Raw genomic sequence first — 57,671 nt, 5'->3', positions numbered from 1 at the left:
CGTATTTGGAGTACGACCAATAGCTACAAGTACAGCGTCATAACACTGATTTGTACAAGAATCATCCTGTGTATTTTCCATAGTTACATGAAGGCCATCTTCTCTAGTTTTTATCATAGAAACTTTAGTGTGTAGCATAAGATTAAAATAGTCTCGAACATATTTTTCAAAAAATTTTACCACATCCTGATCAGCAGCTGGAATAAGTTGATCACACATTTCGACGACATCAATTTTTGATCCTAAAGCATGGTAAATAGTCGCCATTTCAAGTCCAATAATACCACCGCCTATAATCAATAACCTATTTGGCACTGAATTTAAATCTAGCGAATTAGTGGAGTTCCATACTCGTGAATCTTCGTAGGGAATAAATGGTAATTGAATTGGACAAGATCCAGAGGCGATAATTGCATTATCGAATATGATTCTTATACTATCACCATGTTTGTTTTCTACGTCTATTGTATGAGCACTAGTAAATTTTCCGTAGCCTGTCAATACGTTTATTTTACGTGCTTTAGCCATTTTACTTAAGCCAGTTGTTAACTTATATATTAATTGTTCCTTCCACATTCGCACATTATTAATATCAATTTTTAATTCACCAGACACGATGCCATTTTTTTTCATTTCCTTAGCATCTGTAATTGTTTTAGCAATATGCAATAAAGCTTTAGAAGGAATACAGCCGACATTTAAACAAACTCCACCAAGAGATGCATAACGTTCTACCAAGACTGTTTTCAAACCTAAATCTGCACAACGAAAAGCTGAAGAATATCCCCCTGGTCCAGATCCAAGTACTAAAACTTGAGATTTTATTTCAATGCTCATAATAATCCTTTAGTCACTACTAATAAGTCCAACATTAATCTATAAATATTTACGCACTTTTGCTATCTATTTTGACTATTGCTCAATACTGAACAGTTTACATAAATGCAAATAAACTGCAATATAATAATTAATATAGCGAACCTTCAATCCATATTACTAATTTTAGTGATTTATTTTTTGCTGTAGTTATACCACATAGTATATATAGTATTTAAGAAAATGATTGTTAATTTTGGATACTACATTATTAAATGACGGATATCAGAAATTACATGACTGATAAAAGTAATAAATCGTGCACCATCAGCACCATCAATCACTCGATGATCATAAGAAAGAGACAATGGTAACATTAGTCGAGAAATAAATTTCTTGCCATTCCATACTGGTTTCATAGCAGCCTTTGATATACCAAGTATAGCCACTTCTGGCGCATTGATGATAGGCGTAAAAGCTATTCCGCCAATACCTCCTAAGCTAGAAATAGTAAAGCAACCACCTTGCATATCTAATGAAGTAAGTTTACCTTCTCGGGCTTTCTTTGAAATTTTCGCTAATTCGTATGATAGTTCAATGATACCCTTCTGATTTATATCGCGGAACACTGGTACAACTAGACCATTTTTAGTATCGATTGCTATTCCAATATTAATGTATTTCTTAAGTATTAAAATCTGCCCATCTTCGGATAGAGAGCTATTAAACCTTGGTAGCTCTTTTAATGCCTTAGCAACAGCTTTCATAATGAATATCAAAAATGTAATTTTTATATTTAGCTTCTTTTTTACTATCTCGGCATTTTTTTTGTTTCGAAATGATTCAATTTCAGTAATATCAGCTTCTTCAAATTGAGTTACATGCGGTATACTTATCCAATTTCTGTATAAGTTAGCACCAGATAGTTTTCTAATTCTATCTAATGTTATCTCTTCGGTATCTCCAAATTTACTAAAATCTATTTTAGGCCATGGTAGTACTGGTCGCTGTAATTCTTTTTGGTTAATATGTTCAGTAGAAAATGTTTCTGAAAGTTTAATAGCTTTTCTAATATAATCGTGAATATCCTCTCGTAAAATACGTCCTTTACGTCCAGTACCTTTAAGATTATTTAAATTAATGCAGAATTTACGTGCTAACCGACGAATAACAGGAGTAGCATGACTACACTGATGTGCAATATCTTGAATAGCAGTATTTTGAATATATGTAGTTTGATCTTTTCGATTTAACAAAATTAGAGTGTTTTTATTATCTTTTTCTGACTGCGATGTTAACATTTCACTAGTTTCTTCTAACATTACAATTAAAGAACCTGTATTAATTTTATCTCCAATGTTAATTTTAATTTCTTTTATAATACCAGGAACCGGTGTCGGTATTTCCATCGTAGTCTTATCACCTTCTACGGTAATTAGTGACTGTTCAGCTTCGAGTTGATCACCAACATTTACTAATATTTCAGTAACCTCTACTTCATCTGTACCAATGTCCGGTACATTAATTTTAATAGCCATATATACTTTGTTCCTTATGCTAAACGTGGGTTTATTTTGTAAGAATCGATACCAAATTTTTTAATGGCTTTTTCCACCACATCAAAACTGATATCGCCACATTTAGCTAATACGTCTAATGCTGCCACTACTATAAAATTTGAATCAACTTCAAAATGGTGGCGAAGATTTTCGCGACTATCAGAACAACCAAAACCATCAGTTCCTAATACTCGAAATGCTTTCGCTGGAATGTAACCACGGATCTGTTCAGCAAATAACTTCATATAATCAGTGGCTGCTACTGCTGGTGCGTTATTTAATATAGTGGTCACATATGGTACTCGTGGTTTTTCTTGTGGATGTAACATGTTCCAGCGTTCACAATCTTGGCCATCACGCGCTAGTTCTGTAAATGATGTTACACTATAGACATCAGAACCTACTTCATACTCTTGAACAAGAATGTGTGCTGCTTTACGTACATGACGTAAAATTGCACCGGAACCCATCAATTGTACTGTACCTTGACAACCATTTAAGGTTTCTAACTTATAAATTCCCTTTCGAATACCATTCTCCACATTTTTTGGCATGGCAGGCATGTAATAGTTTTCGTTTACAGTGGTTATATAGTAATAAATATTGCTTGGATTATTACCGTACATTCGATGCAGTCCATCGTGTATGATAATTGCTACTTCATAGGCATACGCTGGATCATAGGAGATGCAGTTCGGAATAGTCAATGATTGAATGTGACTATGACCATCTTCATGTTGTAACCCTTCTCCATTTAAAGTAGTGCGCCCTGAAGTGCCGCCTATTAGAAAACCACGAGCTTGTTGATCACCAGCTGCCCAGCATAAATCACCAATTCGTTGAAAACCAAACATAGAATAGTATATATAGAATGGAATCATTGGAAAATCATTTGTACTATAAGAAGTTGCAGCTGCAAGCCAAGATGCAAAAGCACCTAATTCATTAATACCTTCTTGTAGAATTTGACCATTTTTATTTTCACGATAATAAGCCATTAGTTCATGGTCTTGTGGGGTATACTGTTGTCCATTCGGACTGTAAATACCTATCTTACGAAAAAGACCTTCCATACCAAAAGTACGAGCTTCATCAGCAATAATTGGAACCAGACGATTTTTAATCGTATTATTTTTTAATATTAAGTTAAATACGCGTACAAAAGCGATAGTGGTAGAACTTTCTTTTTTCTGTGCTTCAAACAATGATGAAAAATCTTCTAAAATAGGTAGTATCATCGGATTTGAAAAATCTTTTAAACGGTTGGGTAGATAGCCAAATAATGCTTTTCGACGTGCGTGCAAATAGGTATGTTCTTCAGAATTTTTATCAAATTTAATGTAGGGCAACGATGCAATTTTATCATCGGTAATAGTTTTAAGATTAAAACGATCGCGAAAATAACGAATACCTTCTGTGTTTATTTTTTTCACTTGATGTGCAATATTCATTCCTTCCGCAATTATGCCCATACCATAACCTTTAATTGTATGTGCTAAAATTACCGTAGGTTTTCCAATAATTTTTTTTGCTTTTTTTAAAGCAGCATAAATTTTTTTTGGATCATGTCCGCCTCGATTGAGCATCCAAATTTCTTCATCACTCATATCTTGCACTAATTTAGCAGTTTCCGGATATTTTCCAAAAAAATGTTTTCGAACATAAGCACCATTCTTTGATTTGAAAGTCTGATAGTCTCCATCGACAGTTTCATTCATTAACTGAATCAGTTTTCCACTAGTATCTTTACAAAGCAGCTTATCCCAGCGACTGCCCCAGATAACTTTGATCACTTCCCACCCAGCGCCTCTGAATATGCCTGTTAGTTCATTTATGATTTTTCCATTACCGATAACAGGGCCATCTAAACGTTGTAAGTTACAATTAATGATAAACACAAGATTGTCTAGCTTTTCACGAGCTGCTATTGTGATAGCACCCTTGGATTCCGGTTCATCCATTTCACCATCACCTAAGAAAGCATAAACAGTTTGATTACTAGTATCTTTTAGAGAACGATGGTTGAGATATTTCAAAAATTTTGCTTGATAAATAGCACTAATTGGGCCTAAACCCATAGAGACTGTTGGGAATTGCCAAAATTCTGGCATTAGTTTCGGATGAGGATAAGACGATAATCCATTTCCGTATACTTCTTGACGAAAGTTATTCATTTGATCTTCGGTCAATCGATCTTCAAGGAAAGCTCGGGAATAAATACCGGGTGAAATATGTCCTTGGAAATATACTAAATCGCCACCATCTTTATCATTATGTGCTCTAAAAAAATGATTGAAACAAACTTCATATATTGTAGCGGAAGACTGAAAAGATGAAATATGTCCGCCCAGCTCCAAACCTTTTTTCGATGCATATAGTACAATCATGATTGAATTCCAGCGTATAGCTGAACGAATACGTCGTTCTATGTCTAGATTACCTGGATATTCGGGCTCTTCTTCTATTGAAATCGTATTGATATAATCATTTTCAAAATTGTTATCAGTTATCTTAATGCCCCAACTTTGAGCCACTTTAACTACCTGATCTATCAGAAATTGTGCACGTTCAATACCCTCTTCACGAACGACTGATTCAATCGCTTGCATCCAATCGCGTGTTTCGTTTGGATCCACGTCGTACAAAGATTTTGACACAATGATGTTTCCTTTCTATATCTATCTTGATCGATCTTAATTTATTTTTTATTAATTCAATTAAAGCTTAATTTTCTACAGTCCATTATTGCAATTAAATCAAAAGGAATTTTATCTATTATTTTTTCTACTAAGCGAAGAAGCATTGTAGAAAATTAAAATTTTACATTTTTAAATGTAGCAATATGATTGTGCTTATTCGTTACACTGTAAGATAAAATTCCATGCGATATTTCTACTATCAACTTTACATTGAAATTGAATTTCATATACTTATGTGGACAAATATAATTTTGTTTATTAATCTCAGTACTGAGATACTTGATTGAAGTATTATTTGATATAAAAAATTATGTAAGATACGTATTATATATATTCTCAATATTGATTGTGTACATTTTAAAAATTATAAAAATCATAAAACTACATTGTAAACTATTTTAATTATGATAATTTAATTACCTAAACAGTATTATTCATTACTACATAAAATTATTGCTTTTTTTAAAAAATTTGTATCTCTTTTAATATTGAAACTATCCTGCTTGCTATAAAGACAATATTGCATTTCATATTAAATATAAATCCATTGAAGAATAATAGTGATAGTGAAGCATCAAGTCATCATCAGAATAAAAATATGGCATTTATTGAATGTAACTATTATAATATTAGAGACAAGATAATAATGTAACGTCCTAAACTAAGAAATACAATGGTTAATAAAAGGTAGTTTATTATTAGTACTTTGATTAAAATTGACAAACATTGTTTAAGTAAAACATTATTAATGAGTCAAATTTTCAGAAATGAAAAGGATAAAATACGATTTATCAAGAATTTTTATCCCTGTCTTTACTTCTTATGTAAATTAGATAACACGATAAATGAGATAGTTTATTAAAAATCTTGAGAATATCAAACATAGGATCCAATTCATTCACTGAAACTATTTTAATTATTTTAATTGAAACGATAAAAAAATAATTAGATGTGTTCCAAGAATTATTTTAATTTGAATTTTAAAAAATTGAAAATTCAATAAAATAATAAGATGATTAGAAATCGAGTCTTTTAAAACACTAAAACATTATTAACAAATAATCATTAAAATTCTAATGTAGAGTACTTTTCTAAACGTTAAACTTTCTTGTTTGATCGAAGTAAAAATCTTAGTATACAATCCAACCATAGTCCGGTAATACTCTGTAAAATGACTTGCCCTCTATTACAACATTACTATATGCATAAGAATGCATAAGCTATACTTTATAACCTTATTATTTCGACGTGAAAATATGATGTAATATGATGTAAATAGAAAAAACTTATTATAATTGTTACGCAGATAATCGACGACTTAATTTAATGTTAAAAAGTTTAATAATTAAACAAATTAGAGTTTTAATTACCATGCATGTCGCTAATAAAATTATCTACATGTCATTCTTAATGTAAAAAATATATAACTTTCCATAAACTTCGGTATGTTTTTGATGACTCGATAAGAGCTATTACAATGTAATAGACAATCTATCGGTTGAGTTTCAAAAAGTAAGAACAATGCAAGTATGATTGATCTTAACTATTCAAAATATTATTTTTAGTAATTTATGAAAATCAATCCATTACCGAAGCGATGGAGAAAATTATTACTATGTCCGTTGGCCACTCCTATTTAAAACAAATGCCATCTTACTTTAATTGCTAATTTTAATATATCAATATCGGTATGCACGTACTATTTAATTTCTATACGTCGTGGTTTTAATGTTTCTGGAACAATACGTTCCAAATTAATAGATAACAGCCCATTTTCTAAATGCACATCTTTAATTTGAATATATTCAGCTAATTGAAATTTTCGTTCAAAATTACGTTCAGTAATACCTTGGTATAAATAATTTCGCTCTCTTTTTTCATTGATATGTTTACCTTTTACTATCAAGAGATTATCATGAGCAGTAATTTCCAATTCATTTTCTGAAAAACCAGCCACTGAAATGGAAATACGGTACTTATTTTCACTAACTAATTCAACATTATAAGATGGATAACTACCATTAACTTGGCCTTGATTAGTTTCTAATAGCCGAACTAAGCGATCAAATCCAATAGCTGAACGATATAATGGTGAAAAATCAAAATTACTCATATCTTTAGCACCTCTAAAATTAATAAAATATAAATAAATCCCCTGTTGAATATTTTAATTACTAAAACATCTTATGATACATCCATTTCACATTACGTGATATTTAGTACATAAATCAATTCTTTTGATTTTATAAACAAGGTAAATATTAAGACTTAAATCGAAACTGATGTCAACTTTCATCTATGTGTCACGGATCAAATTTTAACATCTTTATTCCAAATAATATATATTAATATTATCATAGTATTTATGTTTTTAAAAACTTTTTTCAAGCGTGATTAATATTAACTTTATCAATCTATCTTATTTCTTATTAAAGACATAGATCATTTAGTTCTTATCCTACATAAGAAAATTTGACAACATATACGACCATAAAATATGTAATGATCTTAATTTTTAAGTTCACATTTACCTACTCAAGATCAATAATATACGCAAATATTTTACATTTATGTGTAAAATTAATGACAATAAACCGTCAATTTTTACAAAAATCTTCGATATGTTCTTTTTTTACATTGGAGCATGTTGTTATTATTTATTCCTGATATCTAAATTTTTTAAAAAAATGAAACTGAAAACTAGATGATAATATCATAAATTATGATAGATTAAACTAATGTGTAGTTAAAATATAATCATTTCAATCATTATGCCGTACATTATACTTACATGATATTATACGATGCAGTATATTTCATCAAATTAATATTTATATTAAATGATATATCAAACATACATTTTTTGATAACCGTATTTTATGTAATAGCACGGTTTCTTTAAGCTCATTCTATTCTTAGAACTAACTCTCAATATGTTATGTTACATAGAATTAGGAATGTAGATATGATAATAATTTTATTGAAGTTAATGTATAAAATAATATAACTGCTAAAGTTATATGTTATTTAAGATGATTTTATCGTACATAAATACACATTAATTCAATTTACAAATACACAATAAAATTATCAATAAAGTTAACTATTGAGTGATGCCTATGAAAAAAATACAATGTCAATTATATAACTATATTTATAGTAGTGAAATGCATTGCATACATGATTTGAAGGAACATAAAAAAACTAAATTTTTCCTATATACTACGGCTGTCTTTTTAAACTATATAACCTACTATCATAATATAGTATATGCGTATATAAAATATCAATAAAACAATAGTATGAAATACAAAGTATTAAGTATTGATTGTTAAATATAACTATTTAATGATGAGTGCAAGAGAAATTATTGAATGTTATGCAATGAATAATATTTAGTGAATGGTCAATGTGGTCTATTTGTACTAGATTGTAGATCTAAAGATCTATAAGTTTTAGTGTTATTCTTCATTACAAACATACGGGAAAAGTTGATTGATTTTCTAGCTTGTTTCCTTTTTTTTACGAAAAGTTTTCATAGTAGAATTATAGCATTTATTTTTCTTTGTTTTCTTTTGGAAGATAAGGTGTATGTATCGAATGATAATAATGAACGTCCATCTGTTGATGCGACATGCCGATATTGTTTTGATCTAACACTACTTTAACTTTTTCCAATAAATCAAAGATAACTTGTTGTTTTTCGCTACGCGGTACCCAAGCACGTACAATAAAATCCATCGAAGATGAACATAATGCGTTTAAACGTACAGTAATTCCCATTTTTTGAATGATCCGATTATCAGCGATCATAACATCAGTGATTAATTTCTTTACTTGTTCGATATCAGCGTTATAGCTCACACTAATAGTAGTATTGATTAAGCTGTTCGGTTCTTGAGAAAAGTTAGTGATGTTTCCAGATAAAATTTTGCTATTAGGCACCACTATAATTTTTCCATCATACGTCTTTAGTGTAGTAGAAAAAATATGCACTACTAATACAGTTCCGGATGTGCCACTAAAATCTACATAATCACCAGCATGAAAATGACGGAATATTACTAATAAAACACCCGCTGAAAAATTTGCAAGAAATCCTTGCAGAGCAAGACCGATAGCTAAACCAGCAGCACCAATAACAGCAATAACCGAAGCAGTTTGGACTCCTACTTGATTAAGAGCAGCGACAAAAGTAAAGATTAAAATACCATAATACACTATTGATGATATAAAATCAGAGATTGTTGCATCTACATACCGTGCTTTCATCATTCTGTTCAGAACACGGTCAATCCCTCTAGAGACCATAATACCGATCAATACAATTAGGATAGCAGCAACAATATTTATAACATATTGAATCAGTAAGTCTTGATTATTTAGTATCCAGCTGCTAGCTAAATGCATTTTATTAATAGCATATATAGGTTCCATTTGAGATATCACTTTAATAAATATAGTACGAAGATTGCTCGATCTGACAATAATAGTAAATAGTTGAGTTCATGTTACTTATAGTTGATATTACATACATATCAATATGCATATTGATGAAATTTATATAGTTTATCCACATTGTAATAAACATAAAAAGATTATTTTAAACAATGAGATCTATAGCTACTATATTGATGTGTAATAAGACTCTGTCTTAAATTAACATAATTTTGCCTACCTAAAACAAGTAATAACATTATTTTATGACAAAAATTGGCCCGTTATAATAGTCATATTAAGAATTTAATTAACACTTATGCCAAAGATATGAACGTTAGTAACAATAACTAATATTCAAGTACTATATTAAAGTACGTTGATAGCATTTAATTTCTGAAAATCTTGTTCTAAACGCGCTATTATTGAGATTTGATTGGCTCGTATCCAAGCACGGGGATCATAAAACTTTTTATTAGGCATATTAGCACCTTCTGGATTTCCTAATTGGGTATGTAAATAATTTTTGTTTTTTTTGTAATATGTTAAAATTCCTTCCCAAGTTGCCCATTGGATATCTGTATCAATATTTATTTTAACAACTCCGTAGTTGATAGCCTCTTTAATTTCTTCTAGAGCAGAGCCAGAGCCGCCATGAAAAACTAAGTTCAATGATTTTTTTGGCAAGGTGAATTGTTCAGATACATATTTCTGAGAGCTATCGAGAATTTTTGGAATTAATTTTACATTACCAGACTGATATACACCGTGAACATTACCAAAAGATGCTGCGATGATAAAACGTGGACTAATCGCATTAAGTTTTTCATAGGCATAAGCTACATCTTCTGGCTGAGTATATAATGCAGAATTACTTAGATTTTGATTATCTACTCCATCTTCTTCTCCACCAGTACAACCCAACTCAATTTCTAGTGTCATGTTTAATTTTGCCATGCGTGTTAAATAATCAGAACTAACTTTAATATTTTCTTCTAAGGGTTCTGCAGACAAATCGATCATATGAGAAGAAAACAAAATCTTACCAGTAGAAGAAAAATATTCTTCTTCGGCATCTAGTAATCCATCAATCCACGGTTGAAATTTTTTAGAACAATGGTCCGTATGCAAAATGACAGGAATACCATAATGTTTTGCTACATTATGAACATGTAATGCCCCAGAAATGGCACCAAGCACTGAGGCTATTTGACCTTTAGTTCTTAAACCCTTCCCTGCAATAAATTCAGATCCACCATGAGAAAATTGTATGATAATTGGTGCGCGTACTTTGGCTGCAGTTTCTAATGCAGCGTTGATAGAATCAGTTCCTACACAGTTGACGGCAGGTAAGGCGAAATTATTTTCTTTTGCAATAGAAAAAATCGTTTGGACATCATCACCGACAGCAACACCTGCTTTAACAAACTTTAAAAGTTTAGACATATTATGTTGTATCCTTTTTGTAGATCGTTATATAGACTTATGAAATGCGTCTATTAACTAAATATTGTACCGTTTTTCATGTTTCTCCAACATGGTCATAACTGGTAATATGTTACCTGCAGCAAATTCAAGAAAAGCACCTCCACCGGTAGAGATATAAGAGATTTTATCGGAAAGTCCAAACATATCGATAGCGGCTAAGGTATCTCCACCACCAGCAATTGAAAGAGCACTACTTTCTGAAATAGTACGAGCTAACACTGCAGTTCCTTGACGAAAATTAGTAAATTCGAATACACCAACTGGACCATTCCATAAAATAGTTTTAGCCCTTTTTAAAATTTTAACCAAGCTAATGATAAAGTTATCACCTAAATCAAGAATTTGTTCATTATCTTGAATATTTTGTACTAATTTTTGTGTGGCAGTTGCAGTGGGAGAAAATTCAGTAGCGACACGTACATGAGTTGGTATAGGAATATTATTTCTTTTTAATAAATGATTAATTTTTGGAATTAAATCATTTTCATATAAAGATTGACCAACATTATTTCCTTGTGCCGCAATAAAGGTATTGGCGATACCTCCCCCTAAAATAAGGGTGTCGGCAATCTTAGATAGTGCATTTAACACTTTCCACTTAGTGGAAACTTTTGAACCACCAATAATGGCAACCATGGGACGGACTGGATTATGAAGTACGTTGCTTAATATTTCTAATTCTTTGCATAATAATAGACCTGCGCAAGCAATAGGAGTAAAATTACCTATATTGTGAGTTGAAGCTTGAGCACGATGTGATGTACCGAATGCATCCATCACAAATATATCGCATAAAGCGGCATATTTTTGAGCTAGTATTTCATCATCTTGTTTTTCGCCTTTATTAAAACGTACATTTTCTAACACTACCAGTTCACCATCAGAAACATCTACACCATCTAAATAATATTTGGCTAATCGAATTGGATTAGGTAACTTTTTTTTCAGATAATCTACAATTGGTTTTAATGAAAATTCATCGTTGTATACCCCTTCAGTTGGACGCCCAAGATGTGAAGTTACCATGACTCGTGCTTTTTGTTTTAATGCAATCTGAATTGTAGGTAAAGAAGCGTGAATTCGCGCATTAGAAGTAATTTTACCATCTACGATCGGGACATTAAGATCGGAACGAATAAAGACACGTTTCCCTGATAAATTCAAATCAGTCATTTTAATGAATGACATAGGAAAATCCTCTTATTTTATGATTTTTCATTTTGTAAAAAGCAAAAAAATGTATTTTTAGCAAATTAGTTATGATTGTGAAAATTTATTGATTTCACCGTGAGTAGGTATAAAATAAAGTTAAAAAACACCATGTATCATGGCACAAACTTATACATATCAACTATCATCAGAAATGATTATCTATATACATGATGGTAAAAATATCACTTGTTTTTTGAAATCAATCATAGCATTAAATTATTAAATTATACTTAGATTTTTTTAATCAAATAAAGTAAAGGTATATAACCATATTAATGTAATTGATATTGATATCAAACTATTATAGATATAATAGTGCATTAAAATATTAATCAACTATATGCATTACATATGACAACAATTGTATATCTTTACTTTTTTAAAATGAACAATTGATTGTTTCTTGATATAAAGAAGCGCTATACTGACGATCGGCTATAATAATATTCAAAGAGTTTTAAAAAGGATAAATTATGACTGTAATTAAACTAGTTATAATGCGTCACGGTGAAAGCCAATGGAATCATGAAAATCGTTTTACTGGTTGGACTGATATAGATTTATCTGATAAAGGTTGTGCAGAAGCAAGGCAAGCAGGTTGTTTACTTAAAAAAGAAGGATATCTATTTGATGTTTCTTACACGTCAGTACTTAAACGTGCTATCCGCACTGCTTGGAACGTTTTGGATGAACTTGATCAAATTTGGTTACCGATAGAAAAATCTTGGCGTTTAAATGAACGTCACTATGGTGCTCTTCAGGGATTAAAGAAATCTGAAGTAGCCAAAAAATATGGTGACGAACAAGTAAAACAATGGCGTCGCAGCTTTTCTAAAACTCCTCCACCCTTAACTCAAGATGACAAACGTTTTCCAGGTTATGATGCCCGCTACGCTCATTTAAATCCTCAAGAATTACCAACCACAGAAAGCTTAGCCTTAACTATGAAGCGTGTCCTTCCCTATTGGAATAAAATAATATTTCCTCGTATAGTAAACGGTGAACGAGTTATTGTCATTGCCCATGGTAATTCCATTCGATCTATGGTAAAATTTCTTGATGCTTTAAGTGAAGAAGAAATCTTAGAAATAAACATTCCAACTGGTATACCGTTGGTATATGAATTTAATGATAAGATGCAGCCGATTGCGCACTATTATCTTGGTAATTCTACCAGAGTTACTCTCTGATAAATATTATTAAGAATTAAATTCTAGCACTACAAGCATAATTTTATTATGTTTTGTTTTAACAAAGCTTATAGTAACATCTTGATTAATTGTTTCTTGATGAATATCATTTTTCTTATTTACCAATGTACTGTGAATAATATCCATTATTAATATTTAAAATTAATACGAAAGGTGAAAATTTTCACATATTATTATCAAGTAATAATACTAACTGCATTGATTCCATATTTTAGTACATAAATTTCATTTACTTTATTAAGTTAATTTCATCTAAATAACATAATTAAGACTTATTAGATTTATTTAATCCGTATCTAGCTAGTTTTATATATTTTTTAGATTTATACGATATTATTTTCAATATCCAATTACATGACGATCTTCCAATAAGTCAATGAGATACATGCATTATACATAATTAAACTTTTATTAATTTATATATAGGTATATTATTACACAACGGGTGTAATTTTATTACATGACAATATGCAGAGCATATTGTCATATCTACTTGTTGCTTGATTGGTTGCCTGATTGGATTCGTTTTAAATAAATCAAATGTGTTTATCAATAAATTTAAAACTAGTAAAATGTGAATTTTTTATTCTATGCATTATGGAATATAATACATTATTGCAGCACTGCTGCGATATATTATCAACAACAAACTCAATTTTATTTATGTTTATTTATGGCTTTTTATGTTTCTATTATGCATCCCAGCAGCTTCACGTAATAAATGAGCCTTACTAATTTTTTCCCATGGAAAATGCTCACGGCCAAAATGTCCGTAGACAGATGTTTCACGGTAGATTGGTTGCAGTAGATCCATCATGGTAATGAGTCCATAAGGACAAAGGTTAAAAAATTCACTTATTAAAACCATTAACTTATCGATCAATATTTTCTCGGTACCAAAAGTCTCTATCATGGTAGAAATCGGTTCTGCTATGCCTATGGCATAGGCAATTTGGATCTCACAACGATCAGCTAAACCAGCAGCAACAATATTTTTAGCTATATAACGTGCTGCATAAGCAGCTGATCGATCAACTTTGGATGGATCTTTACCAGAAAAAGCCCCTCCGCCATGTCGAGCCATACCACCATAGGTATCAACAATAATCTTACGACCGGTTAATCCGCAATCACCCATTGGGCCACCGATAACGAATCGACCAGTAGGATTAATAAAATATTTTGTTTTTTTAGAAAGCCATGCTTTGGGTAAAGTTGGCTTTATAATTTCTTCCATTACTGCTTCTTTTAATTGAGGTAACGAAATATCTTCTGCATGTTGCGTAGATAGTATAACAGCATCGATACCTATGATCTCATCGTTATCATAGGAAAAAGTAACTTGGCTTTTAGCGTCAGGACGTAACCACGGCAAAGTACCATCCTTACGGACTTTAGATTGACGTGCGACTAAACGATGGGCATAGATTATTGGTGCAGGCATTAACACATCAGTTTCATTAGTTGCATAGCCAAAAATGATACCTTGATCACCTGCTCCTTGTTCTGTCGGATTTATTCGATCTACACCTTGATTAATATCTGGAGATTGTTTTCCTATAGTACTTAGGACTGCGCAAGAATCAGCATCAAAACCCATGTCAGAATGGACATAACCAATTTCACGAATAGTATTACGTGTTAATGCATCAATATTTACCCAAGCGCTGGTAGTAATTTCGCCGCCTACTATGACCATTCCTGTTTTTACATAAGTTTCACAAGCAACACGTGCCTTAAGATCCTGAGACAAAATAGCATCTAACACGGCATCTGAAATTTGATCTGCAATTTTATCAGGATGACCTTCTGAAACAGATTCAGATGTAAATATACGTCTAGTCATGTTTTTTCTAGTATTGAATACGATTTTTATTAAAATGATTGAATAGTTTTAAAATAGGACATTTAAAATAACATATAACTTGAATTAACTTGAATACGTTATGTTAATAAGAGACTAGCACTAAAAAAGTCAAATAACAATACAAAGATATATTTTTAATAGTTATTAAAGCATTTTTTAATTGTTTATATTTGATTTTGTAAAAAAGTATTCATATTACAAAATGTTTATGATGTTAGTACTGGAGAATTTATATTGTTGTATCTATATTTTAATTCTAACTAACTAGTATAGTTATTCATGTAAAGTACAATATATAGAAAATGAAACAAAAGAATAAAAAGTTTAGTAACATACTAGTATTAATGCCACAACAAGTATTTTTTAAATAACATGGATAGCTACTTTTCATTATAACGTGACGAAATATAATTTCGATTCATTGTCTTTTTTATCTTAATATGGTACCTATTCCATAGGTTTTATGTATTACTTCATATTAAGCATTTCATGAATTAAATTGATTCATCTCAAATGAGATTTGGTTATCGTATTGATGGTAAATAATTAGTAGATTAGTTATTTATATTGCATTACTATTTTATGTCTTATTTAAATTTTCTATTTTAAAAATTTATACAACACTTTATATTACTCTTATTACAAAAAGTAGATTTGTTCAAAATGAGCATTTAAATATATTTATAATTTTTAGTTGATTAGAAGATTCATTTTAAAAAAATATAATTTTGATTTAGTAAAACTAAATCATCGAATTTTCTATTATTAGTTAGCAATAATTTTTTTAAAAATTCTAAATTAATTTAAATACGCATATGCATGAATGTAAAATGAAATACTTATGATTAATGTACATTTGATAAATGCATAGGAATGTGAATTTTTTTATAAGAATGTTATTAGGTTATACTAGATTAGCCATTTTTTTGATTAATTAAATTATATATTTTAATTAAGATAGTGCCACTATTAAGATAGTGCCTATATAAAAATATATATTAATATTTTATGAATACAAATTAAGTTTACTATTTGAATCATTATTTTCAAATTCAATGCATTCGTGATTTTTGATATATATTCAATTTATCTTTCAGATAAAAATAATTTTTGGATACATAGATTATGGTAAGTTAATATACCAACGAAGCGGTATATAATAATTTCATTTAAACAATAGTGCAATATATGTAGTTACTATTAGCTTTAGATATAGTGAGACTGATATTATTTTAGTAATAACTTTTTTACATTTTATACTGATATTTTTGTATTCTTACTCCAAAAATTTTGGAGTATCACGTTAATGAATACGATATATTTATATTAAAGTTTTAAAAGAATGCAATTTATGTACGAAGTAATATTTTACGTTTGTTTATAACGATAAATTTGAAATAAAATTTAAGTAGTTAGTCTTGATGTTTTGACGATTTTTTAGACATTAGACAAATTAAGTTACTCTTCTAAACAGCTAAATAGATATATGAACATGTAGAACTAGTGTTTAATTTAAAACAATACAACATATTAATTAGATATCATCAGATCAAATCATATTTAATCTCGTAACTGATGATTAATTTTTAAAGTTGGCATACATAATTATATATGTCATATATATTTTTTAAAAATATGTATTCGTAATATTTTATTTTTCATAAAAGATTTCAAGCTAAAATCTTGATATTCATTATTATGATACAGTCACATCACTTTAATATGTAGGTTTTGAATACATAATTTATATCATGTTGCTTATATATATCGAAAACCGCTTTAAACATATATACAATGTATTAAAATATATCATGTGTTTTACCAAAAAATTCTGATTAGGCTATGTATCTCTTATTATATTTAAATTTTTAATTAACAAATTCATCGGTAAAAAATATTAATTATATAATTTAAAATGAAGATTTGTATGAAATTCATTATAATATATACGTATATTTGTTTAAATCATTCAATTTAGTAAAATTACTCTCTAAGTAATATGTTTGCTTAATAATTTTATTAAAATTATCTTAAATTTTAAACCTTTTTTTCGGAAAAAATTGCCACTTTATTTAAAGTACAGTATTTTACTTAACCAATATTGGAATAAGTCTTATTAATAATAATTAATATATCGAACGAAACCACAGACAAAGATATTTCTTCTATCAAAAATGATAGCCTTTTCAAATTTAAAATTGCAATCAATCTTCTGTACATTAAAATATAATACAATATTAAGGACATATTAATGGGATTAACATTAGCTTAGATAAGATTACTTATAGATAATATTTAAACTATTACACTACGAATGATTTTTATCTAATGTTTTACATTGCAATGCATCATGTAATATGAATATCTAATTTTAGATAAGTACAATATTTACTTCGAGGCTACTTTGAATAAAATACCAGTTGGTTTGTTAAATATATTATCTTTTTTGTATTGCATATAATTCAAAATGCATAAAAAGCATTTAAAAATAAAACCATTGATTATCAATCATATGACATTTTACATCAGGATAAAGTACTGAATATATCTTAATTTACAATAGTAAATCAACACTGATGTAATCAGCCTAGAAGAGGTTAACATAGCATCAATTAAATATTTAGCGGGAATGTATGGAAAATATTCTAAGGTATGTAATTTAGATTATTAAATATTAAAAAACTTCAATATTACAGCTTTTCTAAAATGAAGAAAAGTAGTCTAATAATAGATAACTTAAATAAATAACTTTTAAGTTTATATTCAATAGTGTGATTTCTACACACTATGTTCGTCATCAGGGTAATACATTCTGACAGAATTAGTAGTTTTATTTTAGTAAAAAGATGCTTAATCTTTATTAAAATTAATTAAGAAACATTGTGTGTTTAAATTAATTTGAAATTAACAATAATAATTTATTATTCAGTGTTACATTATTTTATTTAAACCAGTATTTAAATAAATGGATCGAAATGAAGACAAAACACTGAAGAATTAGTATTCTGTGCTATTAAAGTAATTTATTAAATATTGCCTTATGTAATAGCATAAGGCTATCGTTAATTATTAATCCATTAAAAACGAAGTCCGTAAAAGAGCTGTACCATTACTACAACATCAGTACATGTGTAGTAACATTTATCTTTTAAATAATAATGATATACTTCATCATACGTAATAATTTTATACATATAAGATCCAATTTAATAACATGATAGTGGAAAAAAACTGGATTAATTTATCCATCAATCATATCTAATGAATTGACATATGGTTCTTTGATAAAAATAAAGATGTAATAAAAGCGTTTTATATGATAATTAATCGGTCACATTAATCATTAATTACAGATGCAAATATTGCTGATAATCACATGTCAACAGATAATAAAAAATATGTGTTCTTTTCTTTGTAATACTATTACATACTATATAATAATAATCTTTTAATTTTCAGTAACAAAATGAAAATTTGTACTATTCTGATATATCTTATTAATAAGATCATTTAAAAATTTTAACGCACTATTCTAAGAAATCGAAACAATTAAAGACCATTGAAGAATTTTCTAGTAATACGTCGTATCACTTAAAAAGTGTTTAATGTGTTATTTCATTATATAGTCCGTTGTAAATATTTTCTTTCTAAAGATTATCAAGATACAGTACTGTTCATAATTTTACTTTCTTAAACCTTTTAAGTCTTAGAGAAAATAAAAAACTATTCTGTGTACATAAAATGATATCTATTTATTTTGAGATATTTTAATGAATGATTAATCAAAAATAATATTTATTAAACAATCTATCACAATGATATTGTAATTGATGGAAATTATGGATGCATGTTAATCATTGTAGTTATGCTAACCTTAGAATTATTGAAATTTTTCTACTTATTATATTGAAAATTTAAATAATAACATCTTTTATGCGGGGTAATATTGAAAATTGTGCGGTGTAATTTGATATGATGAAATATAATTCAGCAATACCATAAAAATAAATATAAGTTAAATAATTATAAAGGGATCCTGATGAGGAACAGTAGTGTAGCGTTGAAGCTTCTAAATACTTTTGCTATTGACGTAAGAGCACGCAGTATAGTTACAGCGCATTCTGAATCAGAATTGCTAAAACTTTGGTGGAAAGCTTCAGAAAGAAACCAACCAATTTTAGTACTTGGAGGCGGAAGTAACGTATTATTTCTAGAAAATTATTTAGGTACTGTTTTATTAAATCGTATCAATGGAATCAAAATTAGTGAAGACACAGAAGCTTGGTATGTACATGTTAATGCAGGAGAAATTTGGCATAATCTTGTAAATATTTGCCTCGATCGACGCATGCCTGGTTTAGAAAACTTAGCTATGATACCAGGTTACGTAGGTTCTGCGCCTATTCAGAATATAGGCGCTTACGGTGTTGAATTAAAACAAGTATGTGAATATGTTGATATTATCCAGTTGGAAACTGGCACAAAAATTAGATTGAGTGCAGTAGATTGCCAGTTTGGTTATCGTGAAAGCATATTCAAACACGACTTACGTGAACACAATGTTATTGTTTCAGTTTGCCTCCGTCTTACTAAAGACTGGAAACCAGTATTAAATTATGGTGATTTAACTCGTTTTAATGCACAACAGGTTACGCCTCGACAAATTTACGAAATGGTTTGCAAGATGCGACGCAATAAATTACCTGATCCTACTTTAGTCGGCAATGCTGGTAGTTTTTTTAAAAATCCTATAATTGATTCGTCTGAAGCGAAAGATCTATTACATCGTTATCCTGATGTTCCTTATTATCCTCAATTAGATGGTAGAGTTAAATTAGCAGCAGGTTGGTTAATCGATCATTGTGGATTAAAAGGATATAAGCTTGGTGGAGCAGCACTTCATGATGAACAAGCATTAATTTTAATTAATACTGGTAAAGCAAATGGAAGCGATATTGTTTCCTTAGCACGTTACATTCGTCGAAAAATTGCGGATCAGTTTTCCATTTGGTTGGAACCAGAAGTGCGTTTTATTTCTGCTTTGGGTGAAGTCGATGCAAAAGGAGTTGTATCATGAAAGATAGTGATATTCTTCTAAAACTAATTCATACATTAGCTAATGATGGTAAATCTTATTCTAATAAACAGTTGTGCAAAGTACTAGAAGGGAAGATACATCATATAGATATTGATAACTATGTCAAAATATTAAAAGATGGTGTAAACATTTTTAATGGATTTAAGAAAGATTATTATCTTGATACACAGTGTCAATGTTTAGATAAAAGGAAAATTCTTACGTACTTATCTCCAAGTAAAAGTCGAGTGACAGTTCTTTCAGTAGTGGATTCTACAAATCAATATTTACTCGAACGCATTAGTTCACTGCGATCAGGAGACGTTTGTACAGCTGAATATCAAATACAAGGAAGGGGTCAACATGATCGCCGATGGATATCGCCGTTCGGTAAAAATATTTGTTTATCTTTTTATTGGCGTTTAGAAAATAGATCAGAAGACATTGTCTGTTTAAGTCTCATGGTTGGTATAGTATTAGCAGAAACATTGCAACGTCTCGGCGCAAAAGATGTGCGTTTAAAGTGGCCTAACGATCTTTACGTAAATGATAAAAAATTGGGTGGAATCTTAGTTGAAATATCCGGTAAAGCACATGATGTCTCACATGTAGTAATTGGTGTTGGGATTAATCTTACCATGCAAAAATCTATGATAGATATCATTGGACCAAATTGGACAACGTTAAGCGAAACAGGCATTATCATTAACCGAAATACACTAATTTCACAATTAATCAATGCATTGCGCCTTGCGCTCCAACAATTTGAATATGAAGGATTTAAAAAATTTATCCACCGCTGGCAAGCACTAGATAATTTTTTTAACCGACCAGTGAAATTATTTATTAATGACCTAGAAATAATTGGAATTGCGCGCGGAATTAATTCTCAAGGTGCTATCTTATTAGAACAACAAAGTAAAATTAATGCTTATTTAGCCAGATCAATATCGTTACGTAGTCTGTGAAACTTACACTATTTTTTGATAAGAACAGTATAGTATTTTTCAAAAAATTAGAGTAATTATACTTCGATTAAGTTCTAATTAATATCCGTAAAAAACTCAGTAAATCATAATTCTTAGTCATGATATTTTGATATAGCATCGATTCTGGTTATGCTTGTAAACATTAATTGTAATGATAAGTACGATTCTAATCAACAAAGACAAATTAGTTAATGTGATTAGAATATTTTTGAAATTCTCCAACTTCAAATTATGATAGTAATATAAATTAATAGTTAATATATCTTCGGCAGAAGTTACATTATCATGCTCATGCAGAAGTCTACAATTTAAGTAAACTTCCTTGCTTATCAATATTCTTGCGCTCTATATATTAGTTGAAAATTAAACATGATTGATTAATTGCCAATCCATATTATGATTGTAATACATATGTCTTATTTTTAATACGTATTCAAAATTTTTCTTATGTAAAACGAACATTTTTAAAATTTTACTGTTAAATGTCAATACATTAATAATGTTTAAAATCTAAAAAACGTAAACAATTTTTTTATTAAAACTACATTTAATGATCTATTAATACCATCAGAATTAAAGTATCTTTTAGACAAAAAGGTTAAAAACGTGTACATTTTCCAAATTATAGCATCTGTGTTAAAGGTTGCATAATTTTTAAAATTTCGTTTATTTTCCATATCAATAGTAGGTGTTGAAATTGTGATACACACAATTGGATGTTGCACTTTTTTACATTGATATAAGATATTGATCACGATTTCAATCGAAAATTACGTCTTTAAAAATTCAAATAGAGAATGTTTACAATTTTCATCAATATTTACTAGATTAATTTGCCTTTTAAAGTATAGAAGTCATTAACTATTGGTCACACTCTTACTTGCAAGAATATTATTAAAATTTTGTTATATTTACAGTATGAGATATAATTAATATTATCGCAGTCTTGTATTATCTAAATAGGCTCTGTATTAAATTCGTATCTACGAAATAATAAATTGTTTACGTAGCCAAACTGTATTTACTACATGACTAGTAGTTTTGCTAAGGATTAAGCTTGCACGTTCACGAGTAGGTAAAATATTTTTATGTAAATTTCGACCATTGATTTTTTTCCATAGCTGTTGTGCTATAACTTTAATTTTTTGTTCACAGAGTTGTGAATAATTATGAAAATAGGAATTAGAATCATGAAATGCATTTCGACAACATTTTAGAAATCGCATGATATACCAATCTTGAAGTAAATCTTCTGATGCATCGAGATAAATAGAAAAATCACTATAGTTGCATATAACGATATGATTAATATCACTTTTACAATCTCGTCCAATTTGTAGTACATTTAATCCTTCTAGGATTAGAATATCAGGTTGAGAAATAACTTTATGTCTTTCAGGAAGAATATCATAATTTAGATGAGAATACACTGGTATGGTCACGTTCGAAGCGCCTGATTTCATTTTGGAAATAAAATTGACTAAGCTGCAAAAATCATACGATTCTGGAAATCCTTTTTTTTGCATTAAATCTTGTTTTTTTAACACGTTATTAGAGTGTAAAAAACTATCTGTTGTCACTAATTCTACTGTACGGTGCTCAGGCCATCGACTAAGTATTGTTTGTAATATACGAGCTGTAGTACTTTTTCCTACTGCTACGCTACCGGCAATTCCTATGATATAGGGAATACGTTGAGATGCTGTATCAAAACATTGATTTAACATGGTCTGTCGGTATAGATTAGAATTGATATAAAAATTAAGTAGACGCGATAATGGAAGATAAATTTCTGATATTTCTTCAAAAGAAAAATCTTCATTAATCATTTTTATTTTTATGATTTCTTCTGCAGTCAAAGTCAATGGCATAGGCATAGCACATTTCAACATAGTCCATTGTGTTCGATTGAATTGAAGATATTTCGTCAAAGGAATATTTATAGCATTAATCATCATGTGAATTAGCTCATTACATATCCTGTTTCTCATTAGTTTGGAGTGTAACGAAAAGAAGAATTAAACACAATTCACTTTATTGTGTAGATGAATTTAGGATTAACTATGAGTGTGTTTTAAAAAAGTTATAAATTTCATGTACTCTGTTATTTGATGGACTTATTAAATTGCTATATATATTATATATATTAAAATTACAGGAAATTTTTCTAAAATTATTTTTTATTAGATAAAAAGTGAATTTTAAATTACATAATAATCCATTATAAATGGTATATTATTTGTAACAAATGTTCGAGTACAATATAAAAGTATAATTTTGTATTTTTTTGTTGCATTTTATCATGCACTATACCTACAATAAGTGATCGTCAACGCCGGCATAGCTTAGTTGGTAGAGCAACTGATTTGTAATCAGTAGGTCGAGGGTTCGATTCCTTCTGCTGGCATAAGTCTGGTGGGGTTCCCGAGTGGCTAAAGGGAGCAGACTGTAAATCTGTCGTCATTGACTTCGAAGGTTCGAATCCTTCCCCCATCACCAAGTTTCATGAAAGATAAAAAAATTTTATAATTCGAAAAGAAAAAGAGAAAGAAAAAGAAAATCATCGATTAGATGAATAGCTTTGTTAAACAAAGAAATAACAAAGAAATAATGTAAGGATTAATGTAAGGATTTTAGAAATTAAATTGTTTGTTATACTGTGATATATATCCACACTGGATAGCCGACCTCTAAAATGCGAGCATCGTATAATGGTTATTACCTCAGCCTTCCAAGCTGATGATGTGGGTTCAATCCCCACTGCCCGCTCCAATTGCTGATATAGCTTAGTTGGTAGAGCACACCCTTGGTAAGGGTGAGGTCGGCAGTTCGAGTCTGCCTATCAGCATCACTATTTAAAAAATAATCGCTTTTATCTATGAATATTACTAGCGTACGTGTGTTTTTATGTCCTAAATATCAAGGATCCGTTAAAAAATGATATTCTTATGTAATATTTATTGATATAAGTATTATGATTGTACTATGTAACAATGACTACGATTCGTTAACGGAAAGACGCTATTAGATTTTTAATCTTTGTTGTGTTCGATGTTAATCTTCAAGGCATGACGACTAGAATCTGATGGCCAACGTAGCATTCAATAGCATGTAAATACATAATTTTAATGATTATTGCAACTTTAGTTATCTATGCAAAAAATCATTACCAATATAATTATATTCATCAATTATGATATGTTTTTTCTATGCTATAAATTAATTAAACTACTCGAGAGTTGTTATCTTAGCTTTATACTTGTTTGACTTTCAAAACAAAAAACTATTTTTTTGGAGTAATTATTATTAATCAACGTCAATTATTTTCAATTAAACATGCGTTTTTTATTTCTGATTATGATATTGTAATACGACAATCAATCACATGTATGGTTTAATATTATGGCAGGTTACATATTAGTTTGAATTAAATAATACATTATTTTGAAATAAAATAGATATAACGGCTATATTTTCTCTGAAAGAGAATATATTGTTTGTAGTTTGATTTTAATATTACTGATGTAATAGAACTGAAAAAAAAGAGTATAAATATAGTCAATACTTAACCGTGACAACATCAATACACTTATCAAGTTTATCTCCCGGTTGCTATAAATAACAGTTTTTTCATTTTTACCATCCATCGCTAATGATGGTCTAGAAACATTTTTCTTGCACCAGAAATTATCAGTACACACTGTAGAATCATTGCAATAAATGTTAATTTTTACTAAATAGTAGATTATTTGTCTAACTAGAATAAAAATGGAATATAGTGTTTTCGAATATTATTTAACATGGACTTTGATTTTATCGTTTAATATTTTCAATACTTTGTCGGTAATATAATAGAATACTGCTTTAGTAAAGGTCTCAACATTTCAAGGTTTACTGATTTTTCTAAATTTTAAAAAAATAGGTTTTTTATGCATATTAATACTGAACCTCAAGGAAATAAGCGAAGTCTGGAAATAATAAAGTGGCTTGTTGTCGTAATTCTACTATGCATAGCTATAATTGGCAATTATATTTATCGTGACTTCAGTTTACCTATTCGAATACTAGTGATTATGATATGTATTGTTGGTGCAGGATGCGTAGCCATGTTCACATCTAAAGGAAAATGTGTAATTGCATTTGCACGTGAAGCACGAATTGAAGTTCGTAAAGTTATTTGGCCTAACCGTCAGGAAACATTACATACTACGTTAATTGTTGCCGCAGTAACCACCATAATGTCACTAATTTTATGGGGACTTGATAGCATTTTGGTTCGCGTAGTTTTATTTGTTACTAATTTGAGGTTCTAAGATGTCTGAAGATCCGAAAAAACGTTGGTATGTTGTTCAGGCATTTTCCGGTTTTGAGGGGCGTGTAGCCCAATCTCTCCGTGAACATGTGAAACAAAATGATATTAAAAGATTATTTGGCGAAATAATGGTTCCTACAGAAGAAGTTGTTGAAATTCGAAGTGGTCAGCGTCGTAAGAGCGAACGGAAATTCTTTCCAGGTTATGTTCTTGTGCAAATGGTCATGAATGACGCTAGTTGGCATCTAGTACGTAGTGTGCCGCATGTTATGGGATTTATTGGTGGAACTTCAGATCGTCCTGCTCCGATAAGCGATAAAGAAGTTAGTGCGATTATGAATCGTTTACAGCAAATTGGGGATAAACCACGGCCAAAAATTTTATTTGAACCAGGAGAATTAGTCCGAGTAAATGACGGTCCCTTCTCTGATTTTAATGGTGTAGTAGAAGAAGTAGATTATGATAAGAGTCGATTGAAAGTATCTGTATCAATTTTTGGACGTGCTACTCCGGTTGAATTAGACTTTGATCAAGTCGAAAAAAATTAATATTTAAGCACATTTTTACTTGTTTACAGTTGAAAATTAGTTTACTATCCATGTTTTTTACTCTTTTACATTCATTTAATAAGTAGATATTAAAATCGATATAGTGATCAATCTACTTGATTGAGGACAACAGATTATATGGCTAAAAAGATACAAGCTTGTATCAAACTACAGGTCTCTGCAGGTATGGCAAATCCAAGTCCACCAGTGGGACCTGCCTTAGGTCAGCAAGGCGTGAATATTATGGAATTTTGTAAAGCCTTTAATGCAAAAACTGAAAATCTTGAAAAAGGATTACCTATTCCTGTGGTGATTACGGTATACTCCGACCGCTCGTTTACTTTCATTACTAAAACTCCACCAGCTTCTGTGCTCCTTAAGAAAATTATAGGAATTAAATCTGGTTCTAGTAATCCAAATAAAGAGAAGATAGCCAAAATTACTAGTGCACAAATTTTTTCAGTTGCGGAAAGTAAAGCAGCTGACATGACTGGTGCTAATTTGGAGGCTATGTCCCGCTCTATTGCGGGTACTGCGCGTTCAATGGGCCTTGTTATTAAGGATTAAATAAAGTATGCCTAAACTGACTAAACGAATGCGTGTTATCCGTGATAAAATTGATGCTGCTAAGCACTATGAAATTGAAGAAGCCTGTATCCTCTTAAAAAATTTATCAACTACTAGGTTCGTTGAAAGCGTCGATGTTGCCATTAATCTTGGGATTGATTCTCGTAAATCAGATCAAAGTGTTCGTGGTGCTACTATATTACCGTACGGTATTGGACGTCATGTCTGTGTTGCTGTGTTTACTCAAGGAAAAAATGTTGAGATAGCTAAATCTGCTGGAGCAGATTTAGTTGGTATGGATGATTTATCCGAGCAAATAAAAAAGGGTAAATTTAACTTTGATGTTATCATCGCATCACCAGATGCAATGTACATAGTTAGTCAACTGGGATATATTTTAGGTCCACGTGGATTGATGCCAAATCCAAAAATTGGTACTGTCACTTCTAATCTTTCGGAAGCAATTAAAAATGTTAAATCCGGTCAAATTCGCTATCGTAATGATAAAAACGGCATTGTCCATACTACAATTGGTACAGTTAAATTTGAAGTGCATGAATTAAAAGAAAATTTAGAAGCTTTACTGCTTGATTTAAAAAAGGTTAAACCAATCAATACTAAAGGTGCATATATAAAAAAGATTAGCTTGTCAACTACTATGGGCATAAGTATTAAAATTAATCAAAATAGCTTATCTTTAGCTCTTACTTAATTATTACTTTACGCGAGTATTAAATTTGTTTAAAATGAGGTGTTTACAATTGAACGTGGTGGTGTATGCGTTTTAAAAACATACATATAATGCTTGCATTGTTAAATTACAATCTTTGTTGATATAAAATTTGAAGCTATTTACAAATTGTGTTGCGATCCCTGATACTTCTATTATATATGATAGTGAAAGAGATAGTTTTAATTTTATGTATTTTTTTCAATAGTATATACAATACGAACTATGTTTTTTAAATGCATACAATACACTTTTTAGAAAATGTAAAATTAGGAGTACAAGCTAATGGCATTATCTCTTCTAGATAAAAAAGAAATTGTTGCTGAAGTCAGTGAAGTAGCCAAAGGCGCATTATCTGCTGTTGTGGCAAATTTTCGTAACGTATCAGTAAATCAAATGATTAAATTTCGCCAAGCAAGTCGTGAAGCCAATGTTTATGTTCGTGTAGTTCGAAATACACTAATGCGTCGTATGGTTGAAGGCACTGCTTTTGCATGTTTAAAAGACATGTTTATTGGTCCTACCTTAATTGCATTTTCTAATGGAAATCCAGGAGATGCAGCGCGTTTGTTGAAAGCTTTTACTAAAGAAAATTTTAATTTTGAAATAAGAGCAGCAGCTTTTGAAGGTGAGTTAATTTCTGCATCACAAATTGACCGTCTAGCAATGTTACCAACTTACAATGAAGCTATAGGTCATTTAATGTCAGTTATACAAGAGGCCTCTATGGGTAAATTGCTGCGTGTTTTATCAGTGTTATCTGACTATAACAAAACGAATTAATATAGCTCTTTCCCAAAAAATTATTGATGTATTTATCAATACTTTCTAAATGCTAGGAACATCTTTTATGTCTATTTCTAAAGAACAAATTTTAGATGCAGTTTCTAATATGTCCGTTATGGATATAGTTACGCTAATATCTATGATGGAGAAAAAGTTTGGTATTTCCGCAACTATCGTTAATACTGTCCCTGAAGGAGAAAGGGTTGCTGAACCTGTAGAAGAACAAACAGAATTTGACGTAATACTAACTGCAGTAGGCAGCAACAAAATTGCTGTTATTAAAGCTGTACGTAGCGCTACTGGTTTAGGCCTAAAAGAAGCTAAAGATTTGGTGGAATCCGCACCCACCATATTGAAAGAGAGTATCAAAAAAGATGATGCAAATACTTTAAAAATAGCTTTAGAAACAGTTGGTGCTTCTGTTGAACTTAAATAACTTCGTCGTCCAGATTACAGCCTAAATTGGCTGATGGCTGGTGACTTTCCTTTGGGTCACCGGCCTTTTTGTTCCGTAAAGAAATAAAAGCATTAAAACATCATTTATTCTAATGATGCATTTTCTTATCTATTTAGATGCACTACATTTTATTCTGATGTTCTCCAATTTATCTAAGTACAACAAAATATTTTATTAGTGTAGTAATTATCAGACATATGATTGAGAATTTATCTAATTTTTATTAAAAATAATGTATCATGCAATTTTATCCTGATCTATCTGTCACACAGACTAGATCCATTTATCAGAAAGTCGAGGAACCGTATGGTTTACTCTTATACCGAAAAAAAACGAATTCGTAAAGATTTTGGAAAACGTCCACAAGTATTGGACGTTCCATATCTTCTTTCCATCCAACTCGATTCATTTAAAAAGTTCATTGAACAAAATCTGGAGAATCAATGTGGATTAGAAGCGGTTTTTCGTTCTGTATTTCCTATACATAGCTATAGTGGAACCGCTGAACTGCAATATGTCACCTACCATTTAGGTGAATCTGTTTTTGATATTAAAGAATGTCAAATGCGTGGCGCGACATTTTCTGCACCACTACGCGTTAAATTACGTTTGGTCTCTTATGAACGTGACGCACCGGAAGGTACAGTGAAAGATATAAAAGAACAAGAGGTCTATATGGGTGACATCCCACTAATGACTGGCAATGGTACTTTTATTATTAATGGTACTGAACGTGTGATTGTTTCTCAATTACACCGTAGTCCCGGCGTATTTTTTGACAGTGACAAAGGTAAAACACACTCTTCAGGAAAAGTACTATACAATGCACGCATCATTCCTTATCGTGGCTCATGGTTAGATTTTGAATTTGATCCAAAAGATCATCTGTTCGTCCGTATTGACCGGCGACGTAAATTACCTGCTACTGTAATTTTACGCGCGATGGATTACAATAATAGTCAAATTTTAGATATTTTTTTCGAAAAAATTATTTATACAATTTATGAAAAAAAATTAGAGATGAATCTCATACCTGAACGTCTACGTGGCGAAACTGCTTCTTTCGATATCCGATCTAACGGCAACATCTATGTTGAAAAAGGTCGTCGTATCACTTCACGCCATATTCGCCGAATGGAAAAAGACGGCATATCGCAGATCGAAGTTCCTATTGAATATATTGTTGGTAAGGTAGTAGCAAAAGACTATATAGATGACAAAACTGGCGAAATCATTGTATGTGCAAACACAGAATTAACGTTAGAACTATTAGTCAATTTAAAGAAAGCAAATTTCAAATATATTGAAACACTATTCACAAATGATTTAGATCATGGAGCTTATATTTCTGAAACCTTACGACTTGATTCGACTGAAGATCGTCTAGAAGCATTAATGGAAATTTATCGAATGATGAGACCTGGTGAACCCCCTACTCGTGAATCAGCTGAATCTTTATTTAAAAATTTATTTTTTTCAGAAGATCGTTATGATTTATCCGCTGTAGGCCGAATGAAATTTAACCGATCATTAAATTATAAAAAAACAGAACAGTCTTGTGTTTTAAGTAAAAATGACATTATTAATGTGATGAAAAAATTGATTGACATTCGAAATGGTAAAGGTGAAGTTGATGATATTGATCATTTAGGCAATCGGCGCATTCGTTCAATAGGAGAAATGGCAGAAAATCAATTTCGTGTTGGTTTAATACGTGTAGAACGTGCAGTAAAAGAACGTTTATCGTTAGGTGATTTGGATATGTTGATGCCGCAAGATTTGATCAATGCGAAACCAATTTCAGCAGCAGTAAAAGAATTTTTCGGCTCAAGTCAGCTATCACAATTCATGGATCAAAATAATCCATTATCCGAGATTACTCATAAACGGCGTATTTCTGCTTTAGGACCAGGTGGATTAACTCGAGAACGTGCAGGATTTGAAGTGCGTGATGTGCATCCAACACATTACGGGCGTGTGTGTCCTGTTGAAACTCCAGAAGGTCCTAATATTGGTTTAATCAATTCATTGTCTGTGTATGCACGAACTAATAAATATGGATTTCTAGAGACTCCATATCGCCGTGTACAAAATGGAATAGTCACAGATGAAATTCGTTATTTATCGGCCATTGAAGAAGGTAACTTTGTTATTGCACAGGCTAATACCAGTCTTGATGACTATGGCCGTTTTATTCATGATTTGGTAACGTGTCGCAATAGAGGTGAGTCAAGCTTATTCAGTCGTAATCAAATCGATTACATGGATGTTTCTACGCAGCAAATTGTATCAGTTGGTGCTTCTCTTATTCCTTTTCTAGAGCATGATGATGCTAATCGTGCATTGATGGGGGCAAACATGCAACGTCAAGCAGTACCTACTTTACGTGCTGAAAAACCATTAGTTGGTACAGGTATGGAACGTGCAGTAGCAGTCGATTCTGGTGTAACTGCTGTAGCAAAGCGAGGAGGTATAGTACAATATTTAGATGCGTCCCGCATTGTTATTAATGTCAATTTAAAAGAATTACATCCGGGCGAATCAGGTGTCGATATTTATCTTTTGACTAAATATGTTCGTTCTAATCAAAATACATGTATTAATCAAATTCCCTGTGTATCATTAGGGGAATTAGTTGAACGTGGCGACGTACTAGCTGATGGTCCATCCACTGATCTGGGTGAATTAGCATTAGGTCAAAATATGCGTATTGCTTTTATGCCGTGGAATGGTTATAACTTTGAAGATTCTATGTTAGTCTCCGAACGCGTGCTTCAAGAAGATCGTTTCACTAGTATTCATATTCAAGAATTGGCGTGTATTTCCCGAGATACTAAATTAGGATCTGAAGAGATTACAGCTGACATCCCTAATGTAGGCGAAGCGGCTCTATCTAAATTGGATGAATCTGGCATTGTCTATATAGGTGCAGAAGTAATTGGAGGGGATATTCTTGTAGGTAAGGTTACACCGAAAGGCGAAACACAACTAACACCGGAAGAAAAACTTTTACGCGCTATTTTCGGTGAAAAAGCATCTGATGTAAAAGATTCATCATTACGTGTGCCTAACGGTGTATCTGGTACAGTTATTGATATACAAATATTCACTCGAGATGGTATAAAAAAAGATAAACGAGCGCTAGACATTGAACATATGCTGCTGAAACAGGCTAAAAAAGATCTGAGCGAAGAATTACAACTGTTCGAAAATAGCTTATTTTCTCGTGTCCGTAATCTTCTGATTTCTACTGGTATAACAGAAGAAAAGTTAGATACATTAAAACGAGAACACTGGTTAAAAATCAGATTAGCTGAAGATCAAAAGCACGATCAACTTAAACAGTTATCTCAGCAGTACGATGAATTGAAACATAAATTTGAAACAAATCTAGAATCAAAACGACGAAGAATTATCCAAGGTGACGACCTTGCACCAGGTGTACTTAAAATAGTTAAAGTTTACTTAGCAGTAAAACGTCAAATTCAGCCAGGTGATAAGATGGCTGGTCGTCATGGTAACAAAGGTGTAATATCTAAAATTAGCCCAGTTGAAGATATGCCATACGATAAGAATGGCATTCCTGTAGATATCGTTTTAAACCCATTAGGTGTACCATCACGTATGAATATTGGCCAAATATTAGAAACTCATTTGGGCATGGCAGCAAAAGGTATTGGCAATAAAATTAATACTATGTTGAAAATAAATGAAAAAATAACTAAATTACGTGCATTTATACAGCAAGCTTATGATCTTGGGGATGATGTATGCCAGAAAATAGATCTCAATACTTTTTCTGACCAAGAAGTACTTTGTTTAGCAGAAAATTTGAAAAAAGGGATGCCTATTTCTAGTCCGGTATTTGACGGTGCTAAAGAAAAAGAAATCAAAGAATTATTACAACTAGGCAACTTACCGACTTCAGGACAAATTACCTTATTTGATGGTCGTACTGGAGAACAATTTGAGCGACCTGTTACTGTGGGATACATGTATATGTTAAAACTCAATCATCTTGTTGATGATAAAATGCATGCACGTTCCACCGGTTCATACAGTTTAGTGACTCAGCAACCTTTAGGTGGTAAGGCACAATTTGGTGGTCAGCGTTTTGGAGAAATGGAAGTATGGGCATTAGAAGCCTATGGGGCAGCATATACCTTACAAGAAATGCTTACTGTTAAATCAGATGATGTTAACGGTCGCACTAAGATATATAAAAATATAGTAGATGGTAATCATATGATGGAACCTGGTATGCCAGAATCTTTTAATGTCTTATTAAAAGAAATTCGCTCATTAGGAATTAATATTGAGCTTGAAGAAAACTAAATTTTTCATTCGAATATAATTCGCACTGGTAATTAAGAGCATCTAAATATTTTTAGTACCAGCAAGTTTTATTCCGATAGGGGCTAATTCGTGAAAGATTTATTTAATTTTTTGAAAGCACAAACTAAAATAGAAGAGTTTGATGCAATCAAAATTGCATTAGCTTCACCAGATATGATTCGTTCATGGTCTTTTGGTGAAGTGAAGAAGCCAGAAACTATTAATTATCGTACATTTAAACCGGAAAGAGATGGATTGTTCTGTGCACGTATTTTTGGACCAGTAAAAGACTATGAATGTTTGTGCGGAAAATATAAACGTCTAAAACACCGTGGAGTAATATGTGAAAAATGTGGTGTTGAAGTAACTCAGACAAAAGTACGTCGTGAACGTATGGGTCATATTGAATTAGCTTCGCCTACTGCCCATATTTGGTTTTTAAAATCTTTGCCATCTCGTGTTGGATTATTGCTGGATATGCCGCTGCGTGACATCGAACGTGTATTATATTTTGAATCTTATGTTGTAGTCGAAGGAGGAATGACTAATCTTGAACGCCGTCAAATTCTAACTGAAGAACAATATTTAGAAGCATTAGAAGAGTTTGGTGATGAATTTGATGCTAAAATGGGTGCTGAAGCTATTCAAATTCTGTTAAAAAATATGATTTTAGAAGAAGAATGTGATCAACTTCGTCAAGAATTAGAAAGAACCAGTTCCGACACTAAGCGTAAAAAATTAACTAAACGTATTAAACTTTTGGAATCGTTTATACAAAGCGGTAATAAGCCAGAATGGATGATTTTAACTGTACTACCAGTATTACCCCCTGATCTTCGCCCACTTGTACCATTGGATGGAGGTCGCTTTGCGACTTCAGATCTAAATGATTTATACCGTCGTGTAATTAATCGTAATAATCGTTTAAAGCGTTTGTTAGATTTAACTGCGCCTGACATTATTGTACGGAATGAAAAACGTATGCTTCAGGAAGCAGTAGATGCTTTGTTAGATAATGGCCGTCGTGGTCGTGCTATTACTGGTTCGAACAAACGTGCATTAAAATCGTTAGCTGATATGATTAAAGGTAAGCAAGGTCGTTTTCGACAAAATTTGTTAGGAAAAAGAGTCGATTACTCTGGTCGTTCAGTTATTACTGTAGGTCCATATCTTCGTTTACATCAATGTGGATTGCCTAAAAAAATGGCATTAGAATTATTTAAACCTTTTATTTATGGAAAACTTGAAGTACACGGTTTAGCTACAACTATTAAAGCTGCTAAAAAAATGGTAGAACGTGAAGAAGCAGTAGTGTGGGATATTCTAGATGAAGTAATACGTGAGCATCCAGTGATGCTAAATCGTGCACCAACTTTGCACCGTTTAGGAATCCAAGCTTTTGAGCCAGTACTAATTGAAGGAAAAGCAATTCAATTACATCCATTAGTATGTGCTGCGTATAATGCTGATTTTGATGGTGATCAGATGGCAGTACATGTTCCGCTAACATTAGAAGCTCAGCTAGAAGCACGTGCACTGATGATGTCGACTAACAATATCCTATCTCCTGCTAATGGAGAGCCGATTATTGTTCCATCACAAGATGTAGTGTTAGGATTATATTATATGACTCGTGATCGTATAAACGGAAAAGGTGAAGGTATGGTCCTAAGTGGACCGAAAGAAGCAGAACGTATTTACCGAATAGGAGTATCTGAACTACATACACGTGTTAAAGTACGTATTACTGAACATGAAAAATGTGATAATGGATGGATAAAACATACAAGTTTAATTGATACGACTATAGGTCGTGCTATACTTTGGATGATAGTACCAAAAGGACTACATTTCTCCCTTGTAAATCAAACATTAGGAAAAAAAGCTATCTCCATAATGTTGAACACCTGCTATCGTGTATTAGGTTTAAAACCAACTGTAATTTTTGCCGACCAAATTATGTATACAGGATTTGCTTACGCGGCTCGTTCAGGAGCATCAGTCGGTATTGATGATATGGTGATTCCAGAAAAAAAAGCTGAAATTATAAACGAAGCTGAAGCTGAAGTTGCTGAAGTCCAAGAACAATTTCAATCCGGTTTAGTTACTGCTGGTGAACGCTATAACAAAGTAATTGATATTTGGACTGCAGCTAACGAACGTGTTGCTAAAGCAATGATGGATAATCTATCCACTGAAACTGTAATTAACTCCGATGGTAAAAAAGAACGACAAATATCCTTTAATAGTATTTTTATGATGGCTGATTCAGGCGCCCGCGGTTCAGCTGCACAGATTCGTCAGTTAGCTGGTATGCGTGGTTTAATGGCCAAACCAGATGGCTCAATAATTGAAACTCCAATTACCGCAAATTTTCGTGAAGGATTGAATGTACTGCAATATTTTATCTCTACTCATGGTGCACGTAAAGGGCTTGCAGACACTGCACTAAAAACTGCTAATTCTGGTTATTTAACTCGTCGGTTAGTTGATGTAGCACAAGATTTAGTTGTTACTCAGGACGATTGCGGAACGTGTTCTGGCATAGAAATGACTCCTGTTATTGAAGGAGGTGACGTGAAAGAAGCTTTACGCGAACGTGTATTAGGTCGTGTTACAGCAGAAGATGTTTGCAAGCCTGGTACGAAAGATATTTTAGTACAGCGCAATACATTATTAAGTGAACAGTGGTGTGACATTTTAGAAGAATATTCAATAGACAGTGTTAAAGTAGGTTCGGTCGTAACCTGTGATACTGATTTTGGTATATGTGCTAAATGTTATGGTCGTGATCTAGCACGTGGTCATCTAGTAAATAAAGGTGAAGCCATCGGTGTTATAGCGGCTCAATCTATTGGTGAACCTGGTACGCAATTGACCATGCGTACATTTCATATCGGAGGAGCTGCATCCCGTGCTGCTGCTGAATCTAGTATTCAAGTAAAAAACAAAGGAACTATTTGTTTAAATAATGATAAATTTGTTGTTAACAGTAGCGGTAAGCTAGTGATTATTTCACGCAATGCTGAATTAAAACTGATTGATGAGTTTGGTCGTACGAAAGAAAAATATAAAGTACCTTATGGCACTGTTATGGAAAAAGCTGATGGTACGGAAATCATGGGAGGTGAAATCATAGCTAATTGGGATCCGCACACTATGCCAGTAATTACTGAAGTCAATGGTTTCATTCATTTTACCGATATGATTGACGGTCAAACAATTACTCGTCAAACTGATGAATTAACTGGGTTGTCTTCTATTGTAGTCTTGGATACTGCTGAACGAACAGGCGGTGGTAAGGATCTGCGGCCTGCACTACGAATTGTGGATATTAATGGAAATGACGTATTGATTCCAGGTACTGATACACCTGCACAGTATTTCCTTCCAGGAAGGATGATTGTCCAACTAGAAGATGGTGCTCCAATTAGCATTGGTGATATTGTAGCTCGTCTACCTCAAGAAACAAGCGGCACGAAAGATATTACCGGTGGTTTACCTCGTGTAGCCGATTTGTTTGAAGCTCGTCGTCCAAAAGAACCAGCAATTTTAGCTGAAATTAGTGGAGTTATTTCTTTCGGTAAAGAAACCAAAGGAAAACGTCGTTTAATTATCTCGACAGCAGATAGCAACGAAACATATGAAGAAATGATTCCAAAATGGCGTCAACTAAATGTTTTTGAAGGAGAATATGTTGAACGCGGTGATGTTATCTCTGATGGTCCCGAATCACCACACGATATTCTTCGTCTACGCGGCATACATGAAGTCACGCGTTATATTGTCAATGAAGTGCAAGATGTTTACCGGTTACAGGGTGTAAAAATTAATGATAAACATATAGAAGTTATTGTTCGGCAAATGTTGCGTAAAGCAACTATAACTAATGGTGGCAGTTCAGATTTTTTAGAAGGTGAACAGGTAGAATACTCACGTATTAAAATAGCTAATCGTAAACTTGAAAGTGATGGTCAAACAAAAGCAACTTATACACGAAATCTTTTAGGTATTACTAAAGCTTCTTTGGCAACAGAATCTTTCATTTCTGCTGCTTCATTTCAGGAAACTACACGCGTATTGACTGAAGCAGCTGTTGCTGGAAAATGCGATGAACTACGTGGTTTAAAAGAAAATGTCATTGTCGGTCGGTTGATTCCAGCAGGCACTGGTTATGCTTATCATCAGAAACGAATACGTAATCGTCAAACACATGAAATACCTTCTTCTACTGCTGTTGATTCTACCTTTTCTTCCTTACGAATTACTGCCGATGAAGCTTCTTCAAATCTTTCAGAGCTCTTGAATACCGGTTTAGACAATAATATTACTAACGATTAAAAATTTGTTGTTTTGGATCAATGGTTATTCTTAGTTAAATAATAATATATGCAATGATTCTTTTAACATTGTATGGCTTATAATCCATTTAACTTTAATGTTATAATGTCATATATACATATATATTATACTAATTTATCATAAGTGATCACATGAGTAATCAAATGTATCACTATTGCATATGCTTATTGGTTTATTAATTAATCTATCCATTTCGTACAAAAAGTACCTGTTTTATCGATACGTTTGTATGTATGGGCACCAAAATAATCACGTTGAGCTTGGATTAAATTTGCAGGTAATAACGCAGAACGGTAGCCATCATAATATGAAATGGCAGAGGATAAGGCGGGGACAGGAATACCATTTTGCATTGCATAGGTCACTACATCACGTAGTGATTGATGATATTCATTGACAATATATTTAAAATATGGCGATAATAACAAGTTATTTAGTTCTGGATCCTGTGAATAAGCCTCAACAATTTTTTTTAATAAATGTGCACGGATAATGCATCCTGCACGGAAGATTTTTGCTATTGTGCTATAATTCAAATTCCATTGATTCTTGTTAGATGCAGATTTTAACTGAGAAAAACCTTGTGTATAAGAAATAATTTTACTCATATATAATGCACGCCGAATTTTTTCTATAAAAGTTGGTCTATCTTCGTTAAAAGTTATAATGTTTTTCGGTCCACTCAGAATCTTTGAAGCTACCATTCTTTGTTCTTTTAAAGAGGACAAGTAACGCGCAAATACTGATTCAGTAATCAAACTGAGCGGTTCACCTAAATCAAGTGAATTTTGACTGATCCATTTTCCGGTACCTTTACTATCTGCTTTATCTAAAATTACATCTATCAAAAAATTTCCTTGTTCGTCTTTTTTTACTAAGATATGTTTACTTATATCCATTAAATAACAATTCATCTCTCCTTTGTTCCATTTACTAAAAACATCGGATATTTGTTCATTACTTAGATTAAGACTATTTTTCATTAGAGCATATGATTCAGCAATGAGCTGCATATCACCATATTCTATGCCGTTATGTACCATTTTAACATAATGTCCAGCTCCATCAGGGCCAATATAGGCTACGCAAGCTTCGTTATCAATATGAGCAGCAATTTTCTCTAAAATTGGTGCTATTAACTTGTAAGCTTTTCTTTGTCCACCTGGCATAATTGCAGGCCCTTTTAGTGCACCTTCTGCTCCACCAGATATTCCCGCACCAATAAAATATATGCCTTTCTTAAAAAATTCACTATTATGACGTATGGTATCTTTATAAAACGTATTACCACCATTAATTAAGATATCTCCTTTTTTTAAAAGTGGTTTTAATAATTTAATAATTGTTTCAGTAGCTTCACCAGCTTCTACCATTAAAAGAATACGGTGTGGTATTTCTAATGAATTTACAAATTCTTTTAGAGAATAATAGGGAAATAGTTTTTTTCCTGGGTGTTCAGCAATTATCTGATCTGTTTTTTGGGGTGATCGATTAAAAATCGATACACTATAACCATGTTGTTCAATATTGAGTGCTAAATTTTTTCCCATTACTGCCATTCCAATAATGCCTATTTGTTTATATGTAGACATGAACCAACTCCTTTCATAAAGACAATCTTTCATTTACACCTTCTATCTTACTAGATAGGTGTAAACATTTATTATATATTAAATATTATAGTTTTTAGTTATGATTGTGTTTTGTATTCTATTACGATCAATTATAGTGCTTAACAACTAGTATTCAATGTAAAATGAATATTAATGTTAGTAGTGATATTAATTTTAATTTTCATTGTTATAAATACGGAGTTATTTTCTTCGATTTTGAATTTCATAAAATTGAAGATTTTATATCATTTAAAATAAGAAGAATATTGCCATAGAATAATTATATAATAGTAGTATGACACTACTAACGTCTTCTATATAAAAATATTTGAAATATGTAAATAAATATTAACATTTTATGTTTTTATTGTATTATCGTAGATATAATCTATTTTTATAAGAAAATAGTTACAACGATTTTTATATTACAATTAGAAAATTCTTGCATTGGTTATTAATAAATATTTTGTTTTGAACAAAATTATGATGACTATCTAACATATAGATTATGCGACATCTTAACAGTAAGATATGTTACCTATTCAAGAATAGACTATGCGTCTAGTTTTTGTTCCTTTATAGTTTCAATGAAAATAAAAAATTTTATTAAAATTAATATAATATTATATTTATAATATAAAAAATTAAGATTGATTGATCTTTTCTTTAATGGTACTTCGATTATTGAAAAGATCAATTTTATTAATAAAATAATTGAGTATGTTATAAATATATATGAGATGAATACAAGATCATATCCATTTCAAATTGTTCTAGAAAAACTAATGAATACTTAGGAGTAAATCTTTACATTGAATATAAATACAGAGAAGTCATAGAAGCTGTAATTAAAAAATTGAATAATATTAAATTAAAAATTCAAATAAGTTATATTTAAAAAATATTCTAAAATTTACCTTCTAACTTAATCATATAGCATTGGAACAATTTTTGTTGTACGCAAGGCAGTATATCAGAACTAAGATTACACAATAGAAATACGAGTATTATTTATACCATAATATTATATTATCAGTAGAATTTTGTCTATTCTATTTAAATGACAGAATATGCTAAGGTATAATATCTTAGTGAGGGAGCATATATATATTAATATTATTATATATAATGTTATTATGATATGTCTATAAATAATTTTTCAATATTTAATTTCATGTCAAAAATACATTTATATATTATAAATAAATTATAATTTTAAGCTTTATAGAAATTATATATTATATATAATTAAAATTTTTTAATTTTAAATTAAGTTAAAATAATGTATTACATTTATAGAATTCGACTAATAAGTCGATCAATACGGATTCGCCGTAATCGGCGAATGAGCGTACGCACTTTAACAGGATAATCAGCTATGCTTTGAAGGTCAGTAAAATGTTTTACAATCTGAGTATGAGTGCGAATTAGAATTTGTTCTTGTTCACGTTGTAATCGCAACCTTTGTTGAGGATCATGGATTAAAAGTGCATTTTCTAGATCCAAATACCAAGCACGAGGATTAAAGTTATTGCCAGTCAGCACTTGCCACTTTTCATCCACCCATAAGCCTTTTAAATGATAGCTGTTATTTCCATCCTTCCATAATCGTACAATTAATTGACCTTTACTTACATAAGGCTGTAATCGTTCAAGGAACCGACGTAAATTAATTTCATATAAGTAGGGTAAAATACTAATAATTTGAAATGGTTGATCTTCTGGTATATAAAAATCATTAGCAATTTTATCTCCAACAATAATTTCTATTTTTTTACCTAGGTGCAATAAAACCGTTAAGTTACGCATTAAAAGTGTAGGTAAATTAAAATAAGGTGTACATAACATTAATGTATCACAAGTTGAACAAATTAAATGATGAATCGTTGTATTCAAAAGACTTTTTTTACCCAATCCTACTAATGGGATAATAGATAATTCATTTTGAGTTGCTATGTTTCCTTGATAGTTATACACAGACTGTTTCAAAAGATGGCGAAAAAGGCGAATATTATGTTTTATTTTTATATTTTTTGGTCGTTCTAAATCGTCTAAACGGTTAACAGCTGATGCTGCAAGCAAGTATTGTTTAATATAACTAAGTAGTGTATCAGCAAGTAGCTGATTTTTTATCATATTATAACGATCGTAACGGTACTGATCCAATTGATGTAAATAAGTGTTATTGATACTTGCACCACTATAAATTACTTGATCGTCAATAATAAAACCCTTTAAATGCATAACTCCTAAGGCTTCTCGAGTATTAACCGGCACGCCGTATATCGGCACATCTATATTGGGATGTGTTGTTGCCATCCAGTAATACCACTCAGCATTCGTACTAGTAATAGTAGTCCCAATACGTCCACGTTGAGCTCTGTGCCAATCCACTAGAACAGCAACTTCAAGAGTTGGATTATTTTTTTTAGTCTGATAGAGCGCTTCAAGTATTTGGTGCCCTCCATGATCATACTCTAGATAAAGTATGACTAAATAAATTCGATTCCGAGCAAAAGTAATAGCTTGCATTAATGCGTCTCTAAAATCTTTAGGACTATAGAGCGTTTTAAAATTTTCAGCGATCTGAGGAATGTATGGCAATTTCGCGAGATGCTGTTGATGTATTTTGTATTTAAATTTTGACAGCATCACCGTGCTCTTTTTATATAATTTAATATTGAAATAGCCTTAAATTTATTTAATTTTCTGAAATATTATTACTATTGTTCCGTATGAATACATTGTACTATATTTTTATAGTTTTTCTTTTATGTACAACAAAAGATATGAAAGAAGATATAGATAATATCACTATAAATTTGAATATCTGAATGAGGTTTGATTTCAGATGTGTTAGAATTTTTACCCGTGAAGGAGCATAATTGTAAGGCCTGTGAAAAGAATATAGTGCATTATTTTTTATAAAAATCGTATTGAAACTCTATGTTTCTGAATGTCGTAGAGTGAGCAAATAAGATGAACAAAAACAACAAACATTTTTTTATACAATGTAATAATCGAGGTTTTATATTTATTTTATGTAATCTATGTAATACTTACTTTTTAATAAGTAGGAGTATTTTAATAGCATTATATAAAATAGGATTTTTATTACCTTTCCTTAAGAAGATCTATCTAGATAGAAAAAATATTTTTGACATGATACGCCATAACGTTTATTATACGCTATTTTAACTAAGACGTCAAATAAATTTTGATTTTTTAATTGTTATAACGTATGTTAATTTTTAAATAGATGTAGTAATGTAAATTACTATTTTTAGTCTAGTTTAGCTAAACTTTTCATTAATGCATTAGTATTAAAATACTAAAATTAGTTGTTGGGCATATTGCTAAAAAATAAATACCTTTTTTCAGTATAAAGTAATATTAAGTTATAAGAAGAGCATGAGAATTTTTAATTTATAATTCAGATTATAAGATAATTACAACTTCTTGATTGCTCATGATAATAGCAATTACATGGAATTTATTTTATGTATTCTAGTAAATTTAAATTTTTATATGATAAAAAATCATAGTGAACTTTAATGAATTTAACATGATCTATAATCATTTATCGTTTTTTGCTAATTTAATTTTCTAGTATATTAATGTTTATTAAAATAAGTAGGTCAGAAGTTAATTCTTTATATTGTAGGATAGGCTAGACTATTTAAATTTAACTCACGAAAAATCCGATCATTTATTAATATGTATTTGAGTATACATACTACCATAAGATAAACATAATTTACCTCTCGTTTTGTACGTTAATAAATACTCAATTTTAAAATTGAGAATCAAAAAAGTTAATGATATGAAACGTATTCAATTATTTATTATTTTACATCTTGACAAAAAGCTTATATTTTCAATGCAAAAATAAAATATGTATATTTACTTCCATGAAATATTATATTTTGATCGACTGCAATACCTACATATTATATGTCTATTGTAAATTTTAAGATATTTTATCGTTTTATAATATGTTTAACATTTTCTGATATAAAAGATGATTTTAAATATCACCTAGACTATTGAATAATATAAATATTGACCATAATAAAAATTATGAAATCTTCAGTTGACTGTAAAAATTTAATGTAATAGATTTCAATTTATTTGTTATATAAACATTATCAAAGCGACTTAACTTATAGTCAATTAACAAACTTAATATCTATTTTCACTATAATTTATTTTAATTTAAGCAGAAATTATAACTACTAATAATTAAAACCAATTTCTTATATATTAAAATCAAAAAGATCGTTTTCTTTTATATATTATATAAGTTATAAAAATACTTATCAGTAATAAGAACGAAATAAATTTCATTAAATATGAATAGCTACTTCTTTTTTATGAAACAAAAACATAAAAAATAATATTTTCATTACACTGTTGATTTAAATGGTTTTATTATTTGAGTTGCTAATTGTTTTATAGGAAAACATATATTGTCTAGCCATATAATAACACAGCCAATTAATTATGATATTTTTAATGTGCAAGAACCTTAAAACGCTAATAAAACAATAGAAAATTGCTCCGGATGAAATCTACATACATCAATCCTCTCCCCTTTTCCAGTTTTGGATTATGGAAAGGAATAAACATTACATAATAATAAAATGTTTTAAGATAATATCTATCGTAAGAAGTAAAAATTTTTATATAACATAATAAGAGGAATAATAAGTAAAATTACTACTTAAAATTATAAGATAAAAACACATTTTACTTTGATTCATTTAATAAATAAAAGAAATTAAAAAAAATTCTCGATGAATAATTATTTACAGCGGACGCAGTACTCTTGAATATCTATATGCAATTATCATTAGAATAATAGAAAAAAACCATTTTTTATTATAACAAGTATTATAGTTTTAATAAATTTATTAAATACAGTAATATTTTGTAAATCTTAATAATTGTAAAAAACTGATATTCATATCATGTTATATCACCTCTATAGAGATAGATACATTTTATAATCATACATAATGCTATTAGCTATTATACATCAAACATTAATAATCATCATTATATGATATATGAATTTATTTAATTTTAGTAAAATATTAAAAATATTGATCGAAAGTAGAAAAGCTACTGTTTTAATTTTTACAATTCAATATAAAATAAAGGAAATGATCTTTTTTAATTTAGAATGATTATCAGAACAAATAGAAATTAAATAACTTAAAAAAAATAAAATTTTGTCGTACTTATCAATAAGTTAAAAAATATTTTAGATACAATATCTAATAACGTCTGATGAAAATATCATATCTACAAATAGAAGAAGATTAAATTTTCCATATAATTTATTATCTTTTCGATGGACCACTATATTAGTGATAATCATATTAAATAACAGTACTGATATTTTATTACAAATTTTTTATATTTTCCTTATTAAGTATTTAACGATATATCTTATTTTAAATTTTAAGAATAAAATGCTATATTTTTTTTGTTTTTTAAACAAAGTAGATATTAATCTATCTACAACTAATAAATTAACATACTTATCATTCGATAAGTATCTTTAAAATTTTATGTAATGGTTTAATATTAATGACTGATGAAGTAAACCTTAAAACAAAATAATGGATTAAACATAAATTAGAGAAAGAAATAAACTTAAATATAATATAACTCAATATACCACACTAAATATTTAAAAAAATAGAAATTGAATGAGTGAAATAGTAATCTATCAGTTTAACATAGTATTAAATGATCTTTATATATTTTAGAATTTATATTCTTGCATATCGTTTTGACTACTTTATAAAATATAAACAGAATATTAACGATAAATAACATATAAAGTACAATTTAAAAAAATAAAAAACAGTTTTTTCATTGAAACATTTACAGAATCGAAATTCTAGTTATGTCGCCAATAATATTGCATTATGGAAGATGAGAAAATTATTTAAGATATTTCTTATTTTTTAAATTAAAAAGATTTATATATATTATTATACAATTTTGAATCACATAAGATCCAAAAAAAGACAAAATTATAACGTAAAAAATAATAACATAATAATATTAATATCAAACAAATCTTTTAAAAGAAGCATAAAAAGTATAGTAAATTATTTTAGTTAAATCTATATCTAAAAAAAGAAAAAATATACGCCGGAAGATAAGAGTGACCGGCGTTTAAAAAACTATTTCAGTAATTGTCGTGCCTTAAGTAATACATTTTCAATAGTAAATCCGAATACTTTAAACAAGTCTTTCGCTGGCGCTGATTCACCGAAATTAGTCATACCGATAATATCGCCGGAAAATCCAACATATTTATACCAATATTCTGCAATACCAGCTTCAATAGCAAGACGAGAATGCACTTTTTTTGGTAATACTGATTCACGATATTCTATGTCCTGTAAATCAAAAATATCAGTAGATGGTAATGATACCACACGAACTTTATAGCCTTCATCATGCAATTTCTGATATGCCTCAACAGCCAGCTCTATTTCTGAACCGGTAGCAATTAAAATTAATTCTGGTTTTTCTCCTATGCAATCTTTAAGAACATAACCACCTCGAGCAATATTTTTTACTTGTTGCTGAGTTCGATTTTGTTGTACTAAGTTCTGACGAGAAAGAATCAACGCAGTTGGACCATCATAGCGCTCAATAGCTTTTTTCCAAGCTACTGCTGTTTCTACTTGATCACAAGGACGCCAAATACTCATATTAGGCGTCATACGCAACCCAGCTAACTGCTCGACTGGTTGATGAGTGGGACCATCTTCACCTAATCCAATAGAATCATGGGTATATATCATAATGTGACGCATTTTCATCATGGCTGCCATGCGAACTGCATTCTTAGCATATTCAACGAATATTAGAAAAGTAGAAGTGTACGGTAAAAATCCACCATGTCGAGCAATACCGTTACCAATAGCTGTCATACCAAATTCTCGAACACCATAATTAATATAATTGCCTGCGGGATTATCAGTAATAGATTTAGAATTTGACCACGCAGTTAGATTACTTAGTGTCAAGTCTGCTGAACCGCCAAGTAATTCCGGAAGAATAGGTGAAAAAGCCTCAAGAGTATTTTGAGATGCTTTCCGACTAGCTATTATAGCTGGCTTAGTTTGTAACTGATCAATTATTTTTTGACTTGTTTCTTGCCATGTTAAGGGTAGATCCCCTTGTATGCGTCGTCTAAATTCTTTAGCTAATTTAGGATAGTTTTTTTCATAAAGCTCTAATTTTTTATTCCAGTTAAGTTCTTTTGTATGACCTATTTCCTTTGCACTCCAACTACGATAGATCTCTCTTGGAATTACGAAAGGCAATTCCTTCCAGTTTAGTGCCTTACGTGTAGCAGCAATTTCTTCTTCGCCTAAAGGAGCACCATGGGCGATATGTGTTCCACTTTTAGTTGGAGCACCAAAAGCAATAATAGTTTTGCATATTAATAGTGATGGTTTATCAGTGACGCGGGAGATTTCAATTGCCTCTTTAATAGAGTTACTATCATGTCCATCTATGTCTCGGACTACATGCCAGTTATAGGCTTCAAAGCGAGCAGCGGTGTCATCCTTAAACCAATTTTTGACCTCACCATCAATAGAAATACCATTATTATCATAAAATAATATTAATTTACCTAATCGCATGGTTCCAGCTAATGAACATACTTCATGTGAAATACCTTCCATCATACAACCATCTCCAAGAAACACATAAGTATAATGATCTATAATCTTATGTTCGGGACGGTTAAACTGTGCGGCTAAAGTACGTTCAGCAATCGCTAAACCAACGGCATTGGCAAGACCTTGTCCTAATGGTCCTGTAGTGGCTTCTACTCCATCAGTATAACCATATTCTGGATGTCCTGGTGTTTTTGAATTCAGTTGTCGAAAATTTTTCAAGTCTTCAATGGTAATATTATAACCGCTAAGATGTAACAAGCTATAAAGAAGCATCGAACTATGACCATTAGATAAAATAAAACGGTCTCGGTTAATCCATTGAGGATTAGATGGATTATGATTTAAATAATCTCGCCAGAGAACTTCGGCAATATCTGCCATGCCCATAGGAGCACCAGGATGGCCGGAATTGGCTTTTTGTATAGCATCCATACTTAAAACACGAATTGCATTGGCAAGCATTTTTCTAGATGTCATGAACATTCTCCAGATTTTATAATTTTGATGCCAAAAGATTTTCAAGTTTTCGTTGATCAACGGCGAATTGACGAATACCTTCAGCCAATTTTTCTACAGCCATTGGATCTTCATTATGTTCCCAACGAAATTCCGATTCAGACAAAGGCGTTGGTTGATGAACTTTTTCTATTATTAAAGGAAATAATTTACGAACTACGGGATTGTTGCTATGATATAATTTTTCTATTAAAGAAGGTGAAATAGTTAACCGATCACATCCAGCCAGAGCTAGAATCTGTTCAGTGTTTCGAAAACTAGCCCCCATAATAATGGTGTGATAATTGTGCTTTTTGTAATATTCGTAAATTTTACATACCGATTTTACGCCTGGATCGTCATCTACTGAATATGGATGTAAAGATTGACGTTGATTATACCAATCGTAAATACGACCTACAAACGGAGAAATCAAATATACGCCTGCTTCAGCGCAGATACGCGCTTGAGCAAAGGAGAATAATAACGTTAAGTTACAATGTATATTTACTTTTTCTAGTTCTTCCGCAGCTTTTACTCCTTCCCAAGTAGAGGCTAATTTAATTAAAATACGAGATTTTTCGATGCCATTTTCTTGGTATAAATTTATTAATTTATATGCTTTAGTTACGCACATGTCTTGATTAAAAGAATCTCGTACATCTACTTCAGTAGAAATCTTTCCAGGAATGTTTTTCAAGATCTCTGTGCCGATATTAATTGTTAATTTATCACTAGCATTGATGATTTGTGTTGTGCGATTTCCACCTTTTTTTCGAGCATAAGTGATTGCATTGTCAAGCAATGGCTGATAGTTCATCAGTTTAGTCGCCTGCAAGATTAAAGATGGATTAGTAGTAGCATCTTGTGGTTTATAGTGTCGAATAGATGCAATATCTCCACTGTCAGCTACAATGGTAGTAAATTTTTTAATATCTTCTAATTGATTCATCTTTCTACTCCGCAATATATAATATAAAAACTTTTTAAAAATAAAGGATAACTTTAAGACAACAATTCCATTCATGAGATTGATAATGCAATGAGATTATGTTTTCTAAGGATATGCCATGATGCTAAGTTTAATAATGTAATGTTATGTTGCGATATTATGTTTAACAAACATCTAGTATAAGATATAAATAGAAAACATTAAGATTATTAACTATAATTAATCATCAACGTTCATAACATTTTATTCCATCTAATAACTTCAAATGAAACATATCAAGTCTTTTGAATATAAGACTACTTTTCTTTACATAATTTTTTATAGTTCTTTCTTTTTATAACTCTGTAATTAATTAGATAAGTAAATTATTTATGTAAAACAATATGTTCTTTGTCGCACTGTCAGTTGTTAACTTGCTGTTATATTTTAGGTAACCGAAAAAAATTAAATTTATGACATATTGATATCAATAACTAGCTCATGTCATTTTCATATCTATAAATAGAATACAAAAATTACAGTATTAAAAAAGATCAAATTCAATATATTTTACGTTGTGAAGTGGCAAGCAGTAAAATTAAGAATTAATATTCTTCTTGTTTATGTATAATCGTTTAGATGTAAAGTGTAGATTAAAGTTATCATTATCTTGATAAACTAACTTTGTTAGAAGGAAATGTTTATATAAAAAAATAAATTATTAGTGGTATAAAAATAAGTTGTTAATTTCAGAAAATTTTCAAAAGTATTTATAAAAATATTAATCGCACTGACATTATGTATTATTCAAAGCGGTCAACACTATGGTTAGTAGTGAATATGATGATGTTATTTACTATATTGACCAATAAATAATGTCTTTAGTAACCTTATAGTTAATGTGAATTTGAGAAAATCATCATTGATAAAATTATTATATTAAGTATTTTAATATAAGTTTACGTTAGTATGTTTAGTGGATACGTAAAAAAGAACATTTTAATGTTTACAAGCATTATTTATTGATTTTTTTAATAAAAATTGTCGTAGAAGTATAAGATTTACATTTACATAAAAAAATGACGTTCATCGTGACAGTAATTACTAATATTAACATATGGAAGAAGATGTTGCTACCATGATTCCCACTTCAATATTTTCGTCAAAGGCTTCTTTCTTTTGCATGAAGCTGGACTTGTAATAAATCTAACTCTACATTCAAAGTATGTGCTTATTTCAGAGAAATGATTATAGGATGCATAATACGTAATTTTCTAAATGCCGAGGCACGTAAAATGGTGTTCAATTATTGTGCATGGAATATATCTTGTCGATATAAGCCAATACATATAGTTCGACAATCGAGAAATGGATTTTTGACTTTAATAAGATTTATATATGTAAAGTTTTATCAGTACCAATATCTGTTGTAGGATAGTAATTACACCAGTTATCATAGATTGAGCACCTACTTTATAAGCTTGAATCATTCTTCCTCAATGGAGGAATATAGTGCGGTTCATAAATAAAAATTTAGTACGATATAGCTCTATTCCTTCAGTACTATTGAATTTAATTCAGGACAAATCTTGCATTTTATATCAACACACATTGACAATTTATGCCCGTCCTATGTCATAGGAGTTAAAAATTTTACTGATTAATTCATTTTTTTCTATATATTGGATTTTTAAATTTTTTAGATCTTTAACGATCGCTGACAATTCTAGAGAACGTGCCATTATTGAAGTATGGGAAGTTTGTCTACCTCTATCAGTAAAAAACCTAACACCGTATCTAAATTCAGTTAAGCTATCTGATGATGTAAGATCTTCTGTTACTAATATAACTTTTTCATTGGTCGTTTTGAAGATCTTCCATGGACATGTGAGGAATATTACATGGTAGACGTTGACCAACGTCGCGTATATCTTCTTACTAAAAATAACTCTTGGTGAAAATATAATACTTGAGGATCATAATCCAATCCTATTTTGCTACTTGTGTCAATGTGTTAAATAAAAAAGACAATGCTATTCTACTTAAGCATTTTTATTAATTTTACCAAATGTTCTATCGCTTCTTGTTCATCTTTTTCTTCAGAAAAAAGAGTAAAAATGCTGTGCTTTAAAATACTAAGTATTTGAAATTTAAAAAATTTTTTCGGTAACACATTGTCTATTAGAGATAATGGTAATATCAGAAATAAAGCTTTTAACTTCTTTGACAAATCGCACAGAAGGACGAGAATGAAAATCATTAAGAGCAGTCGGTGTAACTTTTTTAGTACACGGTTATTTTTCAACCTAAGTAAATTGATAGTACAATATATAAATTTTGGTCTTATCCTAAATAAGAGATTATTTTTCTAAGGCAGCTCATTTTGTATAAGTTGTATCTATGATAGAAAAAGATCTTTTGTTGAATGAAATTACATTGCATGTAATCATAATTACATTGTGTAATTTTTATATTTTGATCATTAGTTATTATAGAAAATTTTGTTAAAGCCTTAAAAAAAACTCTTTTATTGAACAATAACATTATTGTTTAAATACTTTTTAATACATTAGATAATGATGCTTTCATCTATATAGTTTATTTCATAGAAAATATTCCATTTTAATAGGAATGATTTTATAAATTAATGTGAGTAATAATATGTAAAAATAAGGACATAAACAGATTAGCAATAGAAAAAATTTTACTAACGTCTTATTATTATTTAGGAATAAAATAAAAATACTTTCATATTTTTAGGTTAAATGGAATATAAAAATTATATACAGTATTAGCTATCTTTTGATAGGTCATATTCAGTGATAATGGCTTTACGTTGGTTTTATATAATAAAACAGGATTTGACTCCACGCATTGTATGTAATACAATTAGTATTAATATCTTAAAGTGTTTTCAACTAACGTTATGTCTCTTATTTTTTTGTCTATCATAAACATACTAAATATGTTTATTTTTATACAATATTTGTTAAAGAAATATAACTTAAAAAATTGAATATCATGATTAATATATAACTTATATTTATTAGTTTGATATTGTATGCGATAATTTTAATGTAAAAAAAGAATTGTCATAAAAAATTTATATTAACAAACTGACATTTACTTTAATATTGACGAATTAAATGAAATATCACTAGTATCTTAGTAATTCAAGAGGTGCTCCATGATTTCATTTTCAGTGAAACTAGAACAAATATTCTTCTAATCTGAGTAAAATTTCAACTTGGCAAGTTTCATTATTTTATTTACTTTCCTATGAAAGTTATTTCATCTACTTAATGAAATGATTTAAGAAAAAGCCACAATTAAAATTAATCATCTATACTAAAATTAAATAAAATAACAAGTGTATGAAATAGTTACATATGGCAACATAAGTTAGATTTAGAGTCCCTTAGCATCATGATAGTATGTATCATCTATATTTTACTTGTTGTATATTTCACATATCTAAATGCAGCTATATTGTCTAATTTTTAGTGGAATTCATGCTCAAATAATTCTTACTAACCATATTCTCTTTTGATTCTTTAAACACATTGATTAAATTATCCGTTTAATTGACAGTCTAAGTATATTGACATTGGTAAATATTATAATGATATATGGATTGATAACGGTTAAAATTAGTTGATCTTAAAAAACTTAAGGTTTTTTTAGTTATGATCCAGATCATTCTCTGCTGTTACTTTGAATCATCATATAGTTTTATATAAATCTTTAGTTATTTTAAGACTAATTAGCAATTAATATTAAAACAATATAATTTTATATATTATATGATAATACTTATAACAACATATCATAATAATATACTAATTTAATGGTAAAAATTAGTGAATAGTACTCTTGTAAATTAGTGTTAAATTTAAGTCAACGCTTGATTTTCTTTTAAGAAGATAGCACTAATGACATTAAATCAATGAATAATTATTTAATATAGTGAGCATAATACAATGAGACATTATTAAATTTTGACAATGTAAATAATGCTATTGTCTGTAATATATTGTCTATATGACATGTCGCACCAAATTCCTAATCTAAATTTTAAATAATATTTAAGTTTACTAAAAATATGTACTAACAATTAAAATTTCAACTACAAGAATATATTATTTAATGAGAAATAATGATACATAATTTTTTCTAATTGTAGAAAATATCTTATAAAAAGTTATACATGGATTAAAGGATAAATGCAAGTACTACTATTATTTAATTCTATTGGTTAATTACATCAACAATGTTAAGCGCTCGTTATATAATGTTTTTAAAAAATTTTATTTGTGGTGTGGACCATGAAACAAATTGAGCAACAAATTTTAAAATTACGAGAAATATTACGATATTGGGCGTATTTATATCATATTAAAGATACAAATGAAGTTTCCGATAACGAATATGATCGCGTTATGGCAATATTACATAAGTTAGAAAAAAAGCGGCCAGATCTTCTTACCTCTGACTCTCCAACTCAACTTATAGGAACAAAAATACAAACCAATTTTGTCCCAGTTCCGCATAAAGTACCAATGTTATCGTTAGATAACGTATTTAAAGAGCAGGATTTTCTTGCATTTGATAGACGATTAAAGTCAAGACTGCATTGCGAAAATGATATAACTTACTGTTGTGAACTTAAATTAGACGGCATCGCAGTGAATTTACTATATAAAAATGGCATACTAATACGAGCCTCTACCCGAGGCGATGGTATAACTGGTGAGGATATTACTGCCAATGTACGTACTATCCAAAGTATCCCAATCAATATAAAAAATTATGAAGATTTTCCACAACTTTTAGAAATTCGTGGTGAAGTATGTATGCCTATAGCTGGATTTTTACGACTTAATGAAACGGCTAAGCAAGAAGGAAAAAAAATTTTTTCCAATCCAAGAAATGCTGCATCCGGTTCTTTACGTCAATTAAATCCAACAATAACAGCTAAACGCCCATTAATCTTTTATTGCTATGGAATTGGAATCCGAGAGGGAGGAAAATTACCTACAAGTCATTGGAACATGTTAAAACAATTAAAACACTGGGGTATACCAGTTAATGACTGGAGTTGTCTCTGTACCGGTACTCATGCAGTCCTCGATTTCTATCGTAAAATCCATAAAGAACGCCTATATCTCTTATATGATATTGATGGAATTGTAATAAAAATAGATTCGATAGATATACAACAAATTTTAGGGTCCATAACTCGTTCGCCTCGTTGGGCTATTGCATATAAATTTCCTGCTCAAGAAAAACTGACTCAGTTACAAGCAATAGACTTACAGGTAGGACGAACTGGTATCATTACTCCAATAGCGCGATTTGAACCAGTTCTGATTTCAGGTGCTATGCTTAGTAGTGCTTCTTTGCATAATTTCGCTGAGATTGATCGACTTCAATTAATGATTGGTGACATAGTGATCGTACGTCGCGCTGGTGATGTGATACCGAAAATTACTGGGATTGTTTTAGCTAAACGACCAAAAACCGCGCAACTAATATCCTTTCCAAAACAATGTCCAATCTGCCACTCCAATATTAAACGTATACAGGGACAATCAGTACTGCGTTGTTCTGCTGGATTATTTTGTTCTGCACAGCGTAGGAACGCATTGAAGCATTTTGTTTCACGTCAAGCAATGAACATTGATGGCATGGGAGATAAAATTATTGATCAATTATTAGAACTTGAGTTGGTGCAAAATCCAGCTGATTTATTTAATCTTAATAAGACACAGATTGTTGCTTTAGAACACATGGGTAAAAAATCGGCGAATAATCTTCTGATAGCGTTATCACAATCTAAAAAAACCACATTTTCACGCTTTATTTATGCGCTTGGAATTCGTGGTGTTGGTATAGCTAAAGCCAATAATTTGGCCATTTCCTATGGTACAATGGAAGCTCTGATGGTTGCTGATATACAATCTTTAGTAAAGATTAAGGATATTGGTGATACTGTGGCTCTCTATGTGAGAAATTTCTTTGATAAAAATGAAAATATTAAAGTTATCAAAAAATTACTTAATCCTTCGATTGGAATATCTTGGCCTATGATGGAGGCTTCGTCTACGACAATAATTGAAAAAAATTTATTTTTTGGAAAAATTGTTGTACTAACTGGAACGATACATACACTCTCACACAATGAGGCAAAAAATAAACTTATCGCTCTTGGTGCTCGGATTAATAATCATCTTTCCACCAAAGTTAATTTAGTAATTGCAGGAAAGTACGCAGGCACTAAACTTTTTAAGGCAAAACAACTCAATATTCCAATCATGAAAGGGGAAGATTTTCTATATTTTTTAGATCAGTCATTTAATAAAATAAAAAAATAATAGGAGCTTACCATTAAAATAGAATAGACCAAATATTGCTTAATTAAGTTCATCTAAAATTTTTAAATATACTAAATATTATAACAATTAACATTTAGCTAATTTTTTTGATGTACAATCAACGCATATATATCAGTGATATTGATACTATAGCGTTCCTTGCTATCAAAAAATGTAGATAAAATTCTATTATTATTGATAATCTACCATTTGATATGATTGAATATAAAAGTTTAATGTTCAAGCCAATCAATTAAATTAGTCAAAACTAATATGAGCATACGAATTAAAGTCAATGTCAGTATTGATGACTTCTACCTACTAGATTTATATATGTGTATATAAACAATTTTATTAAATACTACTTAGACATGGCAGTACTCATCCACTATATTAGTGATCAATTATATTAACATTACTCATGTTTTTCAAATCCTGATCAATTAAGAAAAGACCGTTAGTATCTACATTGACTATGGTAAGTTTATCAATGATAGATTTAAATATTTGCTCTTCCTCACGTTGTTCAGCTATGTACCACTGCAGGAAATGAAACGTTGAATAATCTTGTAACGTTATTGCAGAATGAACCAAATTGTTGATTTTGTAAGTAATTGTTTGTTCATGTTCGTAAGCATGTGTTATTAATTCAGTTAACGATAAAAAACATACCGATGGAGCTTCAATAGAACCCACTACTGGCATCATGCTCATATCGTTTAAATAATCAAACATGCGATACATATGATTCATTTCAGCCATAGACTGTTTTTTAAAAAACAGATTAGCTCCTTTTAATCCTTTGTGATTGCACCAAGCACTCATTTGTAAATAGAGATTAGCAGAAAAAAATTCAAGATTTAATTGTTGATTTAATTTATTAACCATTTCTTTTGTTATCATCACTAAATATCCTTTCAGTATAAAAAAAGCACTAGATATATTGTATCCGAATTCTTTTCAAAAAAAAGAAATCTTATGCAAGCTAAGAACTTAGAACTTTAGCTTTTTTGAATGTATTCGTTTAATTTAATTAAAATTTATTTTGTTTCAAATAAAATTTTTGTAGCAAGTTGATGCTACATTCCACTATTTTTCTTATGGAATAACAATGTTATTAAACATTGATTAATTTACCCATCAAGTCTTAAATTATAAGTAGTGATTAAAATTAATATTTTCTATACGAAATGAACGTAATAAACTAGCTAGAAATTGATATTTCAATAACCTCATTGTCGAAATGAAAATGGAATGTAAAATACGAACAATTAAATTTCAAAAAAGATATTTTTTAATAGAGGACCATATAGTCTTTTTGTGAAAAGCGCTATTAAAGTAACAGTATATCATAGTACAATTATATTAATCTATAAATATAATTTATGGAAGGTATTAATGTTATAAAAAAATTTCCACATCCAAAACAATAAATTTATTGGATGTGGAATGAGTTCATATAATCAGACAATTTACATTAAAAAACTAAATTTTATGACTAAATCGTAACGCTGCTTCGTCCCAATTTACTATTTTCCAAAAAGATTGAATATATTCCTGGCGACGATTTTGGTATTTAAGATAATAGGCATGTTCCCATACATCCAGGCCTAAAATTGGATAACCATAAGTACCGGAAATCATTGTCCCCATTAAAGGATTATCCTGATTAGCAGTTGATACGATAGTTAGTTTTCCATTTTGTTTTACCAACCAAGTCCAACCGGAACCAAATCGAGTCATAGCTGCATGTTCAAATGATTTTTGAAATGTGTAAACACTACCAAAATCTTGCTCAAGAGCCAACTTAAATGTACCTTGCAAAATACTACCTTGTTTCAAGCCCTTCCAAAATAAACTATGGTTAGCATGACCCCCTGCGTTGTTACGCAGTATAATTTTTTTATCTTCTGGAACTTGATCTAACTTTTGTATGAGTTCTTCTACCGGAAGATTAGAAAATGTTGGTAGACATTCTAAGGCATTATTGGCATTGTTAATATAAGTTTGATGATGTTTAGTATGATGAATTTCCATTGTTTTTTTATCAATATACGGTTCTAAATCCTCATAAGCATATGATAGGTGAGGTAGTGTAAAGCTCATAACAATGCCTCCAGTTTAGTGAATGAATACTTTTCATTAATAGTAAAATTTACATTCTTTATTATATTTGATTAAATTTTGAACATGATATTCAATCAGTTGCTCAAAAAATTAAACATTTATTTAATTATATAGACAAACTATATACACTTGTTAATTTTTTTAAATTTGATGCTTATAAAGATTTTAATTAACGTTAAAATTTAAAATATTAAATTAAATTTAAGAGTTATCATCTAAGCATCGATAAATTTCATTTTTAGATAATTTTAATCGAATTCACCAATTTTTTTAGAATTTTTAAAATTATTGAAGTAATATAAGTCTAGTTGATCAGTTATTTTATGTAAGTTAATAATAATGTATTAATTTTTTTATAAAAAGTCATCCTTTGGTAAAGTAATTATAGAATATAATTACTGATTCTGCTAAAACATCAACTTTTTAAAAAATGTCATTAACTAAATATGAATCTATGATTATTCACAACGATCATTAAGATATGTTAACTTAATGTAAAATTAGTTTTCTTTGGTAAATTTATAGTGAATAAATTATGAATTAAAATAAGAAGATATTTCCTAAAATAAATGCCATTAATATCAAATTATTTAGTTATCAACATATCATATAAAAATGCATATGCGTTATATGGATCATGTAAATATGATTAAATGATCGCACATACACTTATGTATATATAGGTATACGCAATTTATTATAATCATTGTCTAATAGTCTAATACCTATATCTAGCCTATCTATTGCAATAGATTATCAATTTTTCATATCTGTTACAGACGTTCTAACTTATTTTAAAACTAGTATTTATGATTAAAATCAATAAATAGAGTGATAGATTTTAATGATTTATCGATTAAGGTAACTCATAAGCTAATGTCAGCCTTATGACAGTACTAAACGACTACTCAGTAAATGCCTTTTATTATAATATATAAATTTTTACTATTCTGCAAAGAGT

Annotated in this window: 29 protein-coding genes and 4 tRNA genes (1 of these 33 cut by a window edge); 16 read left to right on the top strand and 17 right to left on the bottom strand. The window is 30.1% G+C overall.

Annotated features, from left to right (window positions below; genetic code table 11):
* The 7 genes from lpdA to ACICP0_RS00475 all read right to left on the bottom strand — a co-directional run.
* Window positions 1-840, bottom strand: the 5' portion of a protein-coding gene (gene lpdA / locus ACICP0_RS00505; RefSeq protein ID WP_395480225.1) for a dihydrolipoyl dehydrogenase. It extends 597 nt beyond the left edge of the window; only the first 840 of its 1,437 coding nucleotides appear in the window; it begins with the start codon at window positions 838-840; the stop codon falls past the left edge of the window.
* A 239-nt stretch (window positions 841-1,079) separates the two neighbouring features.
* On the bottom strand, window positions 1,080-2,354 hold the full coding sequence (gene aceF, locus ACICP0_RS00500; protein ID WP_395480014.1) for a dihydrolipoyllysine-residue acetyltransferase: 1,275 nt from the start codon (window positions 2,352-2,354) through the stop codon (window positions 1,080-1,082).
* A 14-nt stretch (window positions 2,355-2,368) separates the two neighbouring features.
* Window positions 2,369-4,984: a pyruvate dehydrogenase (acetyl-transferring), homodimeric type gene (gene aceE, locus ACICP0_RS00495; protein ID WP_395480224.1), complete on the bottom strand. Its 2,616-nt coding sequence runs from the start codon at window positions 4,982-4,984 to the stop codon at window positions 2,369-2,371.
* Between the two features lie 1,789 nt (window positions 4,985-6,773).
* Window positions 6,774-7,187: a small heat shock chaperone IbpA gene (ibpA, locus tag ACICP0_RS00490; RefSeq protein ID WP_395480013.1), complete on the bottom strand. Its 414-nt coding sequence runs from the start codon at window positions 7,185-7,187 to the stop codon at window positions 6,774-6,776.
* 1,442 nt (window positions 7,188-8,629) lie between these two features.
* The gene (mscS, locus tag ACICP0_RS00485) at window positions 8,630-9,511 is read right to left on the bottom strand and encodes a small-conductance mechanosensitive channel MscS (RefSeq protein ID WP_395480012.1); all 882 of its coding nucleotides are present in this window, start codon (window positions 9,509-9,511) and stop codon (window positions 8,630-8,632) included.
* A 369-nt stretch (window positions 9,512-9,880) separates the two neighbouring features.
* The gene (gene fbaA / locus ACICP0_RS00480; RefSeq protein WP_395480011.1) at window positions 9,881-10,957 is read right to left on the bottom strand and encodes a class II fructose-bisphosphate aldolase; all 1,077 of its coding nucleotides are present in this window, start codon (window positions 10,955-10,957) and stop codon (window positions 9,881-9,883) included.
* 57 nt (window positions 10,958-11,014) lie between these two features.
* Window positions 11,015-12,187: a phosphoglycerate kinase gene (locus tag ACICP0_RS00475; protein WP_395480010.1), complete on the bottom strand. Its 1,173-nt coding sequence runs from the start codon at window positions 12,185-12,187 to the stop codon at window positions 11,015-11,017.
* 497 nt (window positions 12,188-12,684) lie between these two features.
* On the opposite strand from ACICP0_RS00475, the gene gpmA reads away from it, so the two are divergent.
* On the top strand, window positions 12,685-13,401 hold the full coding sequence (gpmA, locus tag ACICP0_RS00470; protein ID WP_395480009.1) for a 2,3-diphosphoglycerate-dependent phosphoglycerate mutase: 717 nt from the start codon (window positions 12,685-12,687) through the stop codon (window positions 13,399-13,401).
* 688 nt (window positions 13,402-14,089) lie between these two features.
* Here gpmA and metK read toward each other — a convergent pair.
* Complete coding sequence (gene metK / locus ACICP0_RS00465) at window positions 14,090-15,268, bottom strand: methionine adenosyltransferase (protein WP_395480008.1); 1,179 nt, start codon at window positions 15,266-15,268, stop codon at window positions 14,090-14,092.
* A gap of 4,060 nt (window positions 15,269-19,328) precedes the next feature.
* Between metK and murB the strand changes: the two genes are divergently transcribed.
* Together murB and birA are read left to right on the top strand one after the other, a co-directional pair.
* Complete coding sequence (murB, locus tag ACICP0_RS00460; RefSeq protein ID WP_395480007.1) at window positions 19,329-20,366, top strand: UDP-N-acetylmuramate dehydrogenase; 1,038 nt, start codon at window positions 19,329-19,331, stop codon at window positions 20,364-20,366.
* Entirely contained in the window at window positions 20,363-21,334 is a 972-nt protein-coding gene (gene birA / locus ACICP0_RS00455) for a bifunctional biotin--[acetyl-CoA-carboxylase] ligase/biotin operon repressor BirA (RefSeq protein WP_395480006.1), read from the top strand. Before murB ends, birA begins: the two co-directional genes overlap by 4 nt.
* Before the next feature lie 1,004 nt (window positions 21,335-22,338).
* On the opposite strand, the gene coaA is transcribed toward birA, so the two are convergent.
* Window positions 22,339-23,310 (bottom strand): type I pantothenate kinase, encoded by a 972-nt coding sequence (gene coaA / locus ACICP0_RS00450; protein ID WP_395480223.1) that lies wholly within the window; start codon window positions 23,308-23,310, stop codon window positions 22,339-22,341.
* A gap of 379 nt (window positions 23,311-23,689) precedes the next feature.
* Between coaA and ACICP0_RS00445 the strand changes: the two genes are divergently transcribed.
* The 12 genes from ACICP0_RS00445 (at window position 23,690) to rpoC (ending at window position 37,431) form a co-directional block, all read left to right on the top strand.
* Window positions 23,690-23,762: transfer RNA gene (locus ACICP0_RS00445), tRNA-Thr, on the top strand.
* 7 nt (window positions 23,763-23,769) lie between these two features.
* Window positions 23,770-23,854, top strand: a tRNA-Tyr gene (locus ACICP0_RS00440).
* Between the two features lie 198 nt (window positions 23,855-24,052).
* Window positions 24,053-24,127, top strand: a tRNA-Gly gene (locus ACICP0_RS00435).
* A 3-nt stretch (window positions 24,128-24,130) separates the two neighbouring features.
* Window positions 24,131-24,203 (top strand) — tRNA-Thr (locus tag ACICP0_RS00430).
* 1,081 nt (window positions 24,204-25,284) lie between these two features.
* A complete protein-coding gene (gene secE, locus ACICP0_RS00425) occupies window positions 25,285-25,668 on the top strand; it encodes a preprotein translocase subunit SecE (RefSeq protein WP_395480005.1) in 384 nt (127 codons plus the stop codon).
* Window position 25,669: 1 nt separating this feature from the next.
* Entirely contained in the window at window positions 25,670-26,215 is a 546-nt protein-coding gene (gene nusG, locus ACICP0_RS00420; RefSeq protein ID WP_395480004.1) for a transcription termination/antitermination protein NusG, read from the top strand.
* 138 nt (window positions 26,216-26,353) lie between these two features.
* Entirely contained in the window at window positions 26,354-26,782 is a 429-nt protein-coding gene (gene rplK / locus ACICP0_RS00415; RefSeq protein ID WP_395480003.1) for a 50S ribosomal protein L11, read from the top strand.
* A gap of 7 nt (window positions 26,783-26,789) precedes the next feature.
* Complete coding sequence (rplA, locus tag ACICP0_RS00410) at window positions 26,790-27,494, top strand: 50S ribosomal protein L1 (protein WP_395480002.1); 705 nt, start codon at window positions 26,790-26,792, stop codon at window positions 27,492-27,494.
* Window positions 27,495-27,797: 303 nt separating this feature from the next.
* Entirely contained in the window at window positions 27,798-28,295 is a 498-nt protein-coding gene (gene rplJ / locus ACICP0_RS00405) for a 50S ribosomal protein L10 (protein ID WP_395480001.1), read from the top strand.
* A gap of 67 nt (window positions 28,296-28,362) precedes the next feature.
* Entirely contained in the window at window positions 28,363-28,734 is a 372-nt protein-coding gene (gene rplL / locus ACICP0_RS00400) for a 50S ribosomal protein L7/L12 (RefSeq protein WP_395480000.1), read from the top strand.
* Between the two features lie 327 nt (window positions 28,735-29,061).
* Entirely contained in the window at window positions 29,062-33,090 is a 4,029-nt protein-coding gene (gene rpoB / locus ACICP0_RS00395; protein WP_395479999.1) for a DNA-directed RNA polymerase subunit beta, read from the top strand.
* 90 nt (window positions 33,091-33,180) lie between these two features.
* Window positions 33,181-37,431, top strand: a complete 4,251-nt coding sequence (rpoC, locus tag ACICP0_RS00390; RefSeq protein WP_395479998.1) for a DNA-directed RNA polymerase subunit beta' — start codon at window positions 33,181-33,183, stop codon at window positions 37,429-37,431.
* 200 nt (window positions 37,432-37,631) lie between these two features.
* Here the strand turns inward: rpoC and gndA are convergent, their stop codons facing one another.
* The 6 genes from gndA to ACICP0_RS00360 all read right to left on the bottom strand — a co-directional run bounded on the left by gndA (window position 37,632) and on the right by ACICP0_RS00360 (window position 50,446).
* Window positions 37,632-39,044, bottom strand: a complete 1,413-nt coding sequence (gene gndA / locus ACICP0_RS00385; RefSeq protein ID WP_395479997.1) for an NADP-dependent phosphogluconate dehydrogenase — start codon at window positions 39,042-39,044, stop codon at window positions 37,632-37,634.
* A gap of 1,314 nt (window positions 39,045-40,358) precedes the next feature.
* The gene (gene pssA / locus ACICP0_RS00380; RefSeq protein WP_395479996.1) at window positions 40,359-41,717 is read right to left on the bottom strand and encodes a CDP-diacylglycerol--serine O-phosphatidyltransferase; all 1,359 of its coding nucleotides are present in this window, start codon (window positions 41,715-41,717) and stop codon (window positions 40,359-40,361) included.
* A gap of 3,548 nt (window positions 41,718-45,265) precedes the next feature.
* Window positions 45,266-47,260 (bottom strand): transketolase, encoded by a 1,995-nt coding sequence (gene tkt, locus ACICP0_RS00375; protein WP_395479995.1) that lies wholly within the window; start codon window positions 47,258-47,260, stop codon window positions 45,266-45,268.
* 16 nt (window positions 47,261-47,276) lie between these two features.
* A complete protein-coding gene (tal, locus tag ACICP0_RS00370; protein ID WP_395479994.1) occupies window positions 47,277-48,230 on the bottom strand; it encodes a transaldolase in 954 nt (317 codons plus the stop codon).
* A gap of 1,598 nt (window positions 48,231-49,828) precedes the next feature.
* On the bottom strand, window positions 49,829-50,128 hold the full coding sequence (locus ACICP0_RS00365; protein ID WP_395479993.1) for a PEP-utilizing enzyme: 300 nt from the start codon (window positions 50,126-50,128) through the stop codon (window positions 49,829-49,831).
* 231 nt (window positions 50,129-50,359) lie between these two features.
* Entirely contained in the window at window positions 50,360-50,446 is an 87-nt protein-coding gene (locus ACICP0_RS00360) for a hypothetical protein (RefSeq protein WP_395480222.1), read from the bottom strand.
* Window positions 50,447-52,534: 2,088 nt separating this feature from the next.
* Between ACICP0_RS00360 and ligA the strand changes: the two genes are divergently transcribed.
* Window positions 52,535-54,583 carry an NAD-dependent DNA ligase LigA gene (ligA, locus tag ACICP0_RS00355; RefSeq protein WP_395479992.1) on the top strand — a complete coding sequence of 683 codons (2,049 nt, stop codon included), beginning with the start codon at window positions 52,535-52,537 and terminating at the stop codon, window positions 54,581-54,583.
* A gap of 393 nt (window positions 54,584-54,976) precedes the next feature.
* Here ligA and ftnA read toward each other — a convergent pair whose 3' ends face one another.
* Together ftnA and sodA are read right to left on the bottom strand one after the other, a co-directional pair.
* Window positions 54,977-55,486: a non-heme ferritin gene (ftnA, locus tag ACICP0_RS00350; protein ID WP_395479991.1), complete on the bottom strand. Its 510-nt coding sequence runs from the start codon at window positions 55,484-55,486 to the stop codon at window positions 54,977-54,979.
* A 582-nt stretch (window positions 55,487-56,068) separates the two neighbouring features.
* A complete protein-coding gene (sodA, locus tag ACICP0_RS00345) occupies window positions 56,069-56,689 on the bottom strand; it encodes a superoxide dismutase [Mn] (RefSeq protein ID WP_395479990.1) in 621 nt (206 codons plus the stop codon).
* Window positions 56,690-57,671: the final 982 nt, after the last annotated feature.

This window comes from Candidatus Curculioniphilus buchneri endosymbiont of Curculio glandium (assembly GCF_964275155.1).
Classification (GTDB): domain Bacteria; phylum Pseudomonadota; class Gammaproteobacteria; order Enterobacterales; family Enterobacteriaceae; genus Curculioniphilus; species Curculioniphilus buchneri.
Note: the sequence above shows the minus strand (reverse complement) of the source record. Positions and strands in the feature narration are given on the sequence as shown.

Coding starts and splice junctions, on each gene's coding strand:
- birA (WP_395480006.1), top strand. CDS start 20,363: ATGAAAGATAGTGATATTCTTCTAAAACTAATTCATACATTAGCTAAT.
- gpmA (WP_395480009.1), top strand. CDS start 12,685: ATGACTGTAATTAAACTAGTTATAATGCGTCACGGTGAAAGCCAATGG.
- rplA (WP_395480002.1), top strand. CDS start 26,790: ATGCCTAAACTGACTAAACGAATGCGTGTTATCCGTGATAAAATTGAT.
- aceE (WP_395480224.1), bottom strand. CDS start 4,984: ATGCAAGCGATTGAATCAGTCGTTCGTGAAGAGGGTATTGAACGTGCA.
- ACICP0_RS00475 (WP_395480010.1), bottom strand. CDS start 12,187: ATGTCATTCATTAAAATGACTGATTTGAATTTATCAGGGAAACGTGTC.
- rplL (WP_395480000.1), top strand. CDS start 28,363: ATGTCTATTTCTAAAGAACAAATTTTAGATGCAGTTTCTAATATGTCC.
- rplJ (WP_395480001.1), top strand. CDS start 27,798: ATGGCATTATCTCTTCTAGATAAAAAAGAAATTGTTGCTGAAGTCAGT.
- metK (WP_395480008.1), bottom strand. CDS start 15,268: ATGACTAGACGTATATTTACATCTGAATCTGTTTCAGAAGGTCATCCT.
- gndA (WP_395479997.1), bottom strand. CDS start 39,044: ATGTCTACATATAAACAAATAGGCATTATTGGAATGGCAGTAATGGGA.
- pssA (WP_395479996.1), bottom strand. CDS start 41,717: ATGCTGTCAAAATTTAAATACAAAATACATCAACAGCATCTCGCGAAA.
- rpoB (WP_395479999.1), top strand. CDS start 29,062: ATGGTTTACTCTTATACCGAAAAAAAACGAATTCGTAAAGATTTTGGA.
- murB (WP_395480007.1), top strand. CDS start 19,329: ATGAGGAACAGTAGTGTAGCGTTGAAGCTTCTAAATACTTTTGCTATT.
- fbaA (WP_395480011.1), bottom strand. CDS start 10,957: ATGTCTAAACTTTTAAAGTTTGTTAAAGCAGGTGTTGCTGTCGGTGAT.
- tal (WP_395479994.1), bottom strand. CDS start 48,230: ATGAATCAATTAGAAGATATTAAAAAATTTACTACCATTGTAGCTGAC.
- aceF (WP_395480014.1), bottom strand. CDS start 2,354: ATGGCTATTAAAATTAATGTACCGGACATTGGTACAGATGAAGTAGAG.
- tkt (WP_395479995.1), bottom strand. CDS start 47,260: ATGACATCTAGAAAAATGCTTGCCAATGCAATTCGTGTTTTAAGTATG.
- ligA (WP_395479992.1), top strand. CDS start 52,535: ATGAAACAAATTGAGCAACAAATTTTAAAATTACGAGAAATATTACGA.
- nusG (WP_395480004.1), top strand. CDS start 25,670: ATGTCTGAAGATCCGAAAAAACGTTGGTATGTTGTTCAGGCATTTTCC.
- mscS (WP_395480012.1), bottom strand. CDS start 9,511: ATGGAACCTATATATGCTATTAATAAAATGCATTTAGCTAGCAGCTGG.
- ftnA (WP_395479991.1), bottom strand. CDS start 55,486: ATGATAACAAAAGAAATGGTTAATAAATTAAATCAACAATTAAATCTT.
- rplK (WP_395480003.1), top strand. CDS start 26,354: ATGGCTAAAAAGATACAAGCTTGTATCAAACTACAGGTCTCTGCAGGT.
- sodA (WP_395479990.1), bottom strand. CDS start 56,689: ATGAGCTTTACACTACCTCACCTATCATATGCTTATGAGGATTTAGAA.
- secE (WP_395480005.1), top strand. CDS start 25,285: ATGCATATTAATACTGAACCTCAAGGAAATAAGCGAAGTCTGGAAATA.
- coaA (WP_395480223.1), bottom strand. CDS start 23,310: ATGATTAATGCTATAAATATTCCTTTGACGAAATATCTTCAATTCAAT.
- ibpA (WP_395480013.1), bottom strand. CDS start 7,187: ATGAGTAATTTTGATTTTTCACCATTATATCGTTCAGCTATTGGATTT.